This is a genomic window from Paenarthrobacter histidinolovorans (genome assembly GCF_014647595.1).
In the GTDB taxonomy this organism is placed as follows: domain Bacteria; phylum Actinomycetota; class Actinomycetes; order Actinomycetales; family Micrococcaceae; genus Arthrobacter; species Arthrobacter histidinolovorans.
In genome coordinates, this window is the sequence record NZ_BMPM01000004.1 from 342,168 (window position 1) to 399,838 (window position 57,671).

General features: G+C 62.7%; 50 protein-coding genes (2 of these 50 cut by a window edge). 15 read left to right on the forward strand and 35 right to left on the reverse strand.

Translation table 11 applies throughout. From position 1 onward, the window contains the following. Both sufB and IEY62_RS12305 read right to left on the reverse strand, forming a co-directional pair. On the reverse strand, positions 1 to 785 hold the 5' portion of the coding sequence (gene sufB, locus IEY62_RS12300; RefSeq protein WP_018777575.1) for a Fe-S cluster assembly protein SufB. It extends 679 nt beyond the left edge of the window; 785 of the gene's 1,464 nt are visible here — the first part of the coding sequence; the start codon lies at positions 783 to 785; its stop codon lies beyond the left edge, outside the window. Then, on the reverse strand, positions 785 to 1,606 hold the full coding sequence (locus IEY62_RS12305) for a helix-turn-helix transcriptional regulator (protein WP_189018108.1): 822 nt from the start codon (positions 1,604 to 1,606) through the stop codon (positions 785 to 787). Before IEY62_RS12305 ends, sufB begins: the two co-directional genes overlap by 1 nt. 109 nt (positions 1,607 to 1,715) lie before the next feature. Between IEY62_RS12305 and IEY62_RS12310 the strand changes: the two genes are divergently transcribed. The 3 genes from IEY62_RS12310 to IEY62_RS12320 are packed head-to-tail and all read left to right on the forward strand — an operon-like array spanning position 1,716 to position 4,421. Then, positions 1,716 to 2,681, forward strand: a complete 966-nt coding sequence (locus IEY62_RS12310) for an ABC transporter ATP-binding protein (RefSeq protein WP_189018111.1) — start codon at positions 1,716 to 1,718, stop codon at positions 2,679 to 2,681. After that, complete coding sequence (locus tag IEY62_RS12315; RefSeq protein ID WP_189018114.1) at positions 2,678 to 3,442, forward strand: ABC transporter permease; 765 nt, start codon at positions 2,678 to 2,680, stop codon at positions 3,440 to 3,442. Before IEY62_RS12310 ends, IEY62_RS12315 begins: the two co-directional genes overlap by 4 nt. 34 nt (positions 3,443 to 3,476) lie before the next feature. Beyond that, positions 3,477 to 4,421, forward strand: coding sequence for a COX15/CtaA family protein (locus IEY62_RS12320; RefSeq protein ID WP_189018117.1), 945 nt, complete (start codon positions 3,477 to 3,479; stop codon positions 4,419 to 4,421). On the opposite strand, the gene IEY62_RS12325 is transcribed toward IEY62_RS12320, so the two are convergent. From IEY62_RS12325 to IEY62_RS12345, 5 genes are all read right to left on the reverse strand, one after another. Next, entirely contained in the window at positions 4,418 to 6,367 is a 1,950-nt protein-coding gene (locus IEY62_RS12325) for an ABC transporter ATP-binding protein/permease (protein ID WP_189018120.1), read from the reverse strand. The genes IEY62_RS12320 and IEY62_RS12325 overlap by 4 nt on opposite strands. A 10-nt stretch (positions 6,368 to 6,377) precedes the next feature. Continuing rightward, positions 6,378 to 7,544 (reverse strand): peptidoglycan-binding domain-containing protein, encoded by a 1,167-nt coding sequence (locus IEY62_RS12330; protein ID WP_189018123.1) that lies wholly within the window; start codon positions 7,542 to 7,544, stop codon positions 6,378 to 6,380. Beyond that, a complete protein-coding gene (locus IEY62_RS12335) occupies positions 7,531 to 8,424 on the reverse strand; it encodes a hypothetical protein (protein ID WP_189018126.1) in 894 nt (297 codons plus the stop codon). The genes IEY62_RS12330 and IEY62_RS12335 overlap by 14 nt, the downstream gene beginning before the upstream one ends. A gap of 2 nt (positions 8,425 to 8,426) precedes the next feature. Further along, entirely contained in the window at positions 8,427 to 8,807 is a 381-nt protein-coding gene (locus tag IEY62_RS12340; protein WP_189018129.1) for a peptidase inhibitor family I36 protein, read from the reverse strand. A gap of 312 nt (positions 8,808 to 9,119) precedes the next feature. Continuing rightward, a complete protein-coding gene (locus tag IEY62_RS12345; protein ID WP_189018132.1) occupies positions 9,120 to 10,082 on the reverse strand; it encodes a heme o synthase in 963 nt (320 codons plus the stop codon). Positions 10,083 to 10,511: 429 nt separating this feature from the next. Here IEY62_RS12345 and tkt point away from each other — a divergent pair, with 429 nt between their 5' ends. The 6 genes from tkt to pgl are packed head-to-tail and all read left to right on the forward strand — an operon-like array spanning position 10,512 to position 18,744. Further along, positions 10,512 to 12,638, forward strand: a complete 2,127-nt coding sequence (tkt, locus tag IEY62_RS12350) for a transketolase (RefSeq protein ID WP_229785245.1) — start codon at positions 10,512 to 10,514, stop codon at positions 12,636 to 12,638. A 31-nt stretch (positions 12,639 to 12,669) separates the two neighbouring features. Beyond that, complete coding sequence (gene tal / locus IEY62_RS12355) at positions 12,670 to 13,788, forward strand: transaldolase (RefSeq protein WP_189018135.1); 1,119 nt, start codon at positions 12,670 to 12,672, stop codon at positions 13,786 to 13,788. Positions 13,789 to 13,794: 6 nt separating this feature from the next. Beyond that, positions 13,795 to 15,426, forward strand: a complete 1,632-nt coding sequence (locus tag IEY62_RS12360; RefSeq protein ID WP_189018139.1) for a glucose-6-phosphate isomerase — start codon at positions 13,795 to 13,797, stop codon at positions 15,424 to 15,426. A 15-nt stretch (positions 15,427 to 15,441) separates the two neighbouring features. Continuing rightward, positions 15,442 to 16,998: a glucose-6-phosphate dehydrogenase gene (gene zwf / locus IEY62_RS12365; protein WP_189018142.1), complete on the forward strand. Its 1,557-nt coding sequence runs from the start codon at positions 15,442 to 15,444 to the stop codon at positions 16,996 to 16,998. Next, positions 16,995 to 17,936, forward strand: a complete 942-nt coding sequence (locus tag IEY62_RS12370; RefSeq protein WP_090821326.1) for a glucose-6-phosphate dehydrogenase assembly protein OpcA — start codon at positions 16,995 to 16,997, stop codon at positions 17,934 to 17,936. The genes zwf and IEY62_RS12370 overlap by 4 nt, the downstream gene beginning before the upstream one ends. Beyond that, the gene (gene pgl, locus IEY62_RS12375; protein WP_189018145.1) at positions 17,926 to 18,744 is read left to right on the forward strand and encodes a 6-phosphogluconolactonase; all 819 of its coding nucleotides are present in this window, start codon (positions 17,926 to 17,928) and stop codon (positions 18,742 to 18,744) included. Before IEY62_RS12370 ends, pgl begins: the two co-directional genes overlap by 11 nt. On the opposite strand, the gene IEY62_RS12380 is transcribed toward pgl, so the two are convergent. The 15 genes from IEY62_RS12380 to IEY62_RS12450 all read right to left on the reverse strand — a co-directional run bounded on the left by IEY62_RS12380 (position 18,697) and on the right by IEY62_RS12450 (position 34,620). Continuing rightward, positions 18,697 to 19,092 carry an RNA polymerase-binding protein RbpA gene (locus tag IEY62_RS12380; RefSeq protein ID WP_189018332.1) on the reverse strand — a complete coding sequence of 132 codons (396 nt, stop codon included), beginning with the start codon at positions 19,090 to 19,092 and terminating at the stop codon, positions 18,697 to 18,699. The genes pgl and IEY62_RS12380 overlap by 48 nt on opposite strands. 168 nt (positions 19,093 to 19,260) lie before the next feature. Then, complete coding sequence (gene secG / locus IEY62_RS12385; RefSeq protein ID WP_018777559.1) at positions 19,261 to 19,518, reverse strand: preprotein translocase subunit SecG; 258 nt, start codon at positions 19,516 to 19,518, stop codon at positions 19,261 to 19,263. Positions 19,519 to 19,554: 36 nt separating this feature from the next. Then, on the reverse strand, positions 19,555 to 20,370 hold the full coding sequence (gene tpiA, locus IEY62_RS12390) for a triose-phosphate isomerase (RefSeq protein ID WP_189018148.1): 816 nt from the start codon (positions 20,368 to 20,370) through the stop codon (positions 19,555 to 19,557). A gap of 77 nt (positions 20,371 to 20,447) precedes the next feature. Then, complete coding sequence (locus tag IEY62_RS12395) at positions 20,448 to 21,674, reverse strand: phosphoglycerate kinase (protein WP_189018151.1); 1,227 nt, start codon at positions 21,672 to 21,674, stop codon at positions 20,448 to 20,450. Positions 21,675 to 21,683: 9 nt separating this feature from the next. Beyond that, the gene (gene gap / locus IEY62_RS12400; protein WP_024821016.1) at positions 21,684 to 22,694 is read right to left on the reverse strand and encodes a type I glyceraldehyde-3-phosphate dehydrogenase; all 1,011 of its coding nucleotides are present in this window, start codon (positions 22,692 to 22,694) and stop codon (positions 21,684 to 21,686) included. A 271-nt stretch (positions 22,695 to 22,965) separates the two neighbouring features. Beyond that, positions 22,966 to 23,589, reverse strand: a complete 624-nt coding sequence (locus IEY62_RS12405) for a superoxide dismutase (RefSeq protein ID WP_189018155.1) — start codon at positions 23,587 to 23,589, stop codon at positions 22,966 to 22,968. Between the two features lie 175 nt (positions 23,590 to 23,764). After that, a complete protein-coding gene (gene whiA, locus IEY62_RS12410; RefSeq protein ID WP_018777554.1) occupies positions 23,765 to 24,745 on the reverse strand; it encodes a DNA-binding protein WhiA in 981 nt (326 codons plus the stop codon). Between the two features lie 9 nt (positions 24,746 to 24,754). Beyond that, positions 24,755 to 25,774 carry a gluconeogenesis factor YvcK family protein gene (locus IEY62_RS12415; RefSeq protein WP_189018158.1) on the reverse strand — a complete coding sequence of 340 codons (1,020 nt, stop codon included), beginning with the start codon at positions 25,772 to 25,774 and terminating at the stop codon, positions 24,755 to 24,757. Further along, on the reverse strand, positions 25,774 to 26,697 hold the full coding sequence (rapZ, locus tag IEY62_RS12420) for an RNase adapter RapZ (protein WP_018777552.1): 924 nt from the start codon (positions 26,695 to 26,697) through the stop codon (positions 25,774 to 25,776). Before rapZ ends, IEY62_RS12415 begins: the two co-directional genes overlap by 1 nt. Positions 26,698 to 26,812: 115 nt before the next feature. Continuing rightward, positions 26,813 to 28,828 carry an excinuclease ABC subunit UvrC gene (gene uvrC, locus IEY62_RS12425; protein ID WP_189018161.1) on the reverse strand — a complete coding sequence of 672 codons (2,016 nt, stop codon included), beginning with the start codon at positions 28,826 to 28,828 and terminating at the stop codon, positions 26,813 to 26,815. A 57-nt stretch (positions 28,829 to 28,885) separates the two neighbouring features. Beyond that, positions 28,886 to 29,554: a lysophospholipid acyltransferase family protein gene (locus tag IEY62_RS12430; RefSeq protein ID WP_189018164.1), complete on the reverse strand. Its 669-nt coding sequence runs from the start codon at positions 29,552 to 29,554 to the stop codon at positions 28,886 to 28,888. Next, positions 29,541 to 30,257 carry an HAD hydrolase-like protein gene (locus IEY62_RS12435; RefSeq protein ID WP_189018167.1) on the reverse strand — a complete coding sequence of 239 codons (717 nt, stop codon included), beginning with the start codon at positions 30,255 to 30,257 and terminating at the stop codon, positions 29,541 to 29,543. The genes IEY62_RS12430 and IEY62_RS12435 overlap by 14 nt, the downstream gene beginning before the upstream one ends. 61 nt (positions 30,258 to 30,318) lie before the next feature. Continuing rightward, positions 30,319 to 33,246, reverse strand: a complete 2,928-nt coding sequence (gene uvrA, locus IEY62_RS12440) for an excinuclease ABC subunit UvrA (protein WP_189018170.1) — start codon at positions 33,244 to 33,246, stop codon at positions 30,319 to 30,321. A gap of 65 nt (positions 33,247 to 33,311) precedes the next feature. Then, the gene (locus IEY62_RS12445) at positions 33,312 to 33,692 is read right to left on the reverse strand and encodes a GntR family transcriptional regulator (protein WP_189018173.1); all 381 of its coding nucleotides are present in this window, start codon (positions 33,690 to 33,692) and stop codon (positions 33,312 to 33,314) included. Between the two features lie 148 nt (positions 33,693 to 33,840). Beyond that, complete coding sequence (locus tag IEY62_RS12450) at positions 33,841 to 34,620, reverse strand: trans-aconitate 2-methyltransferase (RefSeq protein WP_189018176.1); 780 nt, start codon at positions 34,618 to 34,620, stop codon at positions 33,841 to 33,843. 70 nt (positions 34,621 to 34,690) lie between these two features. Here IEY62_RS12450 and IEY62_RS12455 point away from each other — a divergent pair, with 70 nt between their 5' ends. Genes IEY62_RS12455 through IEY62_RS12470 form a run of 4 tightly spaced genes read left to right on the forward strand, consistent with a single transcriptional unit; the run spans position 34,691 to position 40,494 of the window. Then, on the forward strand, positions 34,691 to 37,225 hold the full coding sequence (locus tag IEY62_RS12455) for a DEAD/DEAH box helicase (protein WP_189018179.1): 2,535 nt from the start codon (positions 34,691 to 34,693) through the stop codon (positions 37,223 to 37,225). A 12-nt stretch (positions 37,226 to 37,237) separates the two neighbouring features. Next, the gene (locus tag IEY62_RS12460) at positions 37,238 to 38,638 is read left to right on the forward strand and encodes a CoA transferase (RefSeq protein WP_189018182.1); all 1,401 of its coding nucleotides are present in this window, start codon (positions 37,238 to 37,240) and stop codon (positions 38,636 to 38,638) included. 13 nt (positions 38,639 to 38,651) lie between these two features. Beyond that, positions 38,652 to 39,164 carry a GNAT family N-acetyltransferase gene (locus IEY62_RS12465; protein ID WP_189018185.1) on the forward strand — a complete coding sequence of 171 codons (513 nt, stop codon included), beginning with the start codon at positions 38,652 to 38,654 and terminating at the stop codon, positions 39,162 to 39,164. Continuing rightward, positions 39,157 to 40,494 carry an alpha/beta fold hydrolase gene (locus IEY62_RS12470; protein WP_189018189.1) on the forward strand — a complete coding sequence of 446 codons (1,338 nt, stop codon included), beginning with the start codon at positions 39,157 to 39,159 and terminating at the stop codon, positions 40,492 to 40,494. Before IEY62_RS12465 ends, IEY62_RS12470 begins: the two co-directional genes overlap by 8 nt. A 15-nt stretch (positions 40,495 to 40,509) precedes the next feature. Here the strand turns inward: IEY62_RS12470 and IEY62_RS12475 are convergent, their stop codons facing one another. The 4 genes from IEY62_RS12475 to coaE form a co-directional block, all read right to left on the reverse strand. Then, entirely contained in the window at positions 40,510 to 41,838 is a 1,329-nt protein-coding gene (locus IEY62_RS12475) for an MFS transporter (protein ID WP_189018193.1), read from the reverse strand. A 27-nt stretch (positions 41,839 to 41,865) separates the two neighbouring features. After that, positions 41,866 to 42,894 (reverse strand): TerC family protein, encoded by a 1,029-nt coding sequence (locus tag IEY62_RS12480; protein WP_189018196.1) that lies wholly within the window; start codon positions 42,892 to 42,894, stop codon positions 41,866 to 41,868. Between the two features lie 167 nt (positions 42,895 to 43,061). Next, positions 43,062 to 45,161 carry an excinuclease ABC subunit UvrB gene (gene uvrB, locus IEY62_RS12485; RefSeq protein ID WP_189018200.1) on the reverse strand — a complete coding sequence of 700 codons (2,100 nt, stop codon included), beginning with the start codon at positions 45,159 to 45,161 and terminating at the stop codon, positions 43,062 to 43,064. Positions 45,162 to 45,190: 29 nt separating this feature from the next. Beyond that, entirely contained in the window at positions 45,191 to 46,429 is a 1,239-nt protein-coding gene (gene coaE, locus IEY62_RS12490) for a dephospho-CoA kinase (RefSeq protein WP_189018203.1), read from the reverse strand. 22 nt (positions 46,430 to 46,451) lie between these two features. Here coaE and IEY62_RS12495 point away from each other — a divergent pair, with 22 nt between their 5' ends. Then, positions 46,452 to 47,141, forward strand: a complete 690-nt coding sequence (locus IEY62_RS12495) for an IMPACT family protein (protein ID WP_189018205.1) — start codon at positions 46,452 to 46,454, stop codon at positions 47,139 to 47,141. A gap of 88 nt (positions 47,142 to 47,229) precedes the next feature. Here IEY62_RS12495 and rpsA read toward each other — a convergent pair whose 3' ends face one another. The 4 genes from rpsA to polA form a co-directional block, all read right to left on the reverse strand. Beyond that, the gene (gene rpsA / locus IEY62_RS12500; protein ID WP_011774756.1) at positions 47,230 to 48,705 is read right to left on the reverse strand and encodes a 30S ribosomal protein S1; all 1,476 of its coding nucleotides are present in this window, start codon (positions 48,703 to 48,705) and stop codon (positions 47,230 to 47,232) included. A 183-nt stretch (positions 48,706 to 48,888) separates the two neighbouring features. Then, complete coding sequence (locus IEY62_RS12505) at positions 48,889 to 49,593, reverse strand: polysaccharide deacetylase family protein (RefSeq protein WP_229785248.1); 705 nt, start codon at positions 49,591 to 49,593, stop codon at positions 48,889 to 48,891. Positions 49,594 to 49,890: 297 nt separating this feature from the next. Beyond that, positions 49,891 to 51,204: a GNAT family N-acetyltransferase gene (locus IEY62_RS12510; RefSeq protein ID WP_189018212.1), complete on the reverse strand. Its 1,314-nt coding sequence runs from the start codon at positions 51,202 to 51,204 to the stop codon at positions 49,891 to 49,893. Between the two features lie 83 nt (positions 51,205 to 51,287). Beyond that, on the reverse strand, positions 51,288 to 53,930 hold the full coding sequence (gene polA / locus IEY62_RS12515) for a DNA polymerase I (RefSeq protein ID WP_229785267.1): 2,643 nt from the start codon (positions 53,928 to 53,930) through the stop codon (positions 51,288 to 51,290). Positions 53,931 to 54,090: 160 nt separating this feature from the next. On the opposite strand from polA, the gene IEY62_RS12520 reads away from it, so the two are divergent. Beyond that, the gene (locus IEY62_RS12520; RefSeq protein ID WP_026267138.1) at positions 54,091 to 54,555 is read left to right on the forward strand and encodes a hotdog fold thioesterase; all 465 of its coding nucleotides are present in this window, start codon (positions 54,091 to 54,093) and stop codon (positions 54,553 to 54,555) included. 25 nt (positions 54,556 to 54,580) lie between these two features. Here IEY62_RS12520 and IEY62_RS12525 read toward each other — a convergent pair whose 3' ends face one another. The 5 genes from IEY62_RS12525 to IEY62_RS12545 form a co-directional block, all read right to left on the reverse strand. After that, positions 54,581 to 55,132 (reverse strand): dihydrofolate reductase family protein, encoded by a 552-nt coding sequence (locus IEY62_RS12525; RefSeq protein ID WP_189018218.1) that lies wholly within the window; start codon positions 55,130 to 55,132, stop codon positions 54,581 to 54,583. 14 nt (positions 55,133 to 55,146) lie between these two features. Beyond that, entirely contained in the window at positions 55,147 to 56,031 is an 885-nt protein-coding gene (locus IEY62_RS12530; protein WP_229785249.1) for a hypothetical protein, read from the reverse strand. Then, positions 56,028 to 56,996 carry a hypothetical protein gene (locus IEY62_RS12535; protein WP_189018221.1) on the reverse strand — a complete coding sequence of 323 codons (969 nt, stop codon included), beginning with the start codon at positions 56,994 to 56,996 and terminating at the stop codon, positions 56,028 to 56,030. Before IEY62_RS12535 ends, IEY62_RS12530 begins: the two co-directional genes overlap by 4 nt. 96 nt (positions 56,997 to 57,092) lie before the next feature. Further along, entirely contained in the window at positions 57,093 to 57,314 is a 222-nt protein-coding gene (locus IEY62_RS12540; protein WP_189018224.1) for a hypothetical protein, read from the reverse strand. After that, positions 57,311 to 57,671 carry the final stretch of an inorganic phosphate transporter gene (locus IEY62_RS12545; protein WP_189018227.1) on the reverse strand. It continues 845 nt past the right edge of the window, so only the last 361 of its 1,206 coding nucleotides appear in the window; the start codon falls outside the window, past its right edge; its stop codon occupies positions 57,311 to 57,313. The genes IEY62_RS12540 and IEY62_RS12545 overlap by 4 nt, the downstream gene beginning before the upstream one ends.

Below are 57,671 nucleotides of genomic sequence, written 5' to 3' on the forward strand. Positions count from 1 at the left end.
GAGTCCGAGGTGTAGATCGGAGCCGTGCAACCTTCGATGTAGTGCACGTAGGAGTCTTCATCCGCAATGATCAGCGTGCGCTCGAACTGACCCATGTTTTCCGTGTTGATGCGGAAGTATGCCTGGAGCGGGATGTCGACGTGCACTCCCTTGGGCACATACACGAACGATCCGCCCGACCATACAGCCGTGTTCAGCGACGCGAACTTGTTGTCGCCTACGGGGATGATGGTGCCGAAGTACTCCTGGAAGATCTCCGGGTGCTCGCGCAGCGCGGTGTCGGTGTCCAGGAAGATGACGCCCTGGGCTTCCAGGTCCTCGCGGATCTGGTGGTAGACAACCTCGGACTCATACTGGGCAGCTACACCCGATACGAGGCGGCTGCGCTCAGCTTCCGGGATGCCCAGTTTCTCGTAGGTGTTCCGGATGTCCTCGGGAAGGTCTTCCCACGTTGCCGCCTGCTTTTCGGTGGAACGCACAAAGTACTTGATGTTGTCGAAATCGATGCCCGAGAGGTCTGCACCCCAGGTAGGCATGGGTTTGCGGTCGAAGTACTTCAGGCCTTTCAGGCGCAGATCGAGCATCCATTCGGGCTCGTTCTTCTTCGAGGAGATGTCGCGGACGACCTCCTCGTTGAGGCCACGACGGGCATTGGCGCCTACGTCGTTCTTGTCGGCCCAGCCGTACTCGTAGTTTCCGATACCGTGCAGTTCGGGATTCTTCTCCAGAATCTCCGAGATCACAGTGCCGTCGGCTACCGCTTTCTCTGCTATTTGGTCCGTCATCACGGCCTTTCTTGCTGGTTGTTAGATTCCTGATACGGGCTCTTGGGTTGCACTTCGGCGCCTGGGGGCACCGTGGCAGCCAATCGCCCGGTAGGTATATGGGTGGTGCACACATGTCCGCCCTGAGCGAGCGTCGAGAGGCGCCGGACGTCAACTCCCACCAAACGGGAGAAAACCTTGGTCTCGGCATCGCAGAACACCGGAAATTCTGCGGCGAGGCGTTGAATGGGGCAATGCCCTTGGCAAAGCTGCACGCTGGACAACGCTGCGGGCAACGGCGCCTTGGCTTCAATTGAATGGGCGGAAGCGACAAAGGCGTCGCGGCTCAGGGCCTTCGACAACGCCATGGCCCTGGCGGTGATATCGTCCCCTGCGGCCTGGACTTCGGGTGCATAGCGCCGCTCCATGTCCGCGAAACGCTCTTCCGCATACTCACGGACTGCGTCTTCGCCGGCAAGTTCCTGAAGGCGCCGCAAAGCCGAACTGGCGATATTAAGGTAGTCGTCGCCCAATGTGGACTGTCCTTGGGAACTGAGGACATAGCGGCGCGCCGGACGGCCCGCACCGGAACCAGCCTTGGCAACGCGTTTGACTTCAATGAAGCCACTTCGTTCCAAGTGGTCAAGGTGCCTGCGAACGGCGGCCGGAGTAAAGCCGAGGAGATCTCCCAGCTCTGCTGCGCTGACGGGACCATTCTCGAGCACAGCGCTGAGGACGCGGTCACGGGTGCGGTCATCCGCGTCCGGCAGCGAGGGCGAGGCAACGAAAGCCTCTCCCGCTGCAGCATGCCGCTTTTGGGGCATGGATACTGGACTGCTCATGGAATACACAACACAATCATGTCGTAATTTGTTTCACGCATCCAGTAAGGCAAGACTGACCTGGGTTCGCCGCCAAGTGTGACCGTACTACTTCACGTAGAATACTTTGGTGCGATCACCCGAATCTCCTGTCCTCACCATAGATGGACTCATCAAGGATGTAGGCCCTTTGGCCTCCCTCGACGGCAAAATGTTACGGGTGGTCAGTGGACTGTCCCTGGTGGCAGAGCGAGGCCAAGTAACCGCACTTCTCGGTGCGAACGGGGCCGGCAAGACGACGACGCTCGAATGTGCCCAAGGCCTGCAGAAGCGAACCGGCGGTTCCATCTCCCTTCTTGGAGCGGATCCGGATACTGCAGGTGCTGAGCTGCGTGCCCGGGTAGGTGTGATGCTCCAGGACGGTGGCCTGCCGCCGTCGGCCCGTCCCATCCCGCTGTTGCGCCACGTGGCGGGCATGTACAAAAGCCCCATGGACGTCGATGCCCTGGTGGAGCGGCTGGGAATCAACCAATTCAGCAGGACCGGAGTGCGCCGCCTTTCCGGAGGCCAGAAGCAGCGGCTGGCATTGGCGGCCGCTTTGGTGGGAAACCCGGAGATCCTGTTCCTTGATGAACCCAGTGCCGGCCTCGATCCACAGTCGCGGCAAATGGTGTTCGAACTCATTGCAGAACTCCGGGATGCCGGAATGGGCATCGTGCTCACCACTCACCTGATGGACGACGCCGAGCGGCTGGCGGACTACGTCTACATCATTGATCGCGGGCACAATGTGGCCGAAGGGACCGTTGCTGAACTCCTCAGGCATGACCACTCCGCTGACTCCGGCGCCTCGGACCGGACCCTGTACTTTGATGCACCTGCAGGCCTCGACTTCACAGGGGTCATCGGTGCCGGACTGTCCATTACCGAGTCGCGTTCCGGAAGCTACGCCATTACCGGCGCCATTACCCCGGCGGACCTTGCCGCTCTGACTGCCTGGTGGGCGGAACGGAACATCATGCCTGCATCGCTGCGCCTGGAATCACGAAGCCTTGAAGATGTCTTCCTCGACATCTCCGGAAGGGACCTCCGATGAACGGCCTTCTCGCCCCCAATGCGGGGCCGGCGTCCCTGCCCCGCCGCATCATGCAGCAGGGGCGGTACGAAACCGTCACCATGCTGCGCAACGGTGAACAACTCATCCTCGCCATTGTCCTGCCGCTGATGGCGCTGGTGGGCTTGGTTGTCACTCCCCTGCTGGACGGTCTTGGCGCGTCACGGGTAGATACTGCCACGCCCGGCATCCTGGCCCTCTGCGCCATGTCCACGGCCTTCACCGGACAAGGCATTGCCACGGGATTCGATCGCCGGTACGGCGTTCTCCGGTTCCTTTCCACAACACCGCTTGGCAGAGGCGGGCTTATTGCAGGGAAGATCCTTGCCGTCTTGGTGGTTCTGTTCCTCCAGGTCCTGGTAGTGGGTGCCGTGGCCGGTTTCCTCGGATGGCAGCCACGCCCGGAAGCCTGGCTGCCCGGACTTGGCTTGCTGGTACTTGGTGCCGCGGCCTTCACGGCACTGGGCCTGCTCGTTGCCGGAACTGTGCGACCCGAGGCCACTCTCGCCATCACCAACTTGCTCTGGATACTGCTCGGCGCGCTGGGCGGAATCGTCGTTCCGGCCGATCGCTTGCCGGCGGTATTGCAGGGCATTGTGCATTTCCTGCCTTCCGGGGCACTCGGGCAAGGACTGCGGGACACGTTCCTGCAAGGCATGATTCCTTTGCCTGCCGTTCTGATCCTGCTGTTGTGGACTGTGCTGGCAGGCGGCGCGGCCATCCGCTGGTTCAAGTGGAACTAATAAAATCCGAGCAGAACTGAGAAGTGAGAAAACTGTGAGCACGGCATCGCGCCTCCCGAAAACCATTCAGCAGTGGACGTCCAAACTGCCCACCGAGGTCAACACCGCCGTGCGTCGGCTGGCGTTGCTGTCCCTCATCGGGCAGACCATCCTGGTGGTGACAGGTGGTGCTGTGCGCCTCACGGCATCGGGCCTCGGCTGCCCAACGTGGCCCCGCTGCACCAGCGACTCTTTGGTCAACACCCCCGAAATGGGCGTCCACGGCTTCATTGAGTTCGGCAACCGTCTGCTGACCTTCGCCCTCGCCGCCGTCGCACTGCTCATGTTGGTGTACTTGTGGAACCTCCGCAAGCAGCGCCGGGACCTTTTCCTGCTGGCACTTGGCCTTCTCGCCAGCATCCCCGCGCAGGCCGTAATCGGCGGCATCACTGTGCTGTCCAACCTCAACCCCTGGGTTGTTGGTTTGCATTTCCTCGTCTCCATGGCATTGGTGGTCTTTGCGACCCTTCTGGTCAACAGGGCGTACGGGCGCACGGGCCGCTTCATGAACCGGACCCTGCCGCCGCTTCCTTCGGTAACACGCCCGGTGATGATGGCAGTTGCCGTCTTCTCTGCACTCTCGGTCATGCTCGGCGTCGTGGTCACAGGCGCCGGCCCGCACGCCGGGGATGCCGATGCTCCGAGGAACGACCTCGACTGGGATCTCTTCTCCCACATCCACGCGATCCCGGCCTACCTCATCACGGCGGGCACGCTCCTCGCAGTGTTCCTGGTGGTACGGCGCAGGATCAGCGGTCCGTTCCGCACGGCGGCCTACCTCCTGCTGGGCGTGACTTTGCTTCAGGCGGCCATTGGATTCACCCAGTACTACAACGGCATTCCGGCGCTTCTGGTGGGAGCTCACATGTTGGGGGCGGCACTGCTCATGAGCGCCGCCACCAACGCGGCCGATGTCGCCAGGCACAGTCCGGTCAACTAACCGCGAATCAACTGTGCGGGGTCGGCCCTGGATGCAACGAGGGCAGGGTACGCGGCAGCGATGGTGCCGCTGAATGTGCCGGCGCCGATTCCCCACAGTGCCGCAAACCAGGGAATTGCCGGACTCCAGCCCTCACTCGCCGCATAGGCAAGGACGGCACCCATGCCGATCGCGGCCCCCGCTGCTCCGCCGATCGCCCCAACCAGGGCCCCTTCCAAAAGAAACATGCTGCCCAGGGGTCCGCGCCGCATACCGAGTGCCCGGCGCAAGGCGATCTCATTGAAACGCGCCGTCACTCCGAGATACATGGTGGTGCCGGCGCTAAGGCAGGCTATGGCCAAAAGGATTGCCGAGACTATCGCTACCAGTCGGCCAAGGTCCGAGTTGATGCCTTGCTTGAGTTCACGAAGATCTGCCACAGTTTCAACCTGGACGGAACCGGTATTGACCGGGTTCAACGCCTTGGGAAGTGCCTCGGCGACTGCGGCAGGCATTCCCGGGTCCGTCCGCAGAACCAGGCTCGCAGCCATCCTGTCCGTCACGGGATAGGAGCCCACCCCTACCATCACAGCCTCTGCGAGGATGGGATCCCGCCCTGGGTCCGCAATGAGGCCCACCACCGGAACGGGTTGTCCATAGAGCCAGACGACGACGCCGGGCCCAGGCTTCCCGATGCCGAGTTCCTGGGCGGCCCCCTGGCCAAGGAAGGCTACAGGCCCGCCGAAGGACTGATCGAGCAGCGCCGGGTCACCAAAGGAAACCTTGGTCCCCTGGATGTTCAGGTACCCGGAGTCGGCCACCCTGACCGCTCCACCAAATACGGGCTGATCGGAAAGGGAACCAGGGCGGAACGTCGACGGCGTCACAACGGAAGCCGATAGATCGGCGATAATTCCGCCCCCACGGACCCCGTTGAGCTGTTCAGCCCGTTCGAGATCGGACCTGACCGCGTCCCACGACGGGTACCCGCTTTCTCGACTGGCCCTGACCTCGTCGCTGGCTGCGGCGTCGATGCGGGTGGCCACTTTAATGGCGGCGCTTTCGCTGAGGCCTATGGCTGCGACCAATCCACCGCTGCCGATCAGTAAGGCCAGAATCAGCAGCAGCGCCTTCGCTGGACGTCCTGTGAGGGCTGAGATCGCTTCCGCGACGAGATCCGTGAACTCACTTGTGCGGTGGCGCTCAAGGGCATGGCTGGGTTGGGTCTCCTCAATGTTCCGACCCGCGGTCTGACGGGGCGATGGGCCAGTGTCGCTGATTACCATGCCGTCGCGCATCGCAATGACACGGTCTGCCGACGCAGCAATGCCGGGATCATGGGTGACCGTCACAACCGTGGTCCCGCCGTCGTGCAGTTCCCGCAGGTGCTGCAGCACAATCGCGCCGTTGGCGGTGTCCAAACTGCCGGTCGGCTCGTCTGCAAGGACGACGTCCGGAGCCCCGACCACAGCTCGCGCAATAGCGAGCCTTTGCCGTTCGCCGCCGGAGAGTGTGGTGGCTGGAGTGGCGATGCGATGGTCGAGGCCAAAACGCGACAGTTGCGGGCCCACAAGCGCTTTCTGATGCGCCGGCTTGATCCCTCGCGCCCGCAGGCCCAAGGCCGCGTTCCGCGCTGTTGAGTCGCGGCCCACCACATGGGAATCCTGGAAGACAAAGCCAAACGTGCGTGCCCGGCTTTCGGCGCGTTGACCCTCGGTATAGCTCGCAGTATCAGCGCCGCGAACCAGGTAAGTGCCACTCGTCATCGTATCCAGCAGCCCCAGGATGTTCAGGAGCGTCGATTTTCCAGAGCCGGAGGGCCCAACTATCGCGACAAACTCCCCCACATGGATATCCAGGTCGATGCCGCCGAGAGCTTTTGCTCCAGGAAACGAACGGGCGACACCACGCAGGCTCAGCAGCGGTGGCCGGCCGGCGGTGGGTTCGGCGGTCAGCTGGTCCTTCACACTTGCCCGATCATGGCAGCCGGACATGATCGCCGACGGCAACTTCGCTAACGTCTGCGATGGCGGCCCACCCATCGGCTTGGCCTGTGACGGTGACGGCAACACGTCTGAAATCGGAACCGGTTTCCACGTCAACGAACGCAGTGCCTGACTCCTGACGGATGGCGATCAGCGGGACGGCCAGGGAAGTCGGTGCTTCGGTCGTCGCAGTGACGGTCACAGTTTGACCGGCCCCAAGTCCCGCAGTCCCGGGAGCGAGCGGCAAGGTGATGTCCTTGCCCGGGATGTCGCTGCTGTCAGGTGCCCCTGGGATGAAAGCACTGATCCCGGATACTTTCGTATCGAGCACTGCCGAACCGGCGTGGACCGTAACAGGGGCTCCCACGGGAAACGACTCGGCTTGGAGAACATCGGCGCGCGCAACGATGGTGTCAGGGGCGATGGTGACGCTGGCGACAACGCCGTCCTCCCCGAGGACGGTTCCCGGTTGAGCGATGGATGCGATCTTGCCAGCATCACCGGGAATCTGAACAAACTCCTGCCAGCGGAACATGACACCTGCTGTGGAGGGGGCCTCGCCCCCGTTGCCGTCGGCCGCTGTTGTGGGCGCTTTCGAACCGGCAGCCCGATACCAGCTGGAGAGCCCCTCTTGTGTTCCGGCGTCGAAAGTTCCCGTGGCGGCCACAGGAAAGCCAAAGGCGTTCAGTGCCTCCTGAAGGCCTTTGATGTCAGGCCCGGACTGTCCCGGGGAAATGTCTCTGTAGAGCGGAACGCCGGAGGGAAGGATGAGAAGGGGGCGGCCGGAGACCACGGCCACGAGCTGCCCCGGGACGAGCTCATCGCCGGCCGATTTGGCGCTCGAGGTGACCACCAGGCGGGCAATCCCGACGCCGGGGGTCGCCTTGATGGCCGACTGCGCCCCGGCTACTACCTTGCCGGACAGGATGACTTGCTTTGCGACCGCGCGCCTTTCCACTGCCGCGGAGACTGGCACCGTCTGTTGGGTGGCCTGGGGTGTTTCGGCCCCCGCCGCTGACGATATGCCGGCCCAGTACGCGGCGCCCAGCCCGGCAAGGACAAGGACCAATACCAACGGGACGAGCCACCACCGCTGAACGCGCCTCATGGCGGAATTGAGCTGGGCTTCAGCCTTTGGCCCGGTGTCAGAGCCTCGCATCAGCCACGCCGTGATCCCTCAAGACTTGTTTGGCCCGTTCGACAGATGCAGCCTTCTGGTCGGCCACTTCATTGAGTTCGGCCTGATGGTCTTTCATTTGCGCGGCCTCGTACTGGGCGAATATGTCATACGGGGTTTGTGCCCCGCCGCTTGAGTCCTTGCACCCGAGGTCCAGTAGAACTGTCCGGATCTCGTCCTCCTTGGAATCTGAGGTTTTGACAGTCCAGGAGTTTTCCGCGGCAAGCTTCAGGCCTTTGGTGGCAATGCAGGATTCCCAGGCCTCACGGTAGCCCAGATACTCGGGATCGCGTTCCGTAAGCGCTGCAGCAGTCTGCACCATGCGGTTCGAGAGGCCCGCGTCACCGGCAAGCCCGGCAAGGAGCTCCGGAAATCCAGCTCGACCAACGGAGCTTGAGCATTTCTCATACATTTGCTCATCGGCAGGACTGACTTCGGTGACCTTCTTCTCGCGGATGCCTTGGATCACGCGCGTCTCGGGGACATTGCCGTTCCGTGCAGCCAAGGGCCGCGACCACTGTCCGTAGCTAAAGTCCTGGAGGGCTCTGCCGTCACCGCCCCAGCCAACCATGATGTGGCCGGACGCACGCACGCAATCCTCGATGAGATAGGCAACTGCCGAGTTCACCAAAACGTTTTCCTTGTCCGTGTACCAGTATTTGTCCATAGGCAGTATTACCTCGCCGGTGGTCTCGTTCAGGGAGGCCTTGACGCCGACAGCGACGCTGCGGTCAACCACGGGAAGAGTTTCAGTCGGTGGCGGCGGTGGCGCGGCCTTGGGACCACTGCACGCAACTGCGATGACCGCGATTATCACCGCGAGGAACAGGGCGCTGGCTGGACGCCGCTTCGGGGTCCGCATTGCTAGCCCCAAACGCTGGAAATCTCATCATCCCAGTTGCGGCCGGAGTACATGGTCTCGGACCGGAGGTCGTTGTTCGCGTTGCCTCCCCGATAGATAAGCCTGTATCCGCCGTAGTTGAGATCGTTGTAGAAGTATACGTAAGGGGAGGCAGGGTCCGCGGCCGGGCCAACCACGATGGAACTCGCCCTGTCATTTGCGGGATCGCCAACATACGAGGTCACCCAGTTGAAGGTGCGCGGGGTTCCCGTAAACCAATAATCGTCGTAGAAGCACACCCTGGCCGTTGAGCATGCCGGTGCGGCTTGGGCTGCGCTCACTCCTGTCAGGACCGAGGCTGACGCTACTGCCAAAACACCCGCCGTGCGAAGTACCGCTTTCATGATTTCCCCAATGCCCGAGTTGGATCGGAACAACGTTGTTCCTCCACGCACGGTAGGTCCCCAAAGCACCACCTAGACTCAAAAAGGGCTCATCTAGGTGGCGCTTTCATCAAATTTGAGTGGTCCGATCGCCAAAATAGGTGGTGGAGCACGCCATCTAGGTGCTCAGCTCCGGCTGACTTTCGTTGGGTCGTGAGCGGGCGATTCCACAAGCGGTAGGGATGTGAGTGGGCGTTCCGTTAACGGAACGACGCCGGCACTTTGGTGAGTGCCGACGTCGTCGGATGCTGGCTGCGATTAAGAACGCTGGAGTCAGCCGCCGATGATCGGTGAACCGATGAAGGGATCCACGGCCAGGGCGATGAAGAGGAGCGTCAGGTAGCTGATGGAGCCGTGGAAAACCTTCATGGCGCCCTTGTTGGAGACGTCGCCGCCCTGTGCACGCTTGTAGAGGGCGTGGCTTTCGTAGAGGAACCATGCCCCGGCCGCTACCGCGATGACGGTGTAGACCCAGCCAGCACGGCCGACGGGGACCATCAGCAACGAGCAGGCAACCATGGCCCAGGCGTACAGGACAACCTGCACCGAAACGACCTTGGCACCGGCGATGGCGCCCAGCATGGGCACGTTGGCGTTGCGGTAATCCTCGCCGTAACGCATGGACAGCGGCCAGTAGTGCGGCGGTGTCCACAGGAAGATCACCATGAAGAGCACGATCGCGGGCCACTCAACGGTGTTGGTGACCGCCGCCCATGCAATGAGTACGGGGAAGCAGCCGGCGGCACCGCCCCACACGATGTTCTGAACAGTGCGGCGCTTGAGGATCATCGTGTAGATGACCACGTAGAACACGATGGCGCCGAGGCCAAGCCATGCGGAGAGCGGGTTGGCGCCAAACCAAAGAATTGCGATGGATGCTGCGCCCAGGACCCATGCGAAGACCAGTGCTTCGCGCGGTGTCACTTCGCCTGTAACCAGGGGCCGCTTCTCTGTGCGGTGCATCAGTTTGTCGATGTCGCGGTCAATGTAGCAGTTGAAGACGCCGGCACTGCCGGCAGCGAAGGCGCCGCCCACAAGGGTGGCCAGGATCAAGCCGATGGACGGGAACCCGCGCTGCGCGAAAATCATGGTGGGCAGCGTGCTGACCAGGAGCAGCTCGATGACACGGGGTTTGGTCAGAGCCAGATACGCCTTTAATTTACGTGAAGTTCCGATGCTTCCCCGGGCCGGGGAAGCGTTGACGGGCGTATCAGTTGTGCTCACGGCGGCAGTCACTCTGTTCTATGCTCTGGGGTTCTCGCAGCGGATGACGTCCCGGCTTTCGAAAGCAAACACGGGCGCATGAACCGCTGGTGGCCTCCAAATATCATACCGTGGCCGGAAGTGGCCCGATGCCCGCAAAATTCGTCAATGTTTCCGAAACTTCACTGCTGCCGGGGGCAATCGTGATTCATATAAGGGAATTTCTGTCCAGTTAGTGGGATTCCCTGAGTTCCGTGACACGTTTGGGGCTAAGCTGTTGAGCAGAACAGCACACGTTGATCTTCCGGGAAACCGTATTCTCGGAAGATCCGTGGGTCTGGATGAGAGATCAACGTTTCAATGGTGAACGGCTGGTAGACACATTGCAGCGGGCGCCATCCTGTGCTTCCTGCGCGCCGTGTCCGTACGCCTGCCGTCAGCACAGAGAGGGGCTCGGTTTTCGTGCCACATTTGGAAGAGCAAGAACTGTCATGGACCGATCTGGACAAGAAGGCTGTTGACACCGTTCGCGTGTTGGCTGCTGATGCCGTGGAGAAGGTCGGAAATGGCCACCCTGGTACGGCAATGAGCTTGGCTCCGGCAGCATACCTGCTGTTCCAGAAGCTGATGCGTCACGATCCGAAGAACCCGGACTGGCTGGGCCGCGACCGCTTCGTGCTGTCTCCCGGTCACACGTCGCTGACCCTTTACATCCAGTTGTTCCTGTCCGGGTACGGCCTGGAGCTGAAGGACCTTGAAGCTCTGCGCACCTGGGGTTCCCTGACGCCGGGCCACCCGGAGTACAAGCACACCGCCGGTGTGGAAATCACCACCGGCCCGCTGGGCCAGGGACTGGCCTCCGCCGTCGGTTTTGCATACTCGCAGCGTCGCCAGCGTGGATTGTTCGACGCCGATGCTCCCGCCGGCGAGTCGCCGTTCGACCACACGATCTGGGTTATCGCTTCCGACGGCGACCTCCAGGAAGGTGTCACCTCCGAGGCGTCCTCGCTGGCCGGCCACCAGGAACTGGGCAACCTCGTTGTGGTCTACGACGAGAACCACATCTCCATCGAAGACGACACCGACATCGCCTTCACCGAAGACGTCCTGAAGCGCTACGAGGCCTACGGCTGGCACACCCAGCGCGTCGACTGGACCAAGACCGGCGAATACGTCGAAGACGTGCAGGAACTCTACTCGGCACTTCTTGCTGCCAAGGCCGAGACAAACAAGCCGTCGATCATCTCGCTGCGCACCATCATTGGCTACCCGGCCCCGAAGAAGCAGAACACGGGCAAGATCCACGGCTCTGCCCTGGGCGCCGAAGAAGTAGCTGCACTGAAGTCCGTGCTCGGTTTCGACCCGGCCAAGTCGTTCGACGTTGATGAAGAAGTCCTGGCCCACGCCCGCAAGGTCCTTGACCGCGGTGCCGAGTCGCGCGCCGCCTGGCAGGCATCGTTTGAGGCATGGCAGTCCGCCAACCCGGATGCCGCTGCCCTGCTGGAGCGCGTCGAAGCGAAGAAGTTGCCGGCCGAGCTTGACGCTGCGCTTCCTGTCTTCGAAGCCGGCAAGGACGTTTCCACCCGTGCGGCATCGGGCAAGGTCCTCAACGCCATCGGGCCGGTCCTTCCTGAGCTCTGGGGCGGTTCGGCTGACCTCGCAGAGTCGAACAACACCACCATCGAAGGCTCGCCGTCGTTCATCCCGACCTCGCGCTCCACGGATGCCTGGAAGGGCAACCCGTACGGACGTGTGCTGCACTTCGGTATCCGTGAGCACGCTGCCGCCTCGATCGTCAACGGCATTTCCCTGCACGGCCGTACCCGCGCGTTCTCCGGCACGTTCCTGATCTTCAGCGACTACCAGCGTCCGGCCATCCGCCTCGGCGCACTGATGGGCGTCCCGTCCCTCTACGTCTGGACGCACGACTCCATCGGCCTGGGCGAAGACGGACCTACCCACCAGCCGGTGGAGCAGCTCGCCTCGCTGCGCGCCATCCCGGGCCTGGACGTCGTCCGCCCGGGCGACGCCAACGAGGTCTCCGCTGCATGGAAGGTCATGCTGGAGAACCACGAGAACCCTGCCGGCATCGTCCTGACCCGCCAGAACATCCCCACCTATGCCCGTGGCGAAGGTGAAGCGAAGGGCGACACCTTCGGTTCCACCGCAGGCGTTGCCAAGGGCGGTTACGTCCTGGCCGAAGCCTCCAAGGACGGCGAAACTGTTGACGCGCAGGTCATCCTGATCGGCACCGGCTCGGAAGTCCAGCTTGCAGTCCAGGCACGCGAAGCCCTCCAGGCAGAAGGCATCGCAGCACGCGTCGTGTCCATGCCTTGTGTTGAATGGTTCAACAAGCAGGACGAGGCTTACCGCGAATCCGTGCTGCCTGCCGCCGTGAAGGCCCGCGTTTCCGTCGAAGCCGGCCTCGCCCTCGGATGGCGCGAATTCGTCGGCGACGCCGGCCGTTCGATCTCCCTGGAGCACTTCGGCGCCTCGGCTGACTACAAGCGGCTCTTCAACGAATTCGGCATTACCGCCGAAGCAGTCGCCGCCGCAGCCAAGGACTCCCTCGCAGACGCCAACGCGTAACAGCCTGATACATCACAACAGGAGAAACCACATGTCTACAACTCCCACGCAGCAGCTTTCCGACGCCGGCGTTTCGATCTGGCTCGACGACCTCTCCCGCACCCGCCTGGAAACAGGAACCCTGCAGAAGCTCATCGACGAAAAGAATGTGGTTGGTGTCACCACCAACCCGTCCATCTTCCACGCCGCCATCACCGCCGGCACGGACTATGACGCAACCATCGCGGCCAAGGCTGAAGCCGGCGCCAGCGTCGAAGAGACCATCTTCGAAATCACCACCACGGACGTCGCCGACGCCTGCGATCTCTTCGCACCGATTGCCGCCGCCACCAACGGTGTGGACGGCCGTGTCTCCATCGAGGTGGACCCCCGCCTTGCCTGGGACACCGAGGGCACCATCGCCGAGGCCAAGCACCTCTACGCCAAGGTCAACAAAGACAACGTCCACATCAAGATCCCGGCAACCCTGGAAGGCCTCGAAGCCATCACGGCAACCTTGGCCGAGGGCATCAGCGTCAACGTCACGCTGATCTTCTCCCTGGAGCGCTACCGCGCCGTCATCAACGCCTTCCAGTCCGGCCTTGAGCAGGCCAAGGAAAACGGCCACGACCTCTCCAAGATCCACTCCGTGGCGTCATTCTTCGTCTCCCGCGTCGACTCTGAAATCGACAAGCGCCTTGACGCCATCGGCACCGATGAAGCCAAGGCATTGAAGGGCAAGGCAGGCGTTGCCAACGCACGCCTCGCCTACCAGGTCTACGAAGAGCTCTTCTCCACCGAACGCTGGGCAGTGCTGGCCGAGGCCGGCGCACTCCCCCAGCGTCCCCTGTGGGCCTCCACAGGCGTGAAGGACCCCGCTTACCCGGACACCCTCTACGTCACCGAACTCGTTGCAGCAGGCGTAGTGAACACGATGCCGGAGAAGACGCTTGACGCTGCTTTCGACCACGGCGTGGTCACCGGCGACACCATCACCGGAACGTACGACGAAGCGAATGAGACCCTCAACGCGCTCGAAGCCCTTGGTGTCTCCTACAACGACGTCGTGACCCTCCTCGAGACCGAAGGCCTTGAGAAGTTCGTGGGCTCCTGGAAGGAACTCCTCGCCGACGTCGAAGGCGCACTCGCCACCGCACGGAAGGCCTCCTAAGCGACCATGAGCACACTCAGTTACGACGCCAGCGGTGCCGCGCAGCAGGCCATCGCCAAGCATATTGACGGTCTGGTCGAGGACAGGATCGCTTCCCGGATTTTCGCCAAGGACCACACGCTGTGGGGTCCCGATGCGGAGTCCGAGGCAGCCATCCGGCTTGGCTGGGTAGAAGCCGCAACGGTTTCCCAGTCTTTGGTTGGGGACATCCTGGAACTTCGTGATGCCCTTCGCGGCGAAGGCGTCTCGCGCATTGTCCTTTGTGGCATGGGTGGGTCCTCGCTGGCTCCCGAGGTCATTGCCGGTACCGCCGGTGTCGAGCTGACTGTGCTGGACAGCACTGACCCTGAACAAGTCAGTGCTGCGCTGGCGGACCGTTTGGCTGAAACTGCCATCGTGGTTTCATCCAAGTCCGGTTCCACTGTGGAGACCGACTCGCAGCGCCGGGTCTTCGAGAAGGCGTTCAACGACGCCGGTATCGACGCAAAGAGCCGCATCATTATTGTCACCGACCCCGGCTCGCCGTTGGACAAGGCTTCCCGTGAGGCCGGTTACCGCGCCGTTTTCAACGCGGACCCCAACGTCGGTGGCCGTTTCTCGGCCCTGACCGCTTTCGGCCTGGTCCCCTGCGGCCTGGCCGGCGTGGACATCCAGGCGTTCCTGGACGAAGCGGAAGAAGCAGCTGAGATCCTGAACGAGGATTCGACCGACAACATCGGTCTTGCCCTTGGCATTGCCCTGGGTGGTACTTCCCCCTTGCGCAACAAGATCGTCATCGCCGAGGACGGCTCGGGCATTGTGGGCTTCGCCGACTGGGCTGAGCAGCTCATTGCTGAGTCCACGGGCAAGCTCGGCACGGGTGTCCTGCCTGTCGTTGCCGGTCCCGACTCCCCCGAGGCCCTCGGTGGCGCCGAGGACGTCCTGGTGGTCCGTCTGGTAGGTGCCGATGCCGACGTCGAACTTCGTGAAAACGAGGTGGCGATCGCCGGTGGGCTGGCGTCCCAGATGTTCGTCTGGGAATTTGCCACCTCCGTGGCTGGACGCCTGCTGGGGATCAACCCGTTCGACCAGCCCGACGTCGAAGCCGCGAAGGTCGCTGCTCGCGGCTTGCTGGACGCCCGCCCGGAACCCACACCTGCGGCCTTTACCGACGGTGCCGTGGAAGTACGCGGCGGCGAATGGCTCGGCTCTGCCGTTTCGGTGGCCGAGGCTGTGCAGGCGCTGCTGGCTCAGCTTGGCGAGGACGGCTACCTCAGCGTCCAGGCCTACCTCGACCGCATCTCGTATGCTCCGCTTGAGGGTATCCGGGATGAACTCGCAGCCGTTTCGGGCCGTCCGGTGACCTTCGGCTGGGGACCGCGGTTCCTGCACTCCACCGGCCAGTTCCACAAGGGCGGACCGGCGATCGGTGTATTCCTGCAGGTCACGGCGGCCTCGTCCACCGATCTGGAGATCCCTGAGCGCCCGTTTACCTTCGGCCAGCTCATCGCTGCCCAGGCATCCGGTGACGCCCAGGTCCTGGAAGGCCACGGCCGCCCCGTGCTGCGCCTGCACCTCACCGAGCGCGCTGCCGGCGTAGCTCAGCTTCAGGAAGTCGTCGCTGCGCTGGCCGGCCAGGCCAGCTCACTCGAAAGCTAAGGCACAAAGACAAACATGCCAGAAACTGAAAACGGCAGGAAGAACGGCGGCCTGCGGAACCCTTTGCGGGATCCGCGGGATCGTCGCCTGAACCGCATTGCCGGGCCGTCGTCGTTGGTGTTCTTCGGAGTCACCGGTGATCTTGCCCGTAAGAAACTCATGCCCGCGGTCTATGACCTTGCCAACCGCGGTTTGTTGCCGCCGAGTTTCGCGTTGGTGGGGTTCGGGCGGCGCGACTGGGATAACGCGGACTTCGCGGCGGAGGTCAAGGAAAACGTCAAGGCCCATGCCCGGACGAAGTTCGACGAAGGGGTTTGGGAGCAGCTTGCTTCCGGTATCCGGTTTGTCCAGGGTGAGTTCGACGACGACGACGCTTTCGAGCGTTTGGGTGATGTCCTCGACGAGCTCGATGAGACCCGTGGCACCCGCGGTAATCACGGGTTCTACTTGTCCATCCCGCCGAAGGCGTTCGAGCAGGTCTGTCGTCAGCTTTCCAAGCATGGTTTGGCGCAGGCCAAGCCTGGGCATTGGCGCCGTGTGGTGATCGAGAAGCCGTTCGGACATGATCTTGAGTCAGCGCGTCAGCTCAACGACATTGTGGAGTCCGTGTTCCCGCCTGATGCCGTGTTCAGGATTGATCACTACCTGGGCAAGGAGACGGTGCAGAACATCCTGGCGCTTCGTTTCGCGAACCAGTTGTTCGAGCCGCTCTGGAACGCGAACTACGTGGACCACGTCCAGATCACCATGGCCGAGGACATCGGCACCGGGGGCCGGGCGGGCTATTACGACGGTGTTGGTGCAGCCCGGGACGTCATCCAGAACCACTTGCTGCAGCTGCTGGCCTTGACGGCGATGGAAGAGCCGATCTCGTTCAATGCTGATGATCTGCGTGCTGAGAAGGAAAAGGTCCTCGCGGCCGTGAAGTTGCCCGATGACCTTTCAACGCATTCGGCCCGCGGCCAGTTCACCGGCGGCTGGCAAGGCGGTGAGAAAGTCCTTGGTTACCTGGACGAGGACGGTATCCCTGCCGATTCGAAGACCGAGACCTACGCGGCGATCCGGGTGGATATCAACACCCGCCGGTGGAACGGGGTTCCGTTCTACCTGCGCGCCGGTAAGCGCCTTGGCCGGCGCGTCACCGAAATCGCGGTGGTCTTCAAGCGTGCCCCGAACCTGTTGTTCCGTGATCATGGTGAGGACGACTTCGGCCAGAACGCAGTAGTCATCCGGGTCCAACCCGACGAGGGTGCCACGATCCGCTTCGGGTCCAAGGTGCCAGGGACGCAGATGGAAGTCCGGGATGTGACCATGGACTTCGGCTACGGGCACTCCTTCACCGAGTCCAGCCCCGAAGCCTACGAACGCCTCATCCTCGATGTGCTCCTGGGCGAGCCGCCGCTCTTCCCCCGGCACCAGGAAGTGGAACTGTCCTGGAAGATCCTGGACCCGTTCGAGGACTACTGGGCCGGTCTTGATGAACAACCGCAACCATATGCACCCGGCAGCTGGGGACCGGCCTCGGCCGATGCCCTGCTGGCCCGCGACGGACGAACCTGGAGAAGGCCATGATCGTAGATCTTCCCGATACCACCACCTCCAAGATCTCCAAGAAGATCATGTCCCTGCGCGAACAAGGCGGCGTCATTGCCTTGGGCCGGGTCCTGACGTTGGTGGTCGTGACCAAGTCCGGGCAGGAAGAAGAAGCCATCGAAGCGGCCAATGAAGCCAGCCGGGAACACCCCTGCCGGATCATTGTCCTCGCCGACGCCGGTGTTGAAGGCCCCGACCGCCTCGACGCGCAGATCCGCGTGGGTGGAGACGCCGGCGCCTCGGAGGTCATCGTCCTGCGCGGCCACGGGCACATGGCCCACGAAAGCGAGTCCCTGGTCGCGGCCCTGCTGCTGCCGGACGCTCCGATCGTCGCCTGGTGGCCGCATGGAGCCCCGGAGAGCGCTTGCGAGACCTCGATCGGCCGGATCGCGCACCGCCGCATCACCGACTCCGCCAACGAACCCGATCCCCGCCGCGCGCTGGAAAACATCCGGGCTACGTACAAGGCAGGCGATACCGACCTCGCATGGACACGCCTGACCAACTGGCGCATGCAGCTCGCGGCCGTCTTCGACCAAGTGGACGGTGACCCTGTCTCCGCCGTAGCCGTGGAGGGCGCCTCGGACTCCCCCAGCACACTGCTTCTGGCCGCATGGCTGAGCCTGGCCCTGCAGGCCCCCGTCACGATCGTGGCAGACCCGGCAGGCACCGGCATCCGCCGGGTTCGACTCACCCGCGCCAGCGGCGACGTCCAGCTCTTCCGCCCCGGCCTGTCCGTGGCTGAGCTGACCCAACCAGGACAGCCGGCGCAACGCATCACCCTCCCCCGGCGAAGCCTCAAAGACTGCCTCGCTGAGGAACTCCGCAGGCTCGACCCGGACGAAGTCTTCGGAGAAGTGATTACGATGGGACTGCCACTTACCAGCCAGAGGAGAGTCCAAACCAGTGCACGCTGAGCCAAGAGTAAGCATCCACCCAGACTCCAAGGTGTTGATGGCCGCGATCGCGGCCCGACTCATCACCAAGCTAGTGGATGTCCAGGACAAGCACGGCGAGGCCACGGTGGTCCTCACCGGCGGCACAGTGGGGATCGGTACGCTGAAGGCCGTTGCCGACTCCGCCGCAGCTCCGGCCGTGGACTGGTCGCGGGTTAATTTCTGGTGGGGAGACGAAAGGTTCGTTGCCGCTGACAGCGACGACAGGAACACCCGTCAGGCCCACCAGGCCCTGTTGTCCCACCTGCAGGTGGACCCGGCCAGGGTCCACGAACCGGGTTCGGCAGATCAGTTCGCGTCGGCGGACGAAGCTGCGGCCGCCTACGAAGACGAACTCAAGGCGGCTGCGGAGGCTGAACACGCCGCGGACATGTCGGATGACAGGCCCGAACAGCCTGGAAAGCTCCCGCGCTTCGATGTCCTGCTCCTTGGCGTAGGCCCGGATGCGCACATCGCCTCCCTCTTTCCGGAGCAGGCGGGTATCCGCGAGAAGAGCCGCACAGTGGTTGGCGTCGAAAACTCGCCCAAGCCCCCGCCGTCGCGTATTTCTTTGACGCTGCCGGCGATCAATACCGCCCAGGAAATCTGGATGGTGGTGGCGGGCGAGGACAAGGCCGGCGCTGTGGGCCTGGCTTTGGCCGGTGCCAATCCGGTGCAGGTCCCTGCAGCAGGCCCGGCAGGACGAGCCAGGACTCTCTGGCTCATCGATGAGAACGCGGCCTCACGTGTCCCCCAGCAGCTGGTCCGAAAGGATCCCGCGGGCGCGTAGCCTTTCCAACGCTCCGGCCAGGACAACTTCAGCGTCCTGGCTGGAGCGTCTTTCTTTAACGTAATCCAGATGGGATTTGAAGAGTTCGTCTTCAGGACGTGGAGCGGCAGGACGTTCAGGATCCCGTGACGCAGGCATTCCGCATTTGGGGCAATCCCAGGTTTTGGGAATCTGCTCGTCGGGAAGCTTAAGAAAAACAAGCCGCGTTTCGTGTCCCTTGGCGCACCAGTAGGGAACCCGAATACGCGGCAGTTGCTCGCCCTGGCCGTGGCCACTGTGATTTCTGGGTTCAGATCCCTGGGCAACACCCACTCTGGTGCCTCGATAACCTGGCGTGCCATGAACCATTTTCGAACCCCTAGCGACTCGGTGGTCGGCCGTCACGGCCCTGGAGGCTTTGCAGCCAACAGGGCCAGTCTAATGCGAGGGGCCCGACGGCGGCACTGGTAGTCGGGTGCCGATCCGGACAAAAAAACAGGGAGGCTCCCGTAAAGGAACCTCCCCATCCGGTGGCTGCTAGGAGTCGCCACCCGAAGTGAAGCGCATGATGAGCCCCAACCCGATGATGACGACGCCCCAGGTGACACCAAGAATGATGGTGAAGCGGTTCAGGTTGCGCTCGGCAACGCCTGAGGAGCTCAACCCCGAGCTCATTCCGCCACCGAACATGTCGGACAAACCGCCACCACGTCCCTTGTGCAGGAGAATGAGCAGCGTCAGCAGAAGGCTGGTGATAGCCAGCAGGATCTGCAGGATGACTTGAAGAACGTCCACGACGGCCTTTCGAAGAAGCGGAAAACGGGAGCCGGACTAGTCCGTGACGAGGTGGCTCTCGAACCTGACAATGTTAGCAAATTCTGCAGGGTCCAGGCTGGCGCCACCCACAAGCAGACCATCAACATCGCTTTCAGCCATAATGGCGGCGGCGTTGTTGGCCTTGACGGAGCCCCCGTAGAGCAGGCGGGTCTTGGCTGCGACAGCGTCATCGAAAAGCACTGCGAGTTCTGCACGGATGGCGGCGCACATTTCCTGGGCATCCTCGGGGCCGGCGACCTCACCGGTTCCAATGGCCCAGACGGGTTCGTACGCCACGACAAGTTCCGCTGCTTGCTCGGCGGTGAGGCCATCAACACCGGCCCGCAGCTGCGCAAGAGTGTGCTCGACGTGGGTGCCTGCCTGGCGGATTTCCAGCCCTTCACCCACGCAGAGGACGGGAGTGACCTCGTGGCGGAAGGCAGCCTTGACCTTGGCGTTGAGAACCTCATCCGATTCGTTGTGGATGGTCCGACGCTCGCTGTGGCCAACCAGGACATAGGAGCATCCCAGTTTGTTCAGGAACTGGCCCGAGATGTCACCCGTGTAGGCTCCCGAGTCGAACTGCGAAAGATCCTGGCCGCCGTAGACGACGTCGAGTTCGTCGCCCTGGACAAGCGTCTGGACGCCACGCAGATCGGTGAACGGAGGGAACACGGCGACCTCAACACGGTTGTAGTCGTGCTTGGCGTCGGAGAGGGTCCACGCGAGCTTCTGCAGCAAGGTGATGCCCTGCACGTGGTCCATGTTCATCTTCCAGTTACCGGCGATGAAGGGCTTACGGACAAAGTTTCCGTTGGCGGAGGTAGTCACATGTACTCCAAAAGAATGCGTTGGGATGTGGAACGGCCGGCAGGACGCAGTGGCGTCCTGCCGGCCGGTTTGATGCTTTAGCGGTCCAGGACGCTCAAACCGGGAAGTTCCTTGCCTTCAAGGTATTCCAGGCTGGCGCCACCACCTGTGGAGATGTGGCCGAACTGCGAATCCTCGAACCCGAGGGTACGGACGGCGGCAGCGGAGTCGCCGCCACCGACCACAGTGAAGGCCACGGTGTCCGTCAGTGCCTGGGCGATGGCCCGGGTGCCGTTGGCGAACGCTTCGAATTCGAAAACGCCCATGGGGCCGTTCCAGAAGACGGTCTTGGCGCCCTCAATCTGCGCGGCGAAAGCCGACGCTGATTCGGGTCCAATATCCAGGCCTATGCCGGACGCGCCGAAGGCGCTCTCCTCGATGGCATCTGCCTTGACGACCTCATGCTCGGCATCCGCTGCGAAGCGGCTGGCCACAACAACGTCCGTGGGAATAACGAAAGAGGTTCCTGCGTCGGCCGCACGCTTGAGGTAATCCTGGACAACCGGAATCTGGTCTTCTTCGAGGAGGCTGCCGGCCACCTTGTGCCCTGCTGCTGCAAGGAAGGTGAAAAGCATGCCGCCGCCCACAAGAATCGTGTCGGCCTTGCCCAGCAGGTTCTCGATGACAGCGAGCTTGTCGGAAACCTTGGACCCACCAAGAACCACGACATACGGGCGCTGGGTATCAGTGGTCAGTTTCCGGAGGACCTCCACCTCAGTATGGACAAGGTCCCCGAGGTAGGACGGAAGCCGCGTGGCGACGTCGTAGACACTGGCGTGCTTACGGTGGACTGCACCGAAAGCATCGTCCACGAACGCTCCATTGCTGCCCGTGAGGGCAACCAGCTCATCGGCAAAGGCGCCGCGTTCGGCGTCGTCCTTGCTGGTCTCCCGGGCGTCAAAGCGGACGTTCTCCAGAACCAGTGCTTCACCGTCCTGCAGTGCAGCGGCATGCTCCTTGGCGGAGTCGCCGACTGTATCCGCGGCCAGCTGGACCTTGAAGTCCGCGAGTTCGGCAAGGCGATCCACTGCGGGCTTCAATGAGTACTTGGCTTCAGGTGCGCCCTTGGGGCGTCCGAGGTGGGCTGTCACGAGCACACGGGCACCGGCGTCCGAGAGCTTCTTGAGGACCGGGAGGGAGGCCTTGATGCGGCCGTCGTCGGTCACTGTAGAGCCGTCGAGCGGCACATTCAGGTCACTTCTGACCAGAATGTACCGCCCGCGGACACCTTCAGCGATGAGTTCGTTGAGGGTGTGAGATGTCATGTGTCTACCCTAGCCCAGCTTGGATGCAACGAGCTCCGTGAGGTCCACGAGGCGGTTGGAGTAACCCCACTCGTTGTCATACCAGGAAACAACCTTGACCTGGTTGCCGATGACCTTGGTGAGGCCTGAGTCGAAGATGGACGATGCCGGGTCCCCGACGATGTCCGACGAAACGATCGGGGCATCCGTGTAGGACAGGATGCCTGCCCACTGCTCGGACTCGGCTGCGGCCTTGACGGCTGCGTTGACTTCCTCAACGGTGACTTCGCGCGAAACGGTGACCGTAAGGTCCGTGGCGGAGCCGGTGGGGACGGGTACGCGGATGGCGTAGCCATCGAGCTTGCCCTTGAGCTCCGGCAGGACCAGGCCAATCGCCTTGGCTGCACCGGTTGAGGTGGGAACCATGTTGATGGCTGCAGCGCGGGCGCGGCGAAGATCGCCGTGCGGGCCGTCCTGGAGGTTCTGGTCAGCCGTGTAGGCGTGGACCGTGGTCATGAGGCCACGCTCGATGCCGAAGGCGTCGTTAACCACCTTGGCCAGCGGGCCAAGGCAGTTGGTGGTGCAGGAGGCGTTGGAGATGATGTTGTGCGCTGCGGGGTCGTAAAGCTCGTGGTTGACACCCATGACGATAGTGATGTCTTCGTCGCTGGCAGGTGCGGAGATGAGGACCTTCTTGGCTCCGGCATCAATGTGCTTCTGCGCTGCTGCGGCCTTGGTGAAGAAGCCGGTGGATTCGATGACGATGTCGACGCCAAGCTCGCCCCAGGGGAGGTTGGCGGGATCGCGCTCGGCAAGAACCTTGATGGACTTGCCGTCGACTACCAGGTTTCCATCGACAACTTCCACGGTCTGGGCGAGGCGTCCACCGACGGAGTCATACTTCAGGAGGTGGGCGAGGGTCTCAGGGCTGGTGAGGTCGTTGACTGCAACGATCTCAAGGTCTGCGCCCTGGGCCAGTGCTGCGCGGAAGTAGTTACGGCCGATGCGGCCGAAGCCGTTGATACCAATACGGGTGGTCACTATGTGTCAATCTCCTTGGTGCTCTTGCAAGCACGCCTAGTGAGTCGGATCAAAAATTTCCAACTAACAGACCCCGCACGTCGTTGGGCAGAGGTGATTATCAGATCGGAGGGCGACCAGCCACGTTGCTGAAGGCTAACCGCCTTCCGTGATCCATCTTACGTTTAATTGAGCCTGCCCCCGCAACTGCGGAGGCAGGCTTTTCAGCATTTCGCCCCAATTCACGCCAAAAGTGACTTTTGTTACATCGGCGTGAACCGGAGCTCACCAGCTACAGGACGATGAGGCCCGTGGCGTTGGTGCGTGCTGCTTCGAAGCGCTTGGCGACATCGGCCCAGTTGGCGATGTTCCAGAATGCCTTGACGTAGTCAGCCTTGACGTTGACGTAGTCCAGGTAGAAGGCGTGCTCCCACATGTCCAGCATCAGCAGCGGGGTGGTGCCAACAGCTACGTTGCCCTGCTGGTCGTAGAGCTGCTCAATAAGCAGGTTTCCACCGATGGGCTCGTAGGCCAGGAAGGCCCAGCCGGAGCCCTGCAGGCCCAGCGCGGCAGCGGTGAACTGGGCGCGGAAAGCATCGAACGAGCCGAAGGCGTCGTCGATGGCGGCAGCCAGCTCACCCTCGGGCTTGTCGCCGCCATCCGGGGAGATGTTGTTCCAGAACACGGAGTGGTTGATGTGGCCGCCGGTGTGGAACGCGAGGTCCTTGGAGAGGCGGTTGATGTTGGCGAAGTCACCCTTGTCGCGGGCTTCCGCGAGCTGGGCGAGGGCGTTGTTGGCGCCTGCAACGTAGGCAGCGTGGTGCTTGCTGTGGTGCAGCTCCATGATCTTCGCCGAAATGTGCGGCTCAAGTGCTGCGTAGTCGTAGCCGAGCTCGGGCAGAACGTACTCTGTCACGAAATCCTCCAATGTAGTGGACTAACGTCCGGTTTGGTAACTCTCGTTATGTTCATCCGACCGGCGGACCAGCCGGAAATCCTTGGGGAAGATAACTGCTCTTGCCTCCACCGGGGTCAACCAGCAGTTGCCTCGCAGTATTTCCTCCACACTTTCCCGATTCTATGGGTGCTTACTACTCGTCCATCATTTCGGGAGTCACATTTGCCTCAGTCCCGGGAATTCCGAGGTCCAAAGCACGCTTGTCGGCCATGGCCAGAAGACGGCGGATGCGCCCCGCAATGGCGTCCTTGGTCATCGGCGGGTCCGCAAGCCGGCCCAGTTCATCCAGGCTGGCCTGCTTGTGGGCTACGCGCAGCTCCCCCGCGTACTTAAGGTGGTCCGGGACGTCGTCGCCCAGAATCTCAAGGGCCCGGTCCACCCTGGCGCCGGCCGCCACGGCGGCCTGGGCCGAGCGGCGCAGGTTGGCGTCGTCAAAGTTGGCCAGCCTGTTGGCGGTGGCCCGCACTTCCTTCCGCATCCGGCGTTCCTCCCAGACCATGAGGGCATCATGGGCCCCCATTCTGGTCAGCAGGGCAGCGATGGTGTCTCCGTCGCGGATGACCACCCGGTCCACGCCGCGTACTTCGCGTGCCTTCGCCTGGATGCCCAGACGGCGGGCAGCGCCCACCAGCGCAAGCGCGGACTCGGGGCCCGGGCACGTCACTTCCAGGGACGAGGACCGCCCCGGTTCGGTGAGGGAACCGTGGGCAAGGAAGGCTCCGCGCCACACTGCCTCAGCGTCAGCGGCTGAACCGTTGACTACCACTGACGGAAGGCCACGCACAGGCCGTCCACGCCCATCCAGGAGGCCTGTCTGACGCGCCAAAGCCTCCCCGTCACGCACCACGCGGACTACGTAGCGGCTACCGCGCCGCAAACCGCCCCCGGACACCACGATGATTTCGCTCTGGTGCCCGTAGACCTCTGCGATCGCGGCGCGCAGGCGCCGTGCCGTCGAAGCGAGGTCGACCTCAGCCTCAATAACGATCCGGCCGGAGATGATGTGCAGGCCGCCGGCGAAGCGCAGCATTGCCGAGACTTCAGCCTTGCGGACCGAAGATTTCTTGATGTCCAGCCGGGACAGTTCGTCCTTGACCGACGCAGTAAGTGCCATCGCGTATTCCTAACTGTTCCCGAAAATATCGTGGTAAGCCGCTGCCAGCAGCAATGGGTCATGGACTGGGCGGCGCCTCGACGCCCCTACTCTACCCAACACCACTTCGGCCCCAATCATCCCGGCAGCCTTTTCAAATGCCTTGAGGTCCTGGATTGCGGCAGGGTCGGCAAGCACCACGTCCACGCTGAACTCCGGAGCGTAGCGTCGAAGGACGTCCAGGTGGTCTGCGGCAGTCATGCCGGAGGTCTCCTTGGTCTCCACGTCCAGGTTCATGGTCAGGCAGCGTTTGGCCGCAGTATCACCGAGCGCCTGCCGCAGCTCGGGAAGCAGCAAGTGGGGCAACACAGAGGTGTACCAGGAACCGGGTCCAAGGATGACCCAGTCGGCGAGTTCGATCGCTGTGAGTGCTTCCGTGCAGGCCGGGGCGTCCTCGGGAAAGAGCTTGACCTCTTCGAGTTTGCCCGCGACGGCGCACTTCGCTTGCCCGCGCACAGTCTGCAGCTCGTGGCTGCCGTCGGGAAGCTCCTTGCGCGCCTTTCCCTCGATGGTCAACGGAATGCTGGACATCGGAAGCACCTGGCCGCGGGCGCCCAGAAGCGCCCCGGCCCATTTGAGGCCCGCGACGGTATCCCCCAGGAGTTCCCAGAGCGTAACGATGAGGAGGTTGCCCATGGCGTGGTTATCCAACGAGCCGCCCTTGGTCTTGCCGCCGGCGTCGAAACGATGCTGCATGACATCGCGCCAGGTGCGGCCCCAGTCGGTGTCGTCGCAGAGGGCGCTTAGCGCCATCCGCAGGTCCCCGGGCGGGAGGACACCGTACTCCTCACGCAGACGCCCGGACGATCCGCCGTCGTCTGCCACTGTGACAATGGCAGTCAGTTCCGAGGTGAGCAGCCGCAGGGCCGAAAGCGACGCCGCCAGACCGTGCCCGCCACCAAGAGCCACGACGGACGGGCTCTTGTTCTGCTGGCTGCCGGGCACTCCCTTGGGCGGAATCAGGGGCAGTGGGCCCGTCAGGACACCCACTACTCACGTCCCAGGTCGCGGTGGGTGGTGGTGACAGTCACGCGCGGAAATTGGGCCAGGCGCTTGGAAAGCTCGACGGCGACAGCCACCGAACGGTGCTTTCCTCCGGTGCAGCCAACGGCCAAGGTGGCGTAGTGCTTGTTCTCCTGGCGGTAGCCGTCAAGGACAGGCTCCAGTGCCCGGACATACCGGTCCACGAATTCCTGCACACCCTCCGCACCGAGCACGTAGTCGCTCACGTCCTCGTCAAGGCCGGTGTGGGGACGGAGCTGGGGAACCCAATGGGGATTGGGAATGAAGCGGGCATCGGCCACGAAGTTTGCGTCGACGGGCAGTCCGTATTTGAAACCGAAACTCATGACGTTGAGCCGAAGGGTTACCGGTCCCGTGTCGCTGAAAAGTTCCGTGATCGCGGTCGCCAGGCCGTGGACGTTGAACTCGGAGGTGTCCAGTACGACGTCGGCGTGCTCGCGCAGTTCCCGCAGGACCTCACGCTCGATGCCGATCCCGTCGAGGATGCGCCCGCCGCCCTGCAGCGGGTGCGGGCGCCTGCCCTGCTCAAACCGGCGGACGAGAACGTCGTCATTGGCATCGAGGAAAAGTACGCGGAAAGTAATCCCGCTGGCGCTCAAGGCGCCCAGGGCCGTCTGGATGTCCGTGAAGAGATCCTTGCTCCGGACATCCACCACCACCGCCAGTTTGGGAATGGACTTGGGGGCGTGAGAGACGATCTCAGCCAAGGTGCCCAGCATCTGCGGAGGCAGGTTGTCCACCACGTACCAGCCGTGGTCCTCAAGGGCATCGGAGGCAGTGCTGCGCCCCGCTCCCGACATGCCGGTGACGACCAAAAGCTCCGCCTCCGGTGGCTTGACTGGCGTCAGGCCGTCCTGCTCCGTGCCGGACCCAGCCATTGCCTCATCCATCAGTTGTCCCCGTTTCCTCGGAAGTGTCATAGCTGCCTGTGCCACCCGCCGGACACGGCGGAGCACCCTTGGCCGCAACACCGTAGTTGCCGCAGCGGCCAAGTTCTTACCCTAGCTAAGATTCGATGATTTCGCCGGTTGTCATGTTCACTGCAGGGACGGTCTCCGCGTCCACGGCCGTGGAGCCCAGGTGCTGGACCACGGCAGCGGCCAGGGCGGGACCGATGCCCTTGGCGGACGTCAGTTCCTCCACTGAGGCCGCCTTGATTTTCTTGAGCGACCCAAAGTGCGCCACGAGCGCCTTGCGCTTGGCTTCGCCCAGGCCGGGGACCCCGTCGAGGACCGATACTGTCATGGCCTTGCCGCGTTTTTGCCGGTGGAAAGTGATGGCGAACCTGTGGGCTTCATCGCGGATGCGCTGAAGGAGATACAGCCCTTGGGAAGTCCGCGGCAGGATGACCGGGAAGTCACTGTCGGGAAGCCAGACTTCCTCCAGGCGCTTGGCGAGGCCTACGACGTAAACGTCGTCGATGCCCAGTTCGGCGAGGGCGCGCGCGGCTGCGTTCACCTGCGGCTGGCCGCCGTCAACCACCACGAGGTTGGGTGGGTAGGCGAACTTGGCCTTGGGCGCCGGGACAGTGGCATCCGACGCCGATGGGTCCGTCATGCCGCTGGACGCGGACCTGGTGGGGTTGACGATCTCGCCCGACACCACTGGTACCTGGGCGGCTTTGTCCGTCAGGTAGTGCCTGAACCGCCGTGTCAGGACGTCGTGCATTGCCGCGGTGTCATCGGCAGCGGCGGCGCCGGTGATGGAGAACTTGCGGTAGTCGGCCTTCTTGGGAAGTCCGTCTTCGACCACCACCATGGAAGCCACCACGTTGGTTCCCTGGACATGGGAGATATCGAAGCACTCGATGCGCAGCAGGGGAACCGGAATATCCAAGGCTTCCTGGAGTTCCTGGAGCGCGAGGGACCGGACGGTAATGTCACCCGCGCGGCGTGTCTTGTGGAGTTTGAGTGCTTGTTCTGCATTTTCGCGGACCGTGGACATCAAAGCTGCCTTGTCTCCACGCTGCGGAACCCGGATGTCCACCTTGGCCCCACGCAGTCCCCCGAGCCATTCGGTCAGTTCCGCATGGTTGCTGGGGTTCTCCGGAACCAGGACTTCCCGGGGGATCCGGCCCTGGACCTCGCTGTCTTCCCCGTAAACCTGCTGCAGAAGGTGTTCAATCAGTTCCGGAGTGGTGGCATCCTCAACCTTCTCCACGACCCAACCGCGCTGGCCACGGACCCGGCCTCCCCGGACGTGGAAAACCTGGACCGACGCTTCCAGTTCGTCATCATGCAATGCGAAGACGTCGGCATCCGTGTCCTCTGCAAGGACCACGGCGTTGCGCTCAAAGACCTTGCGCAACGCAATGATGTCATCACGGAGCCCGGCAGCACGCTCGTAATCGAGCTCCGCCACGGCGGCCGCCATGTCCTTTTCCAGGCGGCTGATGAAGCGTTTGGCCTCGCCGCCCATGAAGGAACAAAAATCCTCGGCCAGCCCCCGATGCTCGTCAGGAGTCACCCGGCCCACGCAGGGTGCAGAGCATTTGTCGATGTACCCCAGCAGGCAGGGCCGTCCGCTGGCCTCGGCCCGCTTGAAGACGCCCTGGCTGCAGCTTCGGACCGGGAATACCCTGAGGAGCGTGTCCATGGTTTCCCGGATGGCTCCTGCCGTATAGGGCCCGAAGTAACGGGTGCCCTTCCTGCGTTCGCCACGCATTACCTGCACCCGGGGAAACTTTTCGCCCATGGTCACGGCCAGGTAGGGGTAGGTTTTGTCGTCGCGGAAAACCACATTGAACCGAGGCTTGAATTCCTTGATCCAGGTGTACTCAAGCTGCAGGGATTCCAGCTCGCTGCCCACAACAGTCCATTCAACGCTGCTGGCTGCATGGACCATCGCATGGGTCTTCGGCAGCAGCCCCGCAGGGTTGGCAAAGTAGGAGTTCAGCCGTGAACGGAGGTTTTTCGCTTTGCCCACGTAGATGACCCGGCCATGGGGGTCACGGAAGCGGTAAACGCCCGGGGTAGTGGGAATTTCACCGGTCCGGGGTCGGTACGTTGATGGATCTGCCACACGTCCAGTCTAGTGAACCGGACTGGTTGTTAAACGCCAGTACGGTGCGCCGGGAGCCTAGTCCACGGACTTGCTCTGGTTGTAACTGGCCGAACGTTCCTGCCCACTGAGCAGTGCGATGGCGTCCATGATCTTGTCCGTGACCTCCCGGCGCGCCGGCAGGGAATGGTCCGGGCCCGTTTTGTCGAAGTAGAGCGGCTCGCCCACCTTCATGGTGAAGTGCTGTGGGCGGACGGCGTTCTTGTCCGCAGGCTGCAGCTTTTCCGTGCCGATGAGGCCAACGGGTATCACGGGGGCGCCCGTGGTCAAGGCCAGCCAGCCTACTCCGGTGCGGCCCCGGTAAAGGATCCCATCCCGGGAGCGGGTGCCCTCGGGATAGATTCCGATGCCTTTCCCCGCTTCGAGAATGTCCAGGAGGGTCTTGAGCGCCTGCACACTGGCTGCCTGCTCGCCGCGTTCGACGGGAATGGAACCAACGGCCTCAAAGAAGGACTTCATCACGGCGCCCTTGACGCCTTTGGTGGTGAAGTACTCAGCCTTGGCGAAGAACGCAACCGGCCGTGGCATCAGGGCCTGGACGATGACGCTGTCCAAAAAGGAAAGATGGTTGGGGGCAACGATGAAGGGTCCGCTTTTGGGGACATTTTCAAGTCCGATGACCGTTGGACGGCATGTGGACGAAATCAGTCCGCGGGTTGTCCACCGGATCGCATCAAAGACTGCCATCGTTTTGTACCTCGCTAAGGGCCGCCGCACGGACAGCATCAAGTTCTTCAATTCGCGTACGCAGTTCAAGGGCCGTGCTTACCACGGCCACGGCGCCGGCTTCTTCGAGTTCACCTTCGGGCGCGAAACCCCAGCTGACGCCAATGCAGTCCAAACCGTTGGCCATTGCCCCGGCGACGTCCTGGTGCCGATCCCCCACCATGACCGCTGGTTGGGACTGGAGATCGGCCAGTGCAGCCCCGACAATCCCGACCTTGCCCGGCGCTGTGTTTGCCTTCACTGATTCGTCGTCCGCCGCACCCCGGATGGACACAAAGAAATCCGCAATGCCGTGGTGGGCCAGGACGAGCTGCGCGATGGACTGGGGCTTTTGTGTTGCCACTGCCACGGGGCGTCCGGTTTCGGCGTAGAACTCCAGGAGGTCAAAGATTCCCGGGTAGAGCTTGCTTTGGCCAATACCGGTTTCCTTGTAATGACGCCGGTAGCGGTGGATGGCCTCATCAACCAATTCGCCGGGAACGCCAGCCAAATGCAGAAGGGAATCACTGAGCTTGGGACCCACCATGGAATTCAAGACAGCTTGTTCCGGAACGGGAAGTCCCATTTCCCGGAGGGCAAGCGAAATTCCTCCAGTGATACCGCCGGCAGGATCGACAAGGGTGCCGTCCAGATCGAATATTACGGGCACCTTTGTTTGAGTCACCGGGTTAGTTTCTCACGAGTAGCGGCATGCCTGAAACTCGCATGCCGCTACCGGAATACTTCTATCCCAGAATCTCCGCCAGGAACGTGGCGGTGTGGCTCTCCGTGGATTTCGCCACTTGCTCGGGCGTTCCGGTCGCGATAATCCGTCCGCCTCCGGAACCACCGTTGGGGCCAAGGTCCACGATCCAGTCCGCCGACTTGATGACGTCAAGGTTGTGCTCGATGGTAATGACCGTGTTGCCTTTATCCACCAGGCCTTGGAGGACCATCAGCAGTTTCCTGATGTCCTCGAAGTGCAAGCCGGTGGTGGGCTCGTCCAGGACGTAGATGCTGCGGCCGTTGGAGCGTTTTTGGAGTTCCGCTGCAAGCTTCACGCGTTGGGCCTCGCCGCCGGAAAGCGTTGTGGCAGGCTGCCCGAGCCGGACGTAGCCAAGCCCAACGTCCACCAGGGTGTTCAAATGCCGGGCGATCGGGGTGAAAGCGGCAAAGAACTCCGCACCTTCTTCGATGGGCATATTCAGGACATCCGCGATGGTCTTGCCCTTGTAGTGGACCTCCAGCGTTTCGCGGTTGTACCGGGCGCCGTGGCAGACCTCGCAAGGGACGTAGACGTCAGGCAGGAAGTTCATTTCGATCTTCAACGTGCCGTCGCCGGAACAGGCTTCGCAACGGCCGCCCTTGACGTTGAATGAGAAGCGTCCTGGCTGGTACCCGCGCACCTTGGCTTCGGTGGTCTCCGCAAACAGCTTGCGGATGTTGTCGAATACGCCCGTGTAGGTGGCGGGGTTGGAACGTGGAGTACGACCAATGGGGCTCTGGTCGACGTGCACTACCTTGTCCAGGTGCTCCAGGCCAGCCACGGAGCGGTGGCGTCCCGCTACCTGCTTGGCGCCGTTGAGCTTATTGGCGAGGACCTTGTACAGGATCTCGTTGACCAAGGTGGACTTGCCCGAACCACTGACACCCGTCACCGCGGTAAAGAGACCGAGGGGGAACGTAGCGTCAACGTTGTTGAGGTTGTTCTCCCTGGCGCCGACAACCTTGAGTTCGCGCTTCTTGTCGTACTTGCGGCGCTTGGCAGGAATATCGATCTTCCGCCGGCCCGCCAGGTAGTCACCGGTCAGCGACTGTGTGTTGGCGAGGAGGTCCTTGTACGTACCGGAGTGGACCACCTGGCCGCCGTGCTCACCGGCGCCGGGTCCGATGTCCACAACCCAGTCGGCCTCGTGGATGGTGTCTTCGTCGTGTTCGACCACGATGAGCGTATTGCCCAGGTCCCGAAGCCGGGTGAGTGTCTCAATGAGGCGCCGGTTGTCGCGCTGGTGCAAGCCAATGGAAGGCTCGTCCAGGACGTACAGGACGCCGACCAGTCCCGAGCCGATCTGCGTGGCCAGCCGGATGCGCTGGGCCTCCCCGCCGGACAGTGTGCCGGAAGGGCGCTCAAGGTTGAGGTACTCCAGGCCGACATCCAGCAGGAAAGTCAGGCGGGCCTGGATCTCCTTCAGTACCTGGTTGGCAATCTGGGCCTCCCTGTTGGTCAGCGTCAGGCTTCCCAGGAACTCTGCGCATTCCCTCATGGGGAGCGCGGCAACCTCGGCGATGGACTTACCGTTGATCAGCACCGACAGGGACGCCGGGTTCAGGCGCGCGCCGTTGCACTCGGGGCAGGGAATTTGGCGCATGTACTCTTCGTACCGGTCGCGGGCCCAGTCCGAGTCCGTTTCACCGTGCTTCCGGTGGACATATTGGATGGCGCCTTCGAAGCCTGTACTGTACTTGCGTTCCCGTCCGAAACGGTTCTTGTACTGCACTACGACCTTGTGGTCTTTGCCGTGAAGGACGGTGTTGCGGACATCCTTGGGGAGCTTCTCCCAGGATGTCTTCATGGAGAAGCCGAGTTCGTGTGCGAGGCCTTCCAGGAGGCGGTTCCAGTACTCAGTGGTTGCGGTGCCCAAGGACCAGGGAGCGATAGCGCCTTCGCCCAGTGAAAGTTCCGGGTTGGGAACAATCAGTTCCTCGTCCACTTCCAACTTGGTACCGATGCCGCTGCAGGCGGAGCAGGCGCCGAAGGGGTTGTTGAACGAGAAGGATCGTGGCTCGATCTCGTCGATGGCCAGCGGGTGCTCATTGGGGCACGCCAGATTCTCGGAGTAGGCACGGATGCGTGCGGGATCTTCGGCATCCAGGTCCACGAATTCAACCAGGACGCGGCCTTCTGCCAGTCCCAGGGCAGTCTCCACTGAATCGGTGAGCCGCTGGCTGATCCCGTCCTTCACCACCAAGCGGTCGACGACGACTTCGATGGTGTGCTTGTACTGTTTGCCCAACTTGGGAGGATCGTTCAACTGGACCAGTTCACCGTCAACCCGGGCACGGGAGTAACCCTTGGCCGTGAGCTCCTTGAACAGGTCAACGAATTCACCCTTCCGGCCACGGACTACCGGAGCGAGGACCTGGAAGCGCGTGCCGGTGTCCAGTTCCAGGAGCTGGTCAACAATCTGCTGGGGCGTCTGCCGGGTAATGGGCTCACCGCACACCGGGCAGTGCGGGCGGCCAACGCGAGCCCACAACAACCGCATGTAGTCGTAGATTTCGGTGATGGTGCCCACCGTGGAACGCGGGTTCTTGCTGGTGGACTTCTGGTCGATGGACACCGCGGGCGAGAGACCTTCGATGAAGTCGACGTCCGGCTTGTCCACCTGGCCAAGGAATTGGCGCGCATACGCCGACAACGACTCGACGTACCGGCGCTGACCCTCGGCGAAGATGGTGTCGAAAGCCAGGGAGGACTTACCGGAACCGGAGAGTCCGGTAAAGACGATCATGGCGTCGCGCGGGAGGTCCAGATCCACGTTGCGCAGATTGTGTTCCCGGGCTCCCTTGACCACCAGGCGGGAAAGATCCGGCTTGGCTGGCTTGTTATCAGAAACGACGGAACCGCTGTTCAGGGAATCGATGGCTGTATCTTCAGCTAAGGCTTTGGGCACCCACCAATGCTAATCGAAAACTTCTTCGAATTTCCATGTCGTGCCTCACATGCTACCGATCGGTATCAATCAGCATCGTAAGCAGCAGCAAAAAGCTGCACCGCCTCCGCGAACGAAGCGCCTTGGGCCTTGGCTGCGGCCGCATACTGGGCAGCAACTTCGGCCAGGGCTCCCCACCGGTCATCGCGGGCGCACACCACTGTCCCGTTACGCCCACGGGTAGCGACAACGCCGGCTGCTTCGAGCTCTTTATAGGCCCGCGCGACCGTATGGGGCGCTACGTCGAGTACGCCTGCCAGGTTCCGGACAGGCGGCAGCTTCGATCCCACGGCGAGAACGCCCGAGTCTGCAAGTTCGATGATGCGGAGCCGCAATTGTTCAAAGAGCGCCACGGCACTGCCGGCATTGGGCCGCCAGCTCCCTGGGAATTCCCCTGCGGGAGTCATGATGAACTCCTGGCAGGCACGTCCATCACGGTCGGCGGCAGGTCTGGATTGCATCCTTGGTCCATGCCGAGAATTAGACCAGCGCCACCACCGTGGGACAAGGCATGACGGTGTGCGGACCTCCCGCTGGCCGTGAAAATTTGGTGACTCACGCGCTCTTCCTCGCGACCGCGAAAATACGACGGAACGGGAACACCGTACCGTGGTCTGTCGCCGGGTAGGCCTCGCGCAGCATGCCCGCGTATTCCTGTTCGAAGGCGTCCGCTTCCAGCGCCGGGAGGGCGGCCAGGACGGGGCGGAGTCCCGTTCCCCTTACCCACTCCAGCACCGGGTCCTCACCTGTCAGTACCTGCTGGTAGGTGGTTTCCCACGCGTCAGCTGAGCATCCGGCGTCGAGCATGATGCCCAGGTAGTCCGCGGGGCTGCCCACCGCGTCATCGTGACGCAGGACCCCGGCCAGTTGCGTCCGCCATCGGGGCGAATCGGCGAGTTCGCGCATCAAGGTGTGGGAGGGCGACGAAAAGTTGCCCGGGACCTGCATGGCAAACCAAGCACCCGGGCTCAACGCCTCGAGCCAGCCGGCGAGCATCTCCTGGTGCCCTGGAACCCACTGGAGGGCTGCGTTCGTCACCACAACGTCCACATCGTTGCCCGGCGTCCACTCGGCGATGTCGCCCTGCAGGAACTCCAACCCGCTGAATTGTCCTGTTAAGGGCTCGGCCTTGGCCAGCATTTCCTGCGAGGAGTCGATCCCGACAACGTGCGCAGCCGGCCAGCGGTCAGCCAACGTGGCAGTCATGTTGCCCGGGCCACAGCCCAGGTCCACCACGAGGCCGGGCTCCGCGGCTTGGATTCTGGCCACGAGGTCATGAAATGGGCGGTCCCGATGATTGCCGAACTCGGCATACTTGGATGGATTCCACTTCATAAAGGCCTCCTTGAGCCGGGCAACACTGCTGGGCTGAGCCTAAACTGTCCGGGCACTAAGCTGGAAACCAATGAAACTTCTTGAGCAGCTTCCTGGTTCCACCGCCACAGGTCCACTGGACCCGGACGACATCTACACGCGGTTTGTCGAGTGGACTGAAAGCCGCGGCCTGCAGTTGTACCCGGCCCAGGACGAAGCGATCATGGAACTCGCCTCCGGCGCCAACGTCATCCTTGCCACTCCCACGGGTTCGGGTAAGTCCCTGGTTGCCATTGCCGCCCATTTCGAGGCCATGGCCCGTGGCCGGCGCAGCTACTACACGGCTCCCATCAAGGCACTGGTGTCTGAAAAGTTCTTTGCCCTGTGCGACATCTTTGGTGCGGAAAACGTGGGAATGATCACCGGCGATTCCGGCGTCAACCAGGATGCGCCCATCATTTGCTGCACAGCGGAGATCCTGGCCAACATAGCCCTCCGCGAAGGATCGGCAGCCGAACTCGGTTCAGTTGTCATGGATGAATTCCACTTCTACTCCGATCCGCAGCGCGGCTGGGCGTGGCAAGTGCCGCTCCTGGAACTCCCCCAGGCCCAGTTCCTGCTCATGTCCGCCACCCTGGGAGACGTCTCGCGCTTCGAAACCGGCCTCACGGAGCTGACCGGCCGGGCCACCACTACGGTAAGTTCCGCGGAGCGGCCGATTCCGCTCCACTACTATTACCAGCTGACCCCGGTCCACGAGACCCTGGAGGAGCTGCTCTCCACCAAGCAGGTTCCTGTGTACGTGGTGCACTTCAGCCAGGCGGAAGCCATCGAGCGTGCCCAGAACCTCATGAGCATCAATATGTGCAGCCGGGCTGAGAAGGATCGGATCGCCGAGCTGATTGCCGGCTTCCGATTCGCTGCCGGCTTTGGAAAAACACTCAACCGGCTGGTGCGCCACGGGATCGGAGTCCATCACGCGGGCATGCTGCCCAAATACCGGCGCTTGGTGGAGCAGCTTGCCCAGGCCGGGCTGCTGAAGGTCATCTGCGGCACGGACACCCTGGGCGTGGGCATCAACGTGCCGATCAGGACAGTGCTTTTGACCGCTTTAAGCAAGTACGACGGCGTACGCACCAGGTCGCTTAACTCACGTGAGTTCCACCAGATTGCCGGTCGTGCCGGCCGCGCCGGTTACGACACCGCCGGAACCGTTGTAGTGCAGGCACCGGATCACGTGGTGGAGAACACCAAGGCCATGGCCAAGGCGACGGCCAAGTTCGGTGATGACCAGAAAAAGCTCCGCCAAGTCGTAAAGAAGAAGCCGCCGGAAGGATTCGTCTCCTGGGGCGAGCCAACTTTCAAGAAGCTCGTCGAGTCCATTCCCGAGCCACTGACATCCAGCTTCACCGTTACCCACGCGATGCTGCTGAACCTTATGGAACGTCCGGGGGACCCCTTCCACGCAACGCGGCGGTTGCTCAGTGAGAACCATGAGAGCCGCCCTGCCCAACTCCGGCTGATGAAGAAGGCCCTGGGGATCTACCGCGAACTGCTGGCTGCCGGTGTGGTTGAACGAATTCCGGAGGAGGAACAGGAAGCTGAAGGACGGTCCGTTCGGCTGACAGTTCACCTTCAAGCCAACTTCGCCCTCAACCAGCCATTGTCTCCGTTTGCCCTTGCAGCCTTGGAACTGCTGGATCCGGAGTCTCCTTCCTATGCACTGGACGTCGTTTCAGTCATCGAGTCGACCTTGGAGAAGCCGCGCCAGATTCTTTCGGCACAGCAGAAGAAGGCCCGCGGGGAGGCTGTGGCTGCCATGAAGGCAGACGGCATCGAATACGAACAGCGCATGGCCATGCTGGATGAAGTGACCTACCCCATGCCGTTGGCGGGGATTCTTGGCGAGGCGTTCGAGGTCTACCGAAAAGCGGCTCCCTGGGTTGGCGACTTCGAACTGGCGCCAAAGTCGATCATCAGGGACATGTACGAGCGCGCCATGAACTTTGGCGAGTTCGTTCAGTTCTACGGCCTGGCACGTTCGGAGGGCATCGTCCTGCGCTACCTTGCGGACGGTTTCCGGGCCCTGCGGCAAACCGTTCCCCAGGACTTGCTGCGCGAGGACCTTGAAGACCTGATTGCCTGGCTTGGCGAACTGGTACGTCAGGTTGACTCCAGCCTGCTGGACGAATGGGAGGAACTGACTTCCGGGCTGGCTCCAACCCCGCACGACGCACCTCCTCCCCCGCCGCCACTGTTGACCTCCAATATCCGGGCCTTCCGGGTGATGGTGCGCAATGAGATGTTCCGCAGGGTTGAGCTCTTCGCGGACGAAGATTCCAACGCCCTGGGCGAACTCGACGCCGACGCCGGCTGGGACGCTGGGCGGTGGGAAGAAGTCCTGGACGACTACTTCGACGAACACGACGACATCGGTACCGGGCCGGACGCGCGCGGACCTGGCTTGCTGATCATCACGGAAGAACCAGGCCTATGGAAGGTCCGGCAGATATTCGACGACCCCGCGGGAAACCACGATTGGGGCATCTCGGCCGAAGTGGATCTGGCCGCCTCTGATGAGAGTGGCACAGCCGTGGTCCGCGTGACCGACGTCAACAGGCTTTGACCGGAAGCCGCCATGGAATCAGTCCCTGACCTGACCGGTAGCCTGCGCAGCCTGGAAGCCCTGGGGCCGGCAATCCCGGTGACCCCGATGATTCCGGTGGGGTTGCGAAGATGGTGGGGCGGTGGGCTGGATGTCGAGGGACTCGCGCTGGGCTCAGTGCAGGCAGCGGCCACTGCCCTTGAAGCCCTGACGGGCTTTACCGGGACTTATTCAGTATCGTCCGGGCCGGTTGCTGCCTCTTTCGATTCGCTGGGGCACCTAAGGATCGCGGGCGCCAAACCCCAGGGCTTCGCTCCTGCGTCGGGGTTCCGGCGGACTTCTGACGGCTGGATCCGCCTTCACGCCAACTATCCGCACCACGCGGCACGGCTGATGGACGCACTGGAAGCGAAGGACGCACAGGACGTGGACGGCACACTCCTGACCATGACTTCCCTGGACGCCGAAAATGCCATCAACGCCAAGAATGGCGTTGCCACGGCAGTCCGGCGGCGTTCGGATTGGGTCTCTTCCCCCATGTATCGTGCGCTCCGTGACGAACCTTGGATCCGGTTCCTGGCAGCATCTGCCCCGCATGGGTCTTCAACCACCTCACCATGGGCGCCATCCAAGGACCCGGAACGGCCCCTCACCGGGCTGAGGGTCCTGGACCTGACCCGGGTCATTGCGGGCCCGACTGCGACCAGGCTCCTGGGGGCGCTCGGGGCGGACGTGTTGCGGATCGATCCGCCGGGCCTCCCGGAGTTGGAAGAGGCTTTCGTGGATGGCGGTTTCGACAAACGATCTGCCGTGGCCGATGTCGGGGATGCTGCCGGACTGGCGATCGTCAAAGGCTTGGTCTCTGCTGCCGACGTCGTTGTGACGGGTTACCGCAACGGCGGCCTGGAGCGTTTCGGCCTGGGAGTTGAGGCACTGTTGGCTGGAAAACCTGATCTCGTGGTAGTAACGCTGTCTGCCTGGGGACGGTCCGGGCCGTGGAAACAACGCCGCGGTTTCGACAGCCTGGTGCAGGCGGCCTGCGGTATCGCTGAGGTATACGGGCACCTGGACGACGACGGGTGGAAGCCAGGCGCGCTGCCGGTGCAGGCACTTGACCACGCCACAGGATACGGAGTGGCTGCAGGCGTCATGGCCCTGTTGGCCGAGAGGTTGCGGACAGGGGCCGGCGGAATGGCGGCACTCTCATTGGCACGCACCGCCGAAGAACTTTTCCGACTGCCGGCGCCACCAGCGGACGGTCACGCGGGCGCGCTGCCTCAACCTGCTTACGGGGAGACGGCGAGTCCGTATGGACCGCTGCGCTTTGTTGAGCCGCCGCTGTTGGTGGACGGCATGCAACTGCAGTATCGTCGGCCGCCTGTGCGCTACGGAACTTCCGGCTTGGCCTGGAGCCGGCAAGACGGACTCCCCTAGTAAGCTCGAATGCATGAGTGTTATCCGCCAAGCCACTGTTGACGATGTCCCCGCGATCCTGCGCATGATCCACGATCTCGCGATCTACGAAAAGGAGCCGGACGCCGTCAAGAACACCCCGGAAAAGCTCACTGAGGTGCTGTTCGGCGAGAACCCCAGGGTCTATGCCACTATCGCCGAAAACGCTGCCGGAACCGTGCAGGGATTCGCACTGTGGTTCTTGAACTACTCCACCTGGGAAGGCGTCCACGGCATCTACCTGGAGGATCTTTACGTCGAACCCGACGCCCGAGGCGAGGGCCACGGGAAGGCGCTTCTGCACCACTTGGCGGCGACCGCCGTCGAGCGTGGTTATGCCCGGGTGGAGTGGAGCGTCCTGAACTGGAACGAACCATCCATCAACTTCTACAAAAACCTCGGCGCATTTCCCATGGAGGAATGGTCCACATTCCGTCTCACCGGTGAGGCCCTGGAAGCTTTCGGCGCGAAGGCCGGCCAGCCGGAGGGATCCTTCGCCCGTGGCTGAAGCGCAATCTGCCAAGCACGGACACACCGTCCTGAACCGCCACGAATTCCGCGGCGTCCGCACCGTTGAACACTACTTCACCGTCCCCCTGGTGCATTCACCCGGGGACAACGAAGCCAACAGCGAAACGATCACGGTCTTTGCCCGGGAGTACTCCTCCACGGCGCACACAGCGGAGGAAGCGGCCAGGCTGCCGTGGCTGCTGTTCCTGCAGGGCGGTCCGGGGGGACGGGGAAACCGGGTCACGTCACTCGCCGGCTGGATGAAGGCAGCGGCAGGGGATTTCCGCATCCTGATGCTTGACCAACGCGGTACCGGTCTTTCCACCCCCGTTGAACGGCAAACGCTGGAGCTTCGTGGCGACGCTGCTGCCCAGGCTGAGTACCTGACGCACTTCCGGGCCGATTCGATCGTTGCCGATGCCGAATTCATCCGGGGCATCCTGGGCTCCGGACCTTGGACCGTCATGGGCCAATCCTTCGGCGGGTTCTGCGCCTTGACCTATCTGTCCTTCGCGCCGGAGGGTTTGCGCGAGGTTCTGATCACCGGAGGCCTGGCTCCCTTGGAAGGACCCGCTGACCGGGTCTACCAAGCAACCTTCAAGCGTGTTGCTGCACGGAACGCCGAGTACTTCGGGTGGTACCCGGAAGACCGTGAAAAAGTTACCCGGATTGTCAGGCACCTGGAAAAGACTCCCGAGTTCCTGGCAAGCGGTGAACGGTTGACCCCGGAACGATTCCAAATGGTCGGCTCGTTCCTGGGCGGAAACACCCGTGTGGATGCGCTCCACTATCTTCTGGAGGACGCGTTCATCGACACCCTGGACGGGGAGCGGCTCTCAGAAGCGTTCCTTGAACAAGTACGCGGTCTGGTCAGCAGGGCGGCCAACCCCCTGTACGCGGTGCTGCACGAATCCATCTATGGCCAGGGCGAGGCAACCAACTGGGCAGCGTGGCGGGTTCTGGAGGACTATCCGGAATTCGAGCCGGGCGCCGCGAAGCCGCTGCTCACCGGGGAAATGGTCTATCCGTGGTACTTCGAGCAGGACCCCTCCCTTGTACCCCTGCGCGACGTAGCGGAACTCCTGGCGGCCCGCAAAGACTGGAAGCCGCTGTACGATACCGCCACGTTGGCCGCCAACACTGTCCCCGTCGCTGCCGCCGTGTACAAGGACGATATCTACGTGGATCACGATCTGTCGCTGGAAACCGCCGCTGCCGTTCGCGGACTCCAGGCATGGGTCACGTCCGATTTCCATCACGATGGAATCGCAGAAGATGGCGAGGGCATCTTCAAACGGCTCCTTGGCATGGTCCGCAGCGCACGCTGACTGCGAGGTAGCGCGTCAGCTGCTGCTCACGCCCGAGCGGCGCCGGAAAGCCATGACCAGGGTCAGGGCGAGGACTGCTGCGGCCACGAGGCTGGACGCCATGTTCAGCCCTTGGTAGCCAATCCAAGCGAGGAGAAGTCCGGAGGTGGCACCGCCCAGTGCCCCTGCAGCGCCCATCAAGGTGTCCGAGACTCCCTGGACGGTGACCCTCTCATCCGGACTGACGCTCTCTGCCAGCATCGTGGAACCAGCGATGGTCGCCGCGGACCAGCCCAGCCCCAGGAGGATCAACCCTGCGGTGACAAGTGTGGGTTCGTTCTGCCCGAAGCCTGCGATGAACACGGCCACCAGCAGCAGGCCGTGTCCGATGGCAATCGTCTGCAGCCGTCCGGCCTTGTCCGTCAGCCAACCCCACAGGGGGGACAACGCGAACATGCCGGCAATATGAAGCGAAATGGTGACCCCAATGATCACCAAAGCATCCGTACTGTCGGTGGTTGCGCCATGGTGGCCTGCATGCGATCCGCCTACCAGTTGCTGGAGGTGAAGCGGCGTCATGGACATGACCGCCACCATCACTCCGTGGGCGGCGATGACGGCCGAGAGGCCCAGAAGTGCCAGCGGGGAGGAACGAACGGCACGCAAGCCGGACTTGATCGTGCCCCTGGCGGGGAGGCTGCCGGTATCACCATGACCGCCGGCGCTCGAAGCCAGCCGCCGTGAAAGCAGCAACGGATCCGGCCTCAAGCCCAGGAACAGAAGAAGCGACGCCAGTAAGAGCCCTGCCGCGGAAAACACGAACGGCCCGGCAATGGGCGGCAGTCCGAGAGCCTCGCCCACGTGGGCGCCTGGTTGAATGAGGTTCGGGCCGGCAACAGCTCCGATGGTGATGGCCCAGACGACCGTGGACAGGGACCTGCCCCGATGTTCAGGCTCGGCGAGGTCTACGGCGGCGAACCGTGCCTGGAGATTTGCTGCCGTGCCCATGCCCAGGAACGCTGCCCCAAGTATCAGGATGGGGAATGACGTGGCCATGACGGCAACGATGAACAGGAGTGCCCCGATCATGGCAGCCACCAAGCCGGTGACCAGCCCCACCCGGCGTCCACGTGCTTCGGCCAACCGTGCCAGGGGAAGGGCGGCAATGGCCGCCGCCAACGTCAACACGGTAGTGATGGAACCTGCCCATGCCTCGGAGCCCGACAGGTCCACGGCCAGCAGGGAACCAATGGAAAGAGTCGCTCCATTGCCGATACCGCTGAGGAGCTGGGACGCACTGAGCAGGAGAACACTACGGCGCTGAACCCGTTGTGGGTCCAGCGCCGTTGTTGGGGAGGTAGTCACCCCATGAGACTACAACTTTCGTTGACGTTACTCTGCTTCGCTCAAGCTCTTTCGTGCGTCTTCCTCAAGCCGGGCGTCGAGCTTGGCCTGGCGTGCAGCGGGGCTCAGGAGGCTGGCCACTACGGCCACGATGATGGTACCGACGATGACCGCCAGCGACACATAAGTGGGAATCTCCGGAGCCCACTCGATGTGGTGGCCGCCGTTGATGAAGGGAAGCTCGTTGACGTGCATGGCGTGCAGTACGAGCTTCACACCGATGAAGGCCAGGATGACCGACAACGCGTGCTTCAGGTACACCAAACGGGTCATGAGTCCGCCCAGCAGGAAGTAGAGCTGGCGAAGGCCCATCAGCGCGAAGATGTTGGCCGTGAAAACGATGAAGGCACTCTGGGTCAGACCGAAGATCGCGGGGATGGAGTCCACTGCGAACAAGAGGTCGGTCAGGCCGATGGTCACGAAGACGATCAGCATAGGGGTGAAGACCTTCTTGCCGTCAACAGTGGTGCGCAACTTGCCGCCGTCGAACTTTTCCGACATTGGAAGCACCTTGCGGAGACGGGCAATCAAGGGGTTCTCGGCCCCTTCTTCCTCATCCTCACCGGAGTCCTTGGCTTGCTTCCAGGCGGTCCACAGGAGGAAGGCACCGAAGATGTAGAACACCCAGCTGAACTGCTCAATTACCACGGCGCCCAGGGCGATGAAGATACCGCGGAGAACCAGGGCGATGATGATACCCACCATCAGCACTTCCTGCTGGTACTTACGAGGCACAGCGAAGCGGGCCATGATGATGATGAAGACAAACAGGTTGTCGATGCTGAGGCTGTATTCAGTTACCCAGCCCGCAATGAACTGGCTTCCGTACTCGGGTCCGGTGAAGTAGAACATGGCCCCGGCGAACACCATGGCCAAGGCCACGTAGAAAGCGACCCACAGGCCGGCTTCCTTCATAGAAGGTTCGTGGGGACGCTTGACGACCAACAACAGGTCGACAGCGAGGATAATTCCGAGGACGACGAACGAGCCGACCTCGAACCAGACAGGGAGCTCCATTAAAGGGCCTTTCGCAGGGTACGGGAAAACGGTGTAAGTCTCTCCGGCCGCCTTGGAGCGTTGAATGCTCTGACATGGCGACCCGCTAGGCCCGGCGAGGCAACCATGCCTTGCGTGCTGACGAACCTAGCGCTTGGGATACTCCCCTACGTGCCTTAAACCATACCCTAGGCGTGCCCGGCAGTCTGCATCTGGCGTAACTCCCGCTTCAACTCCTTGACTTCGTCACGGATTCTCGCAGCTACCTCGAACTGCAGTTCGGCGGCGGCACCATGCATTTGTTCCGTGAGCTGTTCGATGAGGCCCACCAGGTCTTCTGCCGGCGCTGCTGCGAGGCCGTCCTGCCGGACAGTTGCGGCCCCCTTCGCGGAAGCCTTCCCGCGCTTGCCGCCCTTGGCCAGCCGGTTGTTGTTGAGCAGCTCCTGGGTATCTGCGTCTTCCTTGGCCAACTGATCAGTAATATCGGCGATCTTCTTGCGCAACGGCTGCGGATCGATACCGTGCTCGGTGTTGTACTTGACCTGGATGGCACGGCGGCGATTGGTTTCATCTATTGCTTGCGCCATGGAGTCCGTGATGCGGTCGGCGTACATGTGGACCTGGCCCGAAACGTTACGTGCGGCACGGCCGATGGTTTGGATCAGTGACGTCGAGGACCGCAGGAAGCCTTCCTTGTCGGCGTCGAGGATGCTCACCAAAGAGACCTCCGGCAGGTCAAGGCCTTCCCTGAGCAGGTTGATGCCCACCAGGACATCGAACACGCCCATGCGAAGTTCCCGGAGCAGCTCCACACGCCTCAAGGTGTCAACGTCTGAGTGCAGGTACTCCACCTTGATGCCGTGGCCCACCAGGTAGTCGGTGAGGTCCTCGGCCATCCGCTTGGTCAGTGTGGTCACAAGAACGCGCTCGTTCTTCTCCGTACGGATCCTGATCTCGCCCAACAGGTCGTCGATCTGGCCCTTGGTGGGTTTGACCACCACCTCGGGATCGATGAGGCCCGTGGGACGGATAATCTGTTGAACGTAGCCGTCGGCCTTGCCGAGCTCGTACTTTCCCGGCGTGGCCGAGAGGTAGACCGTCTGGCCGATGCGCTCCAGGAACTCATCCCATTTCAGTGGTCGGTTGTCCATGGCCGAGGGCAGGCGGAAACCAAAGTCCACCAGGTTCCGCTTCCGGGACATATCGCCTTCGTACATGGCGCCGATCTGGGGAATGGTCACGTGGGATTCATCGACCACCAGCAGGAAGTCATCCGGGAAGTAGTCCAGAAGGCAGTGCGGTGCGGTGCCGGGCTCCCGGCCGTCAATGTGCACCGAGTAGTTCTCGATTCCGTTGCAGAAGCCCATCTGCTGCATCATTTCAAGGTCATAGGTGGTCCGCATACGCAGCCGCTGGGCTTCCACCAGCTTGTTCTGGGCTTCGAGGACCTTCAAGCGGTCTGCCAACTCGTCTTCGATACGCTTGATGGCGCGCGCCATCCGTTCGGGACCGGCCACATAGTGCGACGCGGGGAAGACGTACATTTCTTCTTCGTCCCGGATGACCTCGCCGGTCAGCGGATGCAGTGTCTGGATGTTCTCTATCTCATCGCCAAAGAACTCGATCCTGATGGCAAGTTCCTCGTACATGGGAATGATCTCAACGGTATCGCCGCGGACTCTGAAGGTACCCCGGTGAAAGTCCATGTCATTGCGGGCGTACTGCATGGAGACAAACTTCCGCAGGAGGTGGTCGCGGTTCATTTCCGCTCCCTTACGGAGCGTCACCATCCCCGCGATGTACTCTTCGGGCGTGCCCAAACCGTAGATGCAGGACACAGTTGCCACCACGATGACATCGCGGCGGGTCAGCAAGGCGTTGGTGGCAGAGTGACGCAGCCGCTCAACTTCCTCATTGATGGACGAATCCTTCTCGATGAAGGTGTCCGTCTGGGCCACATAGGCTTCAGGCTGGTAATAGTCGTAGTAGGAAACGAAATACTCAACTGCGTTGTTCGGCAGGAGCTCCCGGAATTCGTTGGCCAGCTGTGCTGCAAGGGTCTTGTTCTGGACCATCACCAAGGTGGGTCGCTGGACCTGTTCGATGAGCCACGCCGTGGTGGCGCTCTTGCCCGTACCAGTGGCACCGAGGAGGACCACGTCCTTCTCACCGTTGTTGATGCGTTCGGTCAGTTCGGCGATGGCAGTTGGCTGGTCGCCTGCGGGCTTATAGTCGCTGACAACTTCAAAAGGTGCGACGACACGGTTGATTTCCTGGGCAAGGCTCATACATCAAATCTACCCCCGCCCCCGGACAGCTACTGTCCGCGTTTGCGCACAGCGGAAGATGAATACGACGGCGGTGTCCACCCTGTGCGTTCGGCCCACTCCCCCATCTGCGGCCAGGCGACCTCGGAAAACCACGGCTCCTTGGCATCCGCATACGCAGCGGTATCAGGGTCCCCTGCGTGCAGCGCAGCCAGCCCGCGTTTGTGGGCCTCGTACGCGGTGAGGGCTGCGGGCTCGGCGCGCAGCCAATCACGGAACAGGAGCGCAAAATACCAGCCGGGCGATCCGGCCACCCGAACGTGGAGGTTCACGGCCCTGCCGGGATCAGCGTTGGCATGGAACCGTTTCTGCCAGGACTCCGGGGCTGGGTGGGTGGGTTTAGGGGTGTCCTCATGAACGTGCTGCACGGCAGGGAAACCGGCAGCACCGAGCAGAGGTGAGATCCGGTCGGCCGTCTCCAGGTCGGCCACTGCCAGTTGGAGGTCGATGACGTCCTTCGCGGCCAAGCCCGGCACCGATGTCGATCCAATGTGGTCCACGGACAGCACCGCGTCAGGAGCGGTCATTAAGATACGGGCTGCAAGCCGTTCGGCCTGCCGGGGCCATTCGCCGTTCGGGGCAACAATGACGGGGCCCTTGGCTCGGGGTGCCCGGGCTCCATTCTTGATGTTCTCCGCGAAGGGCACCAGACGCGTCTCCCACAGTGCGTCGACTGCCGCGAGCAGATCCTCCCGGCTGCCGGAATTGTCCAGAACGACGTCGGCGGCAGAACGACGCTCCGCCGCAGAAGCCTGCGCGGCCATGCGGGAACGCGCATCCTCCGCCGTCATGCCCCTAAGCTCCACCATCCGTTGGACACGAAGCTCATCAGGGGCATCCACCACCAGTACCAGGTGGAAGTTGCTGCCCTGCCCGGTTTCCACCAGGAGCGGGATGTCCTGCACCACGATGTCGCCCGCGCCGGCACCGTCCATGATGGCCGCCGCGGACTTGCGGACGAGAGGATGGACGATGCCGTTCAAGACTTCGCGCCGGGCCGGTTCGCGGAACACTATTGAGCCAAGCTTCGGCCGGTCAAGCCTGCCGTCGTGATCCAGGATGCCGGGACCGAAAGCTTCAACAACCTGTTCAAGGCCAGGTGTCCCGGGCTCCACTACCTGGCGGGCGATAACGTCCGCGTCGATGAGCAGTGCCCCCAGCTCCCGGAGCCTGGATGCCACCAGCGATTTACCTGAGGCGATGCCGCCCGTCAGTCCGATTTTCAGCACTCCTCAACACTAGACTGAAGCGGTGGAAATTGAGGAAGAAAGCCGCGCGACCCAGTACACGACGCTCCCGGCAGGCTCCGATTTCCGCCACGAACTGGAAATCCGCCGGTCACGCTTCATCACCGTACTCCGCAGGGCTCCTGATGAGGATTCCGCCCGCTCGCTGGTGGCCGGACTAAGGCGGGAGTTCCACGATGCCCGCCATCACTGCTCCGCTTTCGTCATCGGTCCGGACCGGATGATCCAGCGATCAAACGACGACGGTGAACCCTCAGGTACAGCCGGCATACCGATGCTCGAAGCCCTTATTAAGCGTGAGTCAGCACCCGGGGTGCTCGACCTCAGCGACGTCGCCGCCGTCGTCGTACGTTATTTTGGCGGAATTCTGTTGGGGGCAGGCGGGCTGGTCCGCGCCTACTCGGAATCGGTCTCGACGGCGCTGGACCTGGCTCCGCTGGTCCAGCGGCGGCGGCTGCGGTTGTGCGCCGTAGAGGTGGACCACGCTGATGCCGGGCGTGTGGAAAATGAACTGCGCAACGCCGGGTATGTCATGGCGGAGACCGGATATGAGGCCAGGCACGCCATCCTGCGCCTGGCTTTGGAGGACAAGCCCCAAAGCATCGCCGACGCCCGGTCCCGGCTGGCTTCCCTGACGGCCGGCAGTGCAGAGCTACGACCGGAAGGCAGCGAATGGATTGATGTCCCCGGCTGACAGCGGAAGCATTAACGCAGAAGGACCCCTGCCCGGAGGCAGGGGTCCTTCTTTGGCTATTCAGCACATCCCGTACGGGAAGGCGGAATTAGTTGCCGGTCAGCTTCTCGCGCAGTGCGGCGAGGGCTTCGTCGGATGCCAGGGTACCGGCGTTGGACTCAGCAGCAGCCGGCTCCGAGGAGTAGCTGGTGGTGCCGGAGTCGCTCTCACCGGACGTTGCAGCAGCAGCGTCGTCGGCAGCGTGCTGGGCAACCTGCTTCTTGTGGGCTTCCCAGCGGGTCTGGGCGTCAGCGTACTGCTGCTCCCAAGCGGCGCGCTGGGTCTCGTAACCTTCGAGCCATTCGTTCGACTCGGGGTCGAAGCCCTCAGGGTACTTGTAGTTGCCCTCTTCGTCGTACTCAGCGGCCATGCCGTACAGAGCGGGATCGAACTCGGTGCTGTCGGCGTCAACGCCCTCGTTTGCCTGCTTGAGGGAGAGGGAGATACGACGACGCTCGAGGTCGATGTCGATGACCTTGACGAACAGTTCGTCGCCAACGGAGACAACCTGCTCTGCGAGCTCAACGTGGCGGACAGCCAGCTCGGAGATGTGGACCAGGCCTTCGATGCCGTCTTCGACGCGAACGAACGCACCGAACGGAACCAGCTTGGTGACCTTACCCGGAACAACCTGGCCGAGGGCGTGGGTGCGGGCGAAGGTCTGCCACGGATCTTCCTGCGTAGCCTTGAGCGACAGGGAGACACGCTCGCGGTCCAGATCCACTTCGAGGACCTCGACGGTGACTTCCTGGCCAACCTCGACAACCTCGGACGGGTGGTCGATGTGCTTCCAGGACAGCTCGGAAACGTGAACGAGGCCGTCCACGCCGCCCAGGTCCACGAAGGCACCGAAGTTGACGATGGAGGAAACAACGCCCGGACGAACCTGGCCCTTTTCCAGCTTGTTGAGGAACGTGGAGCGAACCTCGGACTGGGTCTGCTCGAGCCATGCACGGCGGGACAGAACAACGTTGTTGCGGTTCTTGTCGAGCTCGATGATCTTGGCTTCGATCTGCTGACCGATGTACGGAGCGAGGTCGCGGACGCGACGCATCTCGACGAGGGATGCGGGCAGGAAGCCGCGCAGGCCGATGTCCAGGATGAGGCCACCCTTGACAACCTCGATGACGGTACCGGTAACGACGCCGTCTTCTTCCTTGACCTTCTCGATGTCGCCCCAGGCACGCTCGTACTGAGCACGCTTCTTGGAGAGGATCAGACGGCCTTCTTTGTCTTCCTTGGTGAGAACCAAAGCTTCGACCTGATCGCCAACGGCGACAACGTCGCCGGGATCAACATCGTGCTTGATGGAAAGCTCGCGGGAAGGGATGACACCTTCGGTCTTGTAACCGATGTCGAGCAGAACTTCGTCGCGGTCGACCTTGACGACGGTACCTTCGACGAGGTCTCCGTCGTTGAAGTACTTGATGGTGGCGTCGACAGCTGCGAGGAAGTCCTCAGCGGTACCGATGTCGTTAATGGCGACTACGGGGGTACCGGGCTTCTCGGTGGAGGTGATGGTCATGTAGTAGGGGCTCCGTTGTGGATAGTTAGTCGGTCAGGCAAACCGCTGCCGCCCGGGTCCGGACGGCAGAACGCGGCACATCGCCGGGTCATCCTGATTTGTGGATTAGTACAAAATGGATGCATGCACGTAGTACACGCCCGTTTATTCTAGTCGCATTGGCAAAGCAGGGTCAAAAGCGGGTCATGGCTTCAGGACATCCCCGAGCCGCGCGAAGGAAACGCCCTTGTCCAGCAACCGGGGCAAGGCGCGCCCGTAGCCTTCCGCTGTAGCTCCTGCCGGCTTGTTGAAGTGCGAAATGACGATGTCCCCGGGCCCGGCCCGGCCCACCTCGGTGGCGACGGTGGCCGCAGGAAAGGTCGCACCGCCGTCGCCATTAACAGTGAAGTTGACCGGCAGCATGCCGAGCCTGTGCGTCATGGCGGCCGTGACGTCGTCGTAGAACGCCGTTCCCGGGCGGAAGAACCGCGGGGACTTTCCGAACGTGTCCAGCATGACGGCCTGGTTGCCCATGAGTTCGTCGTAGGCCGCGGACGCTGTCGCCGTTCCGGTGATTCCGTAGGCGGACTTGCCGTTGACGGACAAGGGAAGGTGTGACGTTCCGTGGTTGGCGAGCTCGAACAGCGGGTCCGCTGCCAGCTCCGCGGCGAGTCCGGGGTTGGCGTGGATCCAGCGGCTGTTGACAAAGAGTGTGGCGGGTACATGAAGCTTGCGCAGGGTCTGCAGCAGTGCTTGGTCGCACCCTGAACCACCCGGCCCACCGCACGCGTCGAACGTCAAGGCCACCTGTTTGGCGGGAGAGTCGTTGACGACTCCTGTGACATGCAAACCCCACTCCTTGGGTTGCCTGCCCGCAAACTCCGCGAGGATCTTCTGCTTGTCCGGCACCGCCGGGGGTTTAGCGGTTGGCTGCGCGAGGGCAGCAGCAGCCTGTTCACTTGATCTGGCAGAGACGGACGGAGGGGGCGTGGCGGGACCGGTTGGCCGCGATTGCTCCGTTGCCACATCTCTGTCAGGAGCGACCGGCCCGGACCCGGTGTCCGCGCATCCCGCCAGGACAGTAGTCGCCAAACCTGCCATTCCAAGCAGCACTGATCGACGGCGGGCCAAAGGCCGCCGCTTGGAATCCCCCATGGATGTCCTTACTGACGTTTTAGCTATGTGGTTGTGAAAAGGTGGTACTGCCTAGAAGTGTGTCAGACAGTGAGCGGACCGTTCCACTGTGAACAACTGCTGGGCCTGGAAAGCGGCGCCGGGAGTGTTCTCGCGGATGCGGCCGGCGGCGGCCAGCGTCACCGGCGATACCGCACCCAGGTAGATGGAAGCGAGGTCTGCCGCATCCATGCTGAGGTCCGGCGTCTCACCCGAAGCATCCTTGACGACGGCGGCAGCACCGCCGTCGGATTCCAGAAGCCAGGTGCCGCCCGCCAAGCCCAAAGAGTCGGTGACCTCAATAACCAGGCGGCCGGCCGCAGGGTACTTTCGGGCCTCCAAAGCGGCCCGTGTATCCAGGATCCTGAGCCACAGCATGTCACGTACTTCGGAAGCCTCAATGCACCGCTGGTCCTCGAGGGCCCATGCCAGCGGATCATCCACCGGCGCCTCGGCCCAAGTCACTTCATCGATGAGGTCGATGCTGCCCAGGAAACGCCAGAGGTCACGATAGCCGGCGTTGGTTGCGGCGACCAGGTCCACGATTTCCATGGTGTACGGCTTGTGGTCCCAGCCCTTGAAACGGTAGGAAACGTAGCCATCCAACGTTCCTGAGGGGTCGTAGTGCAGGGCGCAACGCACGGAGGCGTCGGGCTTGCCGTCCTGCCCGATCAAACCGGATGCCACCAGCCGGTAGTACTCCTGCCGGTCGACCGAACCCGGAGAAAGCCTCTGGACCCGCTCAAAGATTTGTGGCGCAACGTCCAGCAGGACTGAAGGATCGGCGACTTCAACCACGCCTTCCTGCTGTCCCTGGAGCCGGAAACGCGGGCCTGTGTCGACTTTGATGCTGCGTTCAAAAGTAGCGACGCCAAAGCCGAATCGACCGTAGATGGACCCTTCGGAGGCGGTGAGCGCCGCCATGGCGAGGCCGTCGTCCTTGGCGCCTTCCAGGTCTGCGGTGATCATGCCGCGAAGGATTCCGTTGCGCCTGTGGGTTCCACGGACGGTTACGGCAGTGATCAGGTTGGACTCCAGCTGGCGCCCGAAGCCGATGTTCAGGGACTTGCGCATGGTGGCGTAGGTGGCCACCGGGACATCCGCGCCGAGCGAACGCTCGGGAACATCCGCGTTGACGTAGACACCGGTCAGCTCGCGATTGTCGGTCCGGTAGGCGGCCAGGGTCTTGGCCAGGTATTCGCCGTCCCGCCGCTCCTGGTGGAATCCATGGGAGACGGCCTGCACCCAGGTGGTGCAGCGGCTGTAGCCTTCGTCATTCTTGTCGGCGACAACCGGGAATCGTTGGACAGAGTACTTTTCGGAGTTTCTTACATTGGGATCAGCCACGCCTTCGAGCCTAGCCAGACGCCTGAGGGCGCGCCACCATCACGGCGGCGCGCCCTCAAGGGATCACGTGAAAGGTTCCCGGACTAGTGGCCGGCCTCGTACCAGCTTGAGCCGACGCCGATCTGGACGTCGAGCGGTACGGACAGGTCTGCGGCCGAGCCCATTTGTTCGATGACCAGTTTTTCCACGGCTTCACGCTCCCCCGGCGCAACTTCGAGCACGAGTTCATCGTGGACCTGCAGCAGCATGCGTGACTTCAGGCCCTGGCTGGCGAGTTCGGCAGAGACGCCCAGCATGGCCCGCTTGATGAGGTCGGCAGCTGAGCCCTGGATCGGTGAGTTCAAGGCGATGCGCTCCGCCGCTTCCCTCGCCTGGCGGTTGGTACTGGTCAAATCGGGCAGGTAGCGGCGGCGGCCTTCGATGGTGGCCGTGTAGCCATCAACCCTGGCTTGATCCCGCACGCCGTCGAGGTAAGCGCGCACGGCACCGAAGCGGTCGTAGTAGTCCTTCATCAGGGTCCGGGCCTCATCCACGGAAATTTCCAGCTGCTTTGACAGTCCGAAGGAAGTGAGGCCGTAGGCCAACCCGTACGACATGGCTTTGACCTTGGACCGCATTGCGCTGGTGACTTCCTCCGGCGCGACGTTGAATATCCGTGCACCCACGAAACGGTGCAGGTCCTCGCCGTCCCGGTACGCCTGGATCAGCGCTTCATCGCCCGAAAGGTGGGCCATGATCCGCATTTCGATCTGTGAATAGTCAGCGGACAGCAGGCATTCATATCCTTCGCTCACCACGAAAATGCTGCGGACCCGGCGGCCCTCTTCGCTACGGACCGGGATGTTCTGCAGGTTCGGGTTGTTCGAAGAGATGCGGCCGGTGGCGGCGATGTTCTGCGCGTACGTGGTGTGGATCCGCCCGTCGTCGGCGACAGATTTCTTAAGCGTCTCAACCATCTGGGCCAGTTTGGACGATTCACGGTGAGCCATGAGCTGCACCAGGAATTCGTGTCCAGTCTTTTCCAGGAGCCCTTTAAGCGACGCGGCGTCCGTGGTGTAACCGGACTTGATCTTCTTGGTCTTGGGCAGGCCCAGCTCCTCGAACAGGACCGTCTGCAACTGCTTGGGCGAACCGAGGTTCACCTCGTGCCCGATGGCCGCAAACGCCTGTTCCTGGGCGGTCTGGATCACCTTGGTGAGGTCCGCCAGTTGTTCATCCATGCGGTCCGTGGAGACGAAGATGCCCGTCAATTCCATCTGGGCCAGCACGCGGGCCACAGGTAGCTCCAACGTGGTGAGCAGGGCGTCGGCCTTACGGTCTGCAAGCTCCTTTTCGAAGTGCTTGCTGAGCGCGTGTACGACGGCGGCGTGCTGCACGAGCGCTGCAGCGGCAGCCTGGTCCGTCTCACCGGAAAGATCCAGTTCCAGCTGTCCGGACTGGGCTGCGGCCGTGGTCAGGGAGATCTTGAGGTGGACCTGTGCGAGTTCGGCGAGGTCGTAGCTGCGGCGGTCGGGCTGGATCAGGTACCCGGAAATGGACGTGTCATCCACGACCCCTTCCAGGCCCAGGCCACGGTTGTACAGGGCCTTGAGTGCCGACTTGAACTCGTGCAGGACCTTGGCTTCTTCCGGGTCGCGCAGCCAGCGGGCCAGCACTTCCTCAGCAGCGGCGTCCAGGCCTGTCAGCTCAATGAAGGCTGCACCATTGGCACGGACGATGGCCAGCGCAGTGGCGTCGTCGCCCACCCGGCCAGGAACCAACTGCACGGCGAGGGCCGAACGAACGCCCGATCCGGCTGCGAAGAAGGCCTCGAGGCCGGCGGCGTCCGTGAGTGTTTGGAACTCGGGGGCATCGATGGTGTCCGGCGCAGCCCCGGCCGTGTCGTCACCGTAGAGGTCGAAAAGCCGCGTGCGAAGGGTGCGGAATTCGAGTTCCTCAAAGAGTTCCTCGATGGCCTGCCGGTCAGGACGTGGCTCGTGGAGATCTTCCAAAGTGATGGGCAGGTCCAGGTCAGTGAGCAGCTGGTTCAGCCTGCGGTTCCGCTTGACGTTGTCGAGGTTCTCCTTGAGTGCTCCACCCACCTTGCCGCCGATGGAATCAAGGTTCTGCAGGATTCCCTCGAGCCCGCCGTAGAGGTTGATCCACTTGGCCGCCGTCTTGGGGCCAACGCCTGGAACGCCGGGCAGGTTGTCTGCGGTTTCGCCGACAAGCGCGGCGAGGTCCGAGTACAAACCGGGCTTAACGAAGTACTTCTCCTCGATGGCGGCCGCATCCATCTTTGGGATGTTGCTGACGCCCTGTTTGGGATAGAGGACAAAGACGTTGTCGTTGATGAGCTGAAAGGCATCCCGGTCGCCGGAGACCAGCAATACCTCGAAACCGGCGGCATCCGCCTGCGAGGCAAGCGTCGCAAGGACGTCGTCAGCCTCGTATCCGGGCATGGCGATGGTCTTGATGCCCCATGCCTCCATGACCCGGGCAATGAGGCCAATCTGGCCGGCGAACTCTGCAGGAGTGGCATTGCGGCCGCCCTTGTACTCGCTGTACTCGGCCTTGCGGAAGGTGGTGTCGTCGGAAACGTCAAAGGCGACCGCGACATGTGTGGGCTTCTGGTCCTTGATCAAGTTGATCAGCATGGACGTAAACCCGTGCACCGCGTTGGTGTACTGACCCCTGGCCGTAGAGAAATTCTCGGCAGGAAGGGCATAGAAAGCCCTGAAGGCCATGGAGTGGCCGTCCAGGACCAGCAACCTGGGCCGGCCCTCCCCCGCGGAGACGCTGGATGCAGTGGCAGAAGGGGCGGGTGCTGTGGCAATGGCAGCAGCTTGGGCCGTTGGAACCTGGTCCGGTTTGGTTGTTTCACTCACAGGTGCCAGCCTAGTTGGCATGATGGACAATTTCACGCCGAACAGCTTTGTCGACCAACTCAATGAGGCCGGGGTGCCCGAAGAATTCCACGATTGGCTTTCCGCGCACGGGGTGGGAACCCTGGTGGTGAAAATGGGTATCCGTTTCACCGAGATGAGTGCCGAACGGATGGTGGCCACCATGCCTGTGGAGGGAAACACCCAGGTAGCAGGCATCCTCCATGGTGGGGCCCACGTGGTGCTGGCTGAGACCCTTGGCTCGTTTGCGGCGTCTTTGCACGCCGGAAGGGGACGCCACGCCGTCGGCATTGAAGTGGGCGCAACCCATCACCGTTCCGTGGCGACCGGTACCGTGACGGGTACGTGCACCGCGATCCACCTCGGCGGTACCCTGGCCACCCATGAGATTGTCATCACTGACGAGAAAGGCCGGAGGCTTTCGACAGCCCGCATCACCAACATGATCCGGGACAACCGCCACTGAATTCCGCCAGGGCCGGTACCAGCCGCTAACCCGCGGACTGCTGCAGCCGGTAGCGCAACTCCACCGCTGCCCCGCCAAGTGTCCTCGACGAGACCAACTCAAGCGGCGGCGTCGGGCCCTTCAGCGGCAACAGCGGCTTTCCGGCGCCCAACACAACAGGAACGATGGTGAGGATCATTTCGTCGAGCAGTCCGGCCTCGGCGAATTGGGCCACCAGGTCACCTCCACCCACCAACCAGACATTCTTGTCCTTGGCGGCCCTGGCCAGGTCCGGAGCGAATTCCCTGACGTCGCCCCGGACATAGGTGATATCCGATTCCGCGGGAGCTGAGTACTCGTGGTGGGTGAAGACCCAGCACGGGATCTCCGGATACGGCCATTTGCCGGGTTCGTGCTCCATGAGCCACCTGTAAGTGTCCCCGCCCATGGCAATGCAACCAACACCGGCCATGAACTGCCCGATGCCGTCGTTGACGTCGTCGTTGCTGTCGAACTGCAGGAGCCAGCCGAGGTCGTCCTCCGGAGAGGCAATGAAGCCGTCGATGGTGGAAGCCACGTAGTACTGGAATGTCGACATGGACCCCAGACTAGTCAGTCCGACGCGGGGTTCCCATACTCCACGCGGACACTCCCATTATCCGGCAGGACCACCACCCTGCCCCGCTCCAGCGACCATCCGTCGTTCAGCAGGAAGATCCGTCCGCCACTTACCACCAGCAACCGCAGGCCGGTGTACCTGTACAGGGGTGCTGCTTCCGAACCGGCCGACTCCTCCTTGACGTTTGGTACGGTGACGGCCAGGCGCTCTTTGCTGTAGACGACGGCGGTGGGCAACAGGTGGGAACGTTCCTGGTAGTCGACGGCGGCACCCCGCCCCAGCGCCTGGGCGTAGTCGGACGTGCCCCAGAACAGCAGCAGCGTCACCAGGACAAACACCAACCACCCCTCAAGGGTGCCCTTGGTGGCGCGGGGAGCCTGCGCTGACGGCCCGGCAGCCCTGCGCCGCACGCGCAGTCCCCAGGTGCCCACAACGAGTCCTGCGGCAATAAGGAAAGGTGCATAGAGGACGGCCTGGCCAGGGCGTGTCGTCACGGCGATCCACATCACTGCGGCATATGCGAAAGCGAGAAAGAGAACGACCGTGGCGGTCACCTGCACCCTCCTCCGCTGTCCCGGGAATTCGAGGAGGCGGGCAACTGCCCGGTCCAGCATCAGCCACAACAAACCGATAACCACCAGCCAGGCCAGGGGTTGGAACAATGACTGGATACTCCTCAGCATGAAGTCCTGGACCGTGTACCCGAACAGGCTGACGTCCAAGCCCATCGCTTTGGCCTGGGCATCGGTGCGTGCCCACCCGAAATAGACCAGCAAAGCCGTGACAACCGTCAGCGGCGGACCGACGACCGAGAGCACCTCGAGGGTCCGCTGCCACCGGGTGTTGCTTTGCTCTGGAGCCGCCGGGACGTCGCTCACGACGTGGCCGTGGCGGAGGCTTCAACGGACGTGGTCGGGGACTCGGGGGCGGGAGTCGCTCCCCCGGTTTCCGCAGAGCTCGAGGTGGCTCCGGCGTCGTCATAGAAGAACGTGGCTGAACCGGCGATATCCACTGTGTCCGTGACCGATATCCGGATTGATTTCCGCCCTTGGGCGGGCGGCATCCGCAGGTACAGCGTTCCGTAGTCTTCCCTGTCCCCCACGAATTCCACGTCTGCCGGAACGTCGTCGAACAGGACCTCACCAACGCGGACGTAATAGCCGTCAAGCCGTACGATGGTGCCGCCCGAACTGGGACCAGCTGCCCGGGGCGTTCCCGGAACCGGCCTGAGTTGCTCGTCCACCACCGTCAGGCCCAGCAACTGGCGGGGACATGCCTCGCCCAGCCCGGGTTCCACCTTGAAGGCAGCATCAGGGTTGCTGCGGTGCTGTGCCACCAGGGAGGCCGACATGGCCGCAACCCTGAACTCCAGGCACTGTGTCTGCGGTATCCGCGGAGTGGCGGATACCGCGTTGGACGCCCTTTCCCAGTCCTCCCGGCTGCCGCTTTGCACGGCACGGCAGACAGCAGCACCAGCCACCCAAACGGCTGCGTCTTGGGCATCTTCAACGCTGCGGGCAAGGGCGTCGCACTGGAATTGCTGCAAAAGGAGGTACCGCTGACCGGAGGTGGGATCGTTGGGTCCGACAGGCCCCACGGGGATCCATCGAACCACAGGCGCGTTTTCCTGTGGCGCTGCCGGACCGGCCGGGCCGGCAGGTTGCGCCGCTGTAGGAGCGTCGGCAGTTGACTTGGCCGGCCCGGAGGCAGCAGCCGTTTGCACCCCGGAACCCTGCTGTGGGGACTGACCTTCAGAGGACGGCGGCAAGCAAGCTGAAAGGGCCAGCAGCAGGAGCGGGACCAGCGCAAGTCCTGCCGGGCGGCTTCGGGATGTGCACTTCATGACAGCCCCGTATCTGCCGGATCACGACCACGCAGCCATATGCATGGCTACACTGCCGATTATTCTCCCGAATGGACGAAGCTGCCAGAGCCGTTGCTATTTTCCGAAGTACGGAACAATCAGGTAGATGCCGAAAAGTACGGCCACCCCGCAGAACCCAAAGCAGATGTAGGCCAGGGACCGCACCAGGACCGGGGACTTCTGCTGGGCGTCGCCGGCAATCGCCGTGAGCCGCACGCCCAGGGAGTACAGGACCACGAGTGTCACGGCGGCCAGGAGGGTAACGCCGGCTACCTGCAGCAGTTCCAACCATTTCATCGCTGCACGTCCTTGCTTGGGGTGTTCTTTCGGGACTTCTTCTTCTTGCGGAACCGGACGGCGTGGCCGGCCTCTTCAACCTCGACGGCGTTGTGGTGCCCAACGTGCGACTTCCGGGAAACCACGAACATGAAGACCACGGCCGAGGTTCCCGCTACGGCGGCGATGATCACGCCCACCACCCCGACACCCACCAACAGGGCAGTCAACGCACCGACGATCGCCGACGCCGGGAGGGTAAACAGCCACCCAAGGGCGATTTTGCCAGCGGTGCCCCAGCGGACAGAGGTGCCTTTGCGGCCCAGCCCGGAGCCGATTACGGAGCCCGAAGCAACCTGCGTGGTGGACAGGGCGAAA

Excerpts from the sequence above, each read along its gene's own strand:
- IEY62_RS12430 (WP_189018164.1), bottom strand. The coding sequence starts at position 29,554 with ATGGCAGTCTTTGATGCGATCCGGTGGACAACCCGCGGACTGATTTCG.
- IEY62_RS12395 (WP_189018151.1), bottom strand. The coding sequence starts at position 21,674 with ATGACATCTCACACCCTCAACGAACTCATCGCTGAAGGTGTCCGCGGG.
- rpsA (WP_011774756.1), bottom strand. The coding sequence starts at position 48,705 with ATGACCATCACCTCCACCGAGAAGCCCGGTACCCCCGTAGTCGCCATT.
- IEY62_RS12360 (WP_189018139.1), top strand. The coding sequence starts at position 13,795 with ATGAGCACACTCAGTTACGACGCCAGCGGTGCCGCGCAGCAGGCCATC.
- tal (WP_189018135.1), top strand. The coding sequence starts at position 12,670 with ATGTCTACAACTCCCACGCAGCAGCTTTCCGACGCCGGCGTTTCGATC.
- IEY62_RS12445 (WP_189018173.1), bottom strand. The coding sequence starts at position 33,692 with ATGACTCCCGCAGGGGAATTCCCAGGGAGCTGGCGGCCCAATGCCGGC.
- IEY62_RS12315 (WP_189018114.1), top strand. The coding sequence starts at position 2,678 with ATGAACGGCCTTCTCGCCCCCAATGCGGGGCCGGCGTCCCTGCCCCGC.
- IEY62_RS12370 (WP_090821326.1), top strand. The coding sequence starts at position 16,995 with ATGATCGTAGATCTTCCCGATACCACCACCTCCAAGATCTCCAAGAAG.
- IEY62_RS12460 (WP_189018182.1), top strand. The coding sequence starts at position 37,238 with ATGGAATCAGTCCCTGACCTGACCGGTAGCCTGCGCAGCCTGGAAGCC.
- IEY62_RS12335 (WP_189018126.1), bottom strand. The coding sequence starts at position 8,424 with ATGCGGACCCCGAAGCGGCGTCCAGCCAGCGCCCTGTTCCTCGCGGTG.
- whiA (WP_018777554.1), bottom strand. The coding sequence starts at position 24,745 with ATGGCACTTACTGCGTCGGTCAAGGACGAACTGTCCCGGCTGGACATC.
- IEY62_RS12450 (WP_189018176.1), bottom strand. The coding sequence starts at position 34,620 with ATGAAGTGGAATCCATCCAAGTATGCCGAGTTCGGCAATCATCGGGAC.
- rapZ (WP_018777552.1), bottom strand. The coding sequence starts at position 26,697 with ATGGATGAGGCAATGGCTGGGTCCGGCACGGAGCAGGACGGCCTGACG.
- IEY62_RS12480 (WP_189018196.1), bottom strand. The coding sequence starts at position 42,894 with ATGGAGCTCCCTGTCTGGTTCGAGGTCGGCTCGTTCGTCGTCCTCGGA.
- polA (WP_229785267.1), bottom strand. The coding sequence starts at position 53,930 with ATGGCCTTCAGGGCTTTCTATGCCCTTCCTGCCGAGAATTTCTCTACG.
- uvrB (WP_189018200.1), bottom strand. The coding sequence starts at position 45,161 with ATGAGCCTTGCCCAGGAAATCAACCGTGTCGTCGCACCTTTTGAAGTT.
- IEY62_RS12540 (WP_189018224.1), bottom strand. The coding sequence starts at position 57,314 with ATGAAATGGTTGGAACTGCTGCAGGTAGCCGGCGTTACCCTCCTGGCC.
- IEY62_RS12525 (WP_189018218.1), bottom strand. The coding sequence starts at position 55,132 with ATGTCGACATTCCAGTACTACGTGGCTTCCACCATCGACGGCTTCATT.
- IEY62_RS12340 (WP_189018129.1), bottom strand. The coding sequence starts at position 8,807 with ATGAAAGCGGTACTTCGCACGGCGGGTGTTTTGGCAGTAGCGTCAGCC.
- IEY62_RS12380 (WP_189018332.1), bottom strand. The coding sequence starts at position 19,092 with ATGGTTCATGGCACGCCAGGTTATCGAGGCACCAGAGTGGGTGTTGCC.
- IEY62_RS12520 (WP_026267138.1), top strand. The coding sequence starts at position 54,091 with ATGATGGACAATTTCACGCCGAACAGCTTTGTCGACCAACTCAATGAG.
- IEY62_RS12330 (WP_189018123.1), bottom strand. The coding sequence starts at position 7,544 with ATGCGAGGCTCTGACACCGGGCCAAAGGCTGAAGCCCAGCTCAATTCC.
- IEY62_RS12465 (WP_189018185.1), top strand. The coding sequence starts at position 38,652 with ATGAGTGTTATCCGCCAAGCCACTGTTGACGATGTCCCCGCGATCCTG.
- IEY62_RS12305 (WP_189018108.1), bottom strand. The coding sequence starts at position 1,606 with ATGAGCAGTCCAGTATCCATGCCCCAAAAGCGGCATGCTGCAGCGGGA.
- zwf (WP_189018142.1), top strand. The coding sequence starts at position 15,442 with ATGCCAGAAACTGAAAACGGCAGGAAGAACGGCGGCCTGCGGAACCCT.
- IEY62_RS12455 (WP_189018179.1), top strand. The coding sequence starts at position 34,691 with ATGAAACTTCTTGAGCAGCTTCCTGGTTCCACCGCCACAGGTCCACTG.
- IEY62_RS12535 (WP_189018221.1), bottom strand. The coding sequence starts at position 56,996 with ATGAAGTGCACATCCCGAAGCCGCCCGGCAGGACTTGCGCTGGTCCCG.